The organism is Micromonospora sp. C95 (genome assembly GCF_018070465.1).
GTDB lineage: Bacteria > Actinomycetota > Actinomycetes > Mycobacteriales > Micromonosporaceae > Micromonospora.
This window is the reverse complement of the sequence record NZ_JAGPXT010000016.1, coordinates 57393-114368: the sequence shown is the minus strand read 5'-3', so window position 1 is coordinate 114368 and position 56976 is coordinate 57393. Positions and strand designations below refer to the sequence as shown.

The 56976-nt window shown below is 71.8% G+C and carries 54 protein-coding genes and 2 riboswitches (2 of these 56 running past the window's edge); of the genes, 32 read left to right on the top strand and 22 right to left on the bottom strand.

What is annotated here, in order from left to right; translation table 11 throughout:
- From KBX00_RS19025 to gcvP, 9 genes are all read left to right on the top strand, one after another.
- Window positions 1–34: the final stretch of an FHA domain-containing protein gene (locus tag KBX00_RS19025; RefSeq protein ID WP_093402417.1), read on the top strand. The gene continues 419 nt to the left of window position 1, outside the view; the window shows 34 of its 453 coding nt (coding positions 420–453); its start codon lies beyond the left edge, outside the window; the stop codon is at window positions 32–34.
- Between the two features lie 50 nt (window positions 35–84).
- The gene (locus KBX00_RS19020) at window positions 85–783 is read left to right on the top strand and encodes a MerR family transcriptional regulator (RefSeq protein ID WP_210828829.1); all 699 of its coding nucleotides are present in this window, start codon (window positions 85–87) and stop codon (window positions 781–783) included.
- Window positions 784–956: 173 nt separating this feature from the next.
- Window positions 957–1421, top strand: coding sequence for a bifunctional nuclease family protein (locus KBX00_RS19015; RefSeq protein ID WP_092375678.1), 465 nt, complete (start codon window positions 957–959; stop codon window positions 1419–1421).
- A 199-nt stretch (window positions 1422–1620) separates the two neighbouring features.
- The gene (locus KBX00_RS19010; protein ID WP_210828828.1) at window positions 1621–2217 is read left to right on the top strand and encodes a MerR family transcriptional regulator; all 597 of its coding nucleotides are present in this window, start codon (window positions 1621–1623) and stop codon (window positions 2215–2217) included.
- A gap of 293 nt (window positions 2218–2510) precedes the next feature.
- The gene (locus KBX00_RS19005; protein ID WP_210828827.1) at window positions 2511–2909 is read left to right on the top strand and encodes a group 1 truncated hemoglobin; all 399 of its coding nucleotides are present in this window, start codon (window positions 2511–2513) and stop codon (window positions 2907–2909) included.
- A gap of 2 nt (window positions 2910–2911) precedes the next feature.
- Window positions 2912–4090: a globin domain-containing protein gene (locus tag KBX00_RS19000; RefSeq protein ID WP_210828826.1), complete on the top strand. Its 1179-nt coding sequence runs from the start codon at window positions 2912–2914 to the stop codon at window positions 4088–4090.
- Window positions 4087–4809: a DivIVA domain-containing protein gene (locus tag KBX00_RS18995; RefSeq protein WP_307868883.1), complete on the top strand. Its 723-nt coding sequence runs from the start codon at window positions 4087–4089 to the stop codon at window positions 4807–4809. The genes KBX00_RS19000 and KBX00_RS18995 overlap by 4 nt, the downstream gene beginning before the upstream one ends.
- Before the next feature lie 120 nt (window positions 4810–4929).
- Window positions 4930–5808, top strand: coding sequence for an NAD-dependent protein deacetylase (locus KBX00_RS18990; RefSeq protein ID WP_210828824.1), 879 nt, complete (start codon window positions 4930–4932; stop codon window positions 5806–5808).
- Between the two features lie 67 nt (window positions 5809–5875).
- A riboswitch (glycine riboswitch) is annotated at window positions 5876–5973 on the top strand.
- Window positions 5974–6049: 76 nt separating this feature from the next.
- Window positions 6050–8872 (top strand): aminomethyl-transferring glycine dehydrogenase, encoded by a 2823-nt coding sequence (gene gcvP, locus KBX00_RS18985; protein WP_210828822.1) that lies wholly within the window; start codon window positions 6050–6052, stop codon window positions 8870–8872.
- Between the two features lie 99 nt (window positions 8873–8971).
- Here gcvP and KBX00_RS18980 read toward each other — a convergent pair whose 3' ends face one another.
- Window positions 8972–9172, bottom strand: coding sequence for a DUF5999 family protein (locus KBX00_RS18980; protein WP_093402410.1), 201 nt, complete (start codon window positions 9170–9172; stop codon window positions 8972–8974).
- Window positions 9173–9268: 96 nt separating this feature from the next.
- Between KBX00_RS18980 and KBX00_RS18975 the strand changes: the two genes are divergently transcribed.
- Window positions 9269–10486: a chorismate-binding protein gene (locus KBX00_RS18975; protein WP_210828821.1), complete on the top strand. Its 1218-nt coding sequence runs from the start codon at window positions 9269–9271 to the stop codon at window positions 10484–10486.
- 43 nt (window positions 10487–10529) lie between these two features.
- Window positions 10530–11036: a peptide deformylase gene (def, locus tag KBX00_RS18970; protein WP_210828818.1), complete on the top strand. Its 507-nt coding sequence runs from the start codon at window positions 10530–10532 to the stop codon at window positions 11034–11036.
- A 193-nt stretch (window positions 11037–11229) separates the two neighbouring features.
- Here the strand turns inward: def and KBX00_RS18965 are convergent, their stop codons facing one another.
- Window positions 11230–12009 (bottom strand): TSUP family transporter, encoded by a 780-nt coding sequence (locus tag KBX00_RS18965; protein WP_307868882.1) that lies wholly within the window; start codon window positions 12007–12009, stop codon window positions 11230–11232.
- 177 nt (window positions 12010–12186) lie between these two features.
- On the opposite strand from KBX00_RS18965, the gene KBX00_RS18960 reads away from it, so the two are divergent.
- A complete protein-coding gene (locus KBX00_RS18960; RefSeq protein ID WP_210828816.1) occupies window positions 12187–12966 on the top strand; it encodes an endonuclease/exonuclease/phosphatase family protein in 780 nt (259 codons plus the stop codon).
- A gap of 75 nt (window positions 12967–13041) precedes the next feature.
- Here the strand turns inward: KBX00_RS18960 and KBX00_RS18955 are convergent, their stop codons facing one another.
- On the bottom strand, window positions 13042–13926 hold the full coding sequence (locus tag KBX00_RS18955) for a bifunctional 5,10-methylenetetrahydrofolate dehydrogenase/5,10-methenyltetrahydrofolate cyclohydrolase (protein WP_210828813.1): 885 nt from the start codon (window positions 13924–13926) through the stop codon (window positions 13042–13044).
- A gap of 14 nt (window positions 13927–13940) precedes the next feature.
- Window positions 13941–14024, bottom strand: a riboswitch (ZMP/ZTP riboswitch).
- A 100-nt stretch (window positions 14025–14124) separates the two neighbouring features.
- On the bottom strand, window positions 14125–15123 hold the full coding sequence (locus KBX00_RS18950; protein ID WP_210828811.1) for a tyrosine-type recombinase/integrase: 999 nt from the start codon (window positions 15121–15123) through the stop codon (window positions 14125–14127).
- A gap of 112 nt (window positions 15124–15235) precedes the next feature.
- On the opposite strand from KBX00_RS18950, the gene KBX00_RS18945 reads away from it, so the two are divergent.
- Both KBX00_RS18945 and KBX00_RS18940 read left to right on the top strand, forming a co-directional pair.
- Entirely contained in the window at window positions 15236–15796 is a 561-nt protein-coding gene (locus tag KBX00_RS18945; RefSeq protein WP_210828810.1) for a cysteine hydrolase family protein, read from the top strand.
- A gap of 124 nt (window positions 15797–15920) precedes the next feature.
- Window positions 15921–16757, top strand: a complete 837-nt coding sequence (locus KBX00_RS18940) for a hypothetical protein (RefSeq protein ID WP_210828808.1) — start codon at window positions 15921–15923, stop codon at window positions 16755–16757.
- Between the two features lie 22 nt (window positions 16758–16779).
- Here KBX00_RS18940 and KBX00_RS18935 read toward each other — a convergent pair whose 3' ends face one another.
- The 3 genes from KBX00_RS18935 to KBX00_RS18925 all read right to left on the bottom strand — a co-directional run bounded on the left by KBX00_RS18935 (window position 16780) and on the right by KBX00_RS18925 (window position 18114).
- Window positions 16780–16947: a hypothetical protein gene (locus KBX00_RS18935; RefSeq protein ID WP_210828806.1), complete on the bottom strand. Its 168-nt coding sequence runs from the start codon at window positions 16945–16947 to the stop codon at window positions 16780–16782.
- A 138-nt stretch (window positions 16948–17085) separates the two neighbouring features.
- On the bottom strand, window positions 17086–17355 hold the full coding sequence (locus KBX00_RS18930; protein WP_210828805.1) for a hypothetical protein: 270 nt from the start codon (window positions 17353–17355) through the stop codon (window positions 17086–17088).
- Window positions 17356–17385: 30 nt separating this feature from the next.
- Complete coding sequence (locus tag KBX00_RS18925) at window positions 17386–18114, bottom strand: SDR family NAD(P)-dependent oxidoreductase (protein ID WP_210828804.1); 729 nt, start codon at window positions 18112–18114, stop codon at window positions 17386–17388.
- 141 nt (window positions 18115–18255) lie between these two features.
- Here KBX00_RS18925 and KBX00_RS18920 point away from each other — a divergent pair, with 141 nt between their 5' ends.
- Window positions 18256–18717: a peroxiredoxin gene (locus KBX00_RS18920; protein WP_307868878.1), complete on the top strand. Its 462-nt coding sequence runs from the start codon at window positions 18256–18258 to the stop codon at window positions 18715–18717.
- A gap of 72 nt (window positions 18718–18789) precedes the next feature.
- Window positions 18790–19521: a hypothetical protein gene (locus KBX00_RS18915; protein WP_210828803.1), complete on the top strand. Its 732-nt coding sequence runs from the start codon at window positions 18790–18792 to the stop codon at window positions 19519–19521.
- Between the two features lie 64 nt (window positions 19522–19585).
- Here KBX00_RS18915 and eis read toward each other — a convergent pair whose 3' ends face one another.
- The 4 genes from eis to KBX00_RS18895 form a co-directional block, all read right to left on the bottom strand.
- Window positions 19586–20752, bottom strand: coding sequence for an enhanced intracellular survival protein Eis (gene eis, locus KBX00_RS18910; protein ID WP_210828802.1), 1167 nt, complete (start codon window positions 20750–20752; stop codon window positions 19586–19588).
- Window positions 20753–20828: 76 nt separating this feature from the next.
- A complete protein-coding gene (locus tag KBX00_RS18905; protein WP_210828801.1) occupies window positions 20829–21302 on the bottom strand; it encodes an OsmC family protein in 474 nt (157 codons plus the stop codon).
- A gap of 52 nt (window positions 21303–21354) precedes the next feature.
- A complete protein-coding gene (cydB, locus tag KBX00_RS18900) occupies window positions 21355–22353 on the bottom strand; it encodes a cytochrome d ubiquinol oxidase subunit II (protein ID WP_210828799.1) in 999 nt (332 codons plus the stop codon).
- 15 nt (window positions 22354–22368) lie between these two features.
- Window positions 22369–23784, bottom strand: a complete 1416-nt coding sequence (locus KBX00_RS18895; protein ID WP_210828797.1) for a cytochrome ubiquinol oxidase subunit I — start codon at window positions 23782–23784, stop codon at window positions 22369–22371.
- Window positions 23785–23961: 177 nt separating this feature from the next.
- Here KBX00_RS18895 and KBX00_RS18890 point away from each other — a divergent pair, with 177 nt between their 5' ends.
- The 8 genes from KBX00_RS18890 to KBX00_RS18855 all read left to right on the top strand — a co-directional run bounded on the left by KBX00_RS18890 (window position 23962) and on the right by KBX00_RS18855 (window position 35672).
- Complete coding sequence (locus tag KBX00_RS18890; RefSeq protein ID WP_210828795.1) at window positions 23962–24741, top strand: 1-acyl-sn-glycerol-3-phosphate acyltransferase; 780 nt, start codon at window positions 23962–23964, stop codon at window positions 24739–24741.
- A gap of 204 nt (window positions 24742–24945) precedes the next feature.
- Window positions 24946–25716: a glycerophosphodiester phosphodiesterase gene (locus KBX00_RS18885; protein WP_210828793.1), complete on the top strand. Its 771-nt coding sequence runs from the start codon at window positions 24946–24948 to the stop codon at window positions 25714–25716.
- Window positions 25717–25738: 22 nt separating this feature from the next.
- Window positions 25739–27133, top strand: coding sequence for an MFS transporter (locus tag KBX00_RS18880; protein WP_210828792.1), 1395 nt, complete (start codon window positions 25739–25741; stop codon window positions 27131–27133).
- A 111-nt stretch (window positions 27134–27244) separates the two neighbouring features.
- Window positions 27245–27946 carry a thymidine kinase gene (locus tag KBX00_RS18875; RefSeq protein WP_210828873.1) on the top strand — a complete coding sequence of 234 codons (702 nt, stop codon included), beginning with the start codon at window positions 27245–27247 and terminating at the stop codon, window positions 27944–27946.
- A 128-nt stretch (window positions 27947–28074) separates the two neighbouring features.
- Complete coding sequence (locus tag KBX00_RS18870; RefSeq protein ID WP_210828791.1) at window positions 28075–31275, top strand: FtsX-like permease family protein; 3201 nt, start codon at window positions 28075–28077, stop codon at window positions 31273–31275.
- A 52-nt stretch (window positions 31276–31327) separates the two neighbouring features.
- Window positions 31328–34009, top strand: coding sequence for an ABC transporter permease (locus KBX00_RS18865; protein ID WP_210828790.1), 2682 nt, complete (start codon window positions 31328–31330; stop codon window positions 34007–34009).
- A 2-nt stretch (window positions 34010–34011) separates the two neighbouring features.
- Window positions 34012–34974 carry an ABC transporter ATP-binding protein gene (locus KBX00_RS18860; protein ID WP_210828870.1) on the top strand — a complete coding sequence of 321 codons (963 nt, stop codon included), beginning with the start codon at window positions 34012–34014 and terminating at the stop codon, window positions 34972–34974.
- Window positions 34971–35672: an ABC transporter ATP-binding protein gene (locus KBX00_RS18855; protein WP_164449865.1), complete on the top strand. Its 702-nt coding sequence runs from the start codon at window positions 34971–34973 to the stop codon at window positions 35670–35672. Before KBX00_RS18860 ends, KBX00_RS18855 begins: the two co-directional genes overlap by 4 nt.
- Window positions 35673–35700: 28 nt before the next feature.
- Here the strand turns inward: KBX00_RS18855 and KBX00_RS18850 are convergent, their stop codons facing one another.
- Both KBX00_RS18850 and KBX00_RS18845 read right to left on the bottom strand, forming a co-directional pair.
- Window positions 35701–36159, bottom strand: coding sequence for a hypothetical protein (locus KBX00_RS18850; RefSeq protein ID WP_210828787.1), 459 nt, complete (start codon window positions 36157–36159; stop codon window positions 35701–35703).
- 107 nt (window positions 36160–36266) lie between these two features.
- Window positions 36267–36692, bottom strand: a complete 426-nt coding sequence (locus KBX00_RS18845) for an Hsp20/alpha crystallin family protein (RefSeq protein WP_210828786.1) — start codon at window positions 36690–36692, stop codon at window positions 36267–36269.
- Between the two features lie 159 nt (window positions 36693–36851).
- Between KBX00_RS18845 and KBX00_RS18840 the strand changes: the two genes are divergently transcribed.
- Together KBX00_RS18840 and KBX00_RS18835 are read left to right on the top strand one after the other, a co-directional pair.
- Window positions 36852–37733 (top strand): alpha/beta fold hydrolase, encoded by an 882-nt coding sequence (locus KBX00_RS18840; protein ID WP_210828785.1) that lies wholly within the window; start codon window positions 36852–36854, stop codon window positions 37731–37733.
- 165 nt (window positions 37734–37898) lie between these two features.
- The gene (locus KBX00_RS18835; RefSeq protein ID WP_210828784.1) at window positions 37899–38681 is read left to right on the top strand and encodes an FkbM family methyltransferase; all 783 of its coding nucleotides are present in this window, start codon (window positions 37899–37901) and stop codon (window positions 38679–38681) included.
- 8 nt (window positions 38682–38689) lie between these two features.
- Here the strand turns inward: KBX00_RS18835 and KBX00_RS18830 are convergent, their stop codons facing one another.
- Window positions 38690–39688, bottom strand: coding sequence for a tyrosine-type recombinase/integrase (locus tag KBX00_RS18830; protein ID WP_210828783.1), 999 nt, complete (start codon window positions 39686–39688; stop codon window positions 38690–38692).
- A gap of 106 nt (window positions 39689–39794) precedes the next feature.
- On the opposite strand from KBX00_RS18830, the gene KBX00_RS18825 reads away from it, so the two are divergent.
- On the top strand, window positions 39795–40361 hold the full coding sequence (locus KBX00_RS18825; protein WP_301548195.1) for an HNH endonuclease: 567 nt from the start codon (window positions 39795–39797) through the stop codon (window positions 40359–40361).
- Here KBX00_RS18825 and KBX00_RS18820 read toward each other — a convergent pair.
- Both KBX00_RS18820 and KBX00_RS18815 read right to left on the bottom strand, forming a co-directional pair.
- Window positions 40339–40878, bottom strand: coding sequence for a DUF1062 domain-containing protein (locus KBX00_RS18820; RefSeq protein WP_307868872.1), 540 nt, complete (start codon window positions 40876–40878; stop codon window positions 40339–40341). The genes KBX00_RS18825 and KBX00_RS18820 overlap by 23 nt on opposite strands.
- Window positions 40879–41274: 396 nt before the next feature.
- Window positions 41275–41544, bottom strand: coding sequence for a hypothetical protein (locus tag KBX00_RS18815; RefSeq protein WP_301548194.1), 270 nt, complete (start codon window positions 41542–41544; stop codon window positions 41275–41277).
- A gap of 498 nt (window positions 41545–42042) precedes the next feature.
- Here KBX00_RS18815 and KBX00_RS18810 point away from each other — a divergent pair, with 498 nt between their 5' ends.
- On the top strand, window positions 42043–42465 hold the full coding sequence (locus KBX00_RS18810; RefSeq protein ID WP_210828779.1) for a GNAT family N-acetyltransferase: 423 nt from the start codon (window positions 42043–42045) through the stop codon (window positions 42463–42465).
- A gap of 131 nt (window positions 42466–42596) precedes the next feature.
- On the opposite strand, the gene KBX00_RS18805 is transcribed toward KBX00_RS18810, so the two are convergent.
- Window positions 42597–43055 (bottom strand): DUF1992 domain-containing protein, encoded by a 459-nt coding sequence (locus tag KBX00_RS18805; RefSeq protein ID WP_301548217.1) that lies wholly within the window; start codon window positions 43053–43055, stop codon window positions 42597–42599.
- Window positions 43056–43184: 129 nt separating this feature from the next.
- On the opposite strand from KBX00_RS18805, the gene KBX00_RS18800 reads away from it, so the two are divergent.
- Window positions 43185–43835 carry a LysE family translocator gene (locus tag KBX00_RS18800; RefSeq protein ID WP_210828777.1) on the top strand — a complete coding sequence of 217 codons (651 nt, stop codon included), beginning with the start codon at window positions 43185–43187 and terminating at the stop codon, window positions 43833–43835.
- Window positions 43836–43897: 62 nt separating this feature from the next.
- Here KBX00_RS18800 and KBX00_RS18795 read toward each other — a convergent pair whose 3' ends face one another.
- Together KBX00_RS18795 and KBX00_RS18790 are read right to left on the bottom strand one after the other, a co-directional pair.
- Entirely contained in the window at window positions 43898–45079 is a 1182-nt protein-coding gene (locus KBX00_RS18795) for an aminoglycoside phosphotransferase family protein (protein ID WP_210828776.1), read from the bottom strand.
- A 154-nt stretch (window positions 45080–45233) separates the two neighbouring features.
- On the bottom strand, window positions 45234–47255 hold the full coding sequence (locus KBX00_RS18790) for a beta-galactosidase (RefSeq protein WP_210828775.1): 2022 nt from the start codon (window positions 47253–47255) through the stop codon (window positions 45234–45236).
- A 166-nt stretch (window positions 47256–47421) separates the two neighbouring features.
- Between KBX00_RS18790 and KBX00_RS18785 the strand changes: the two genes are divergently transcribed.
- On the top strand, window positions 47422–49770 hold the full coding sequence (locus KBX00_RS18785; RefSeq protein ID WP_210828773.1) for a TIM-barrel domain-containing protein: 2349 nt from the start codon (window positions 47422–47424) through the stop codon (window positions 49768–49770).
- Window positions 49771–49836: 66 nt separating this feature from the next.
- Here KBX00_RS18785 and KBX00_RS18780 read toward each other — a convergent pair whose 3' ends face one another.
- From KBX00_RS18780 to KBX00_RS18770, 3 genes are read right to left on the bottom strand one after another with little or no spacing between them, the layout of a single operon-like run.
- Window positions 49837–50817 carry a carbohydrate ABC transporter permease gene (locus KBX00_RS18780; protein ID WP_210828771.1) on the bottom strand — a complete coding sequence of 327 codons (981 nt, stop codon included), beginning with the start codon at window positions 50815–50817 and terminating at the stop codon, window positions 49837–49839.
- Window positions 50814–51824 carry a sugar ABC transporter permease gene (locus KBX00_RS18775; protein ID WP_301548193.1) on the bottom strand — a complete coding sequence of 337 codons (1011 nt, stop codon included), beginning with the start codon at window positions 51822–51824 and terminating at the stop codon, window positions 50814–50816. The genes KBX00_RS18780 and KBX00_RS18775 overlap by 4 nt, the downstream gene beginning before the upstream one ends.
- Window positions 51825–51855: 31 nt before the next feature.
- Window positions 51856–53520, bottom strand: coding sequence for an extracellular solute-binding protein (locus tag KBX00_RS18770; protein WP_307868869.1), 1665 nt, complete (start codon window positions 53518–53520; stop codon window positions 51856–51858).
- A 195-nt stretch (window positions 53521–53715) separates the two neighbouring features.
- Between KBX00_RS18770 and KBX00_RS18765 the strand changes: the two genes are divergently transcribed.
- Both KBX00_RS18765 and KBX00_RS18760 read left to right on the top strand, forming a co-directional pair.
- Complete coding sequence (locus KBX00_RS18765) at window positions 53716–54933, top strand: ROK family transcriptional regulator (protein ID WP_307868868.1); 1218 nt, start codon at window positions 53716–53718, stop codon at window positions 54931–54933.
- A gap of 255 nt (window positions 54934–55188) precedes the next feature.
- Window positions 55189–56976, top strand: partial view of a glycoside hydrolase family 3 C-terminal domain-containing protein gene (locus KBX00_RS18760; RefSeq protein WP_210828769.1) — the 5' portion only. 657 nt of this gene lie beyond the right edge of the window; only the first 1788 of its 2445 coding nucleotides appear in the window; its start codon is at window positions 55189–55191; its stop codon lies off the right edge, out of view.

Genomic DNA, 56976 nt, shown 5'->3' with positions numbered 1-56976 from the left:
TCCGCGCCCGGAGGGTGAGGCCGGCCGGGGGTGAACGAGCCTGCGGCCTCCAGGCCGTCCGGGGTGGGTGGCGCCCCGTCGTTGATGAGTATCGGCGAGGTGCTGGCCCAGTTGCGGGCGGATTTTCCGGACGTGACGATTTCGAAGTTGCGGTTTCTTGAGGCTGAGGGCCTGGTGGAGCCGCAGCGTACGGCGGCGGGTTACCGGAAGTACGGCTGGGACGATGTGGCGCGGTTACGGTTCGTGCTGACCGCGCAGCGGGATCAGTATCTGCCGTTGCGGGTGATCCGTGAGCAGTTGGCGCGCTGGGACACCGACGGTGAGGTGCCGGAGGGGTCGCGTCCGGCGTTGGTGGCCGTGGGTCCCGACGGTGCGGTGCCGGGTCGTGGTGCGGCGGCGGTCGAGTCGGCGCCGGTCCGGTTGGATCGTGCCGAGTTGGTGGCGCGTAGTGGCGTGGACGAGTCGACGTTGGGTGAGTTGGAGCGGCTCGGGTTGGTGGTGTCGGATCCGCCGGGGTGGTATGACGGTGACGCGTTGATCATTGCGCGGGCGGTGGCGGGTCTGGCTGCGTACGGGTTCCAGCCGCGGCATCTGCGGGGTTATCGGACGGCGGCGGATCGCGAGGTCGGTTTGTTCGCGCAGTTGGTGGCGCCGTTGGTGCGGCAGAGTGATCCGGCGGCGCGGGCGCGGGCGGCGGAGACGGCGCGGGAGTTGGTGGCCCTGTCGCAGCAGTTGCATGCGGCGTTGGTGCGAGTGGGGTTGCGCTCGACGTTGGGTCGGTGAGGTGCGTGTGCGTGCTGATCGGCCGGTTCGTGAGTGGCGTAGGCTTGCGGGGGTAACCCCTCTTCTGGCGCGGGCGTGGGTGCGTGCAGCGCATGAGACGGCCGTGTCGCGGTCCGTGTACCGTGCAGGGAAGGGCGCGGTGCGGCGTAGGTGACAACGACACGGAGGCGGCGGTGCGCGAGCTGAGCGTGGTCGGGGTTCGGGTTGAGTTGCCCAGTAACCAGCCGATCGTCCTGCTCAGGGAGGTCGAGGGGGACCGCTATCTGCCGATCTGGATCGGCGCGGTCGAGGCGACGGCGATCGCTTATGAGCAGCAGGGTGTCAAGCCGGCGCGCCCGTTGACCCATGATCTTCTGCGGGATGTGTTGGCGGCGTTGAAGGCGCCGTTGCAGGCGGTGGAGATCACCGAGTTGAAGGAGAACGTGTTCTTCGCTGATCTGTTGATCGGTGATGGGGTGCGGGTCTCGGCTCGGCCGAGTGATTCGATCGCGCTGGCGTTGCGGGTGGGTGCGCCGATTCGTTGTGCGGAGCAGGTCCTCAGTGAGGCGGGGATCGTGATTCCCGACGAGCAGGAGGATGAGGTGGAGAAGTTCCGGGAGTTCCTGGAGCAGGTGCGTCCGGAGGATTTCGCCGGCTGAGGGTCCGGCCGTGTCGGTGTCGGTGGGAAGGCCGTGCGGGTGGTGACTGTCGGTTATGGTGACGGTCATCGCTGTCGATGCACGGCGTGTCGCGACGGTTTCTCCGTGGTAACTCCTGGCGGTCGCTATAGGGTTGCCGTGTCGAGGGGTGCGCGTCCCGGAAGGGGCGTGGCACCGCACTGACGGGGAGGTTGTCGGGATGTACGAGCCGCGGGATTCCGATCAGGGTGCGGTGTCGGGTGAGCCGGGTGGGATGCCCGGGTCGGCAACTGACGGTGACGGTGCGGTGGGGTACCGGGGTGTGACGGCCTGCCATGCGGTGGGGATCAGTTACCGCCAGCTGGATTACTGGGCGCGTACGTCTCTGGTGGTGCCGAGTGTGCGGGACGCGTCGGGTTCCGGCACGCAGCGGTTGTACTCGTTTCGCGACCTGGTGGTGTTGAAGGTGGTGAAGCGGCTGCTGGACGCCGGGGTGTCGTTGCAGAACATCCGTAAGGCGATCGAGGCGTTGCGCTCGCGTGGGGTGGCGGATCTGGCCGGCATCACGTTGATCTCCGATGGGACGACGGTGTACGAGTGTCGTTCGCCGGAGGAGGTGGTCGACCTGTTGCAGGGCGGCCAGGGGGTGTTCGGCATCGCGATCGGTGGCGCGTTCAAGGAGATCCAGGGTTCGTTGTCGCATCTGCCGGCGGAGCCGGCGGCCGTGCCGGTGGAGCCGGGGCCGGCCGAGGGTGCCGAGGGCGGCGCGGTGGGCGACGAGTTGGCCGCGCGTCGGGCCCGTCGGCGGGCGGGTTGAGCTGTTCCACTGTGGTGCCCGGGTGGCCGCGTCACCGCTGGTGACACCGTCGCCGTCGATCACTTTCGGTGAGTGCGCGGTGCGTGCGGGTAACGGTCCTGGGAGAGTTTTGTGACTCTTCGTGTCTGGTTGTTGCCGGGAATCCGATGGGTCGGCGGTGACGGGGCGGGCGCGGCACGCTATCGTCCGACACGGCCTGTCGGCCGTCGCTGCCGTGGGGTGGTTACGACGTCGGCGGGTCGTCGTTGCGTGCGCTGACACCGCGCGTCCCCTCACGACGGAAGGAAACACCCGTGACGGTTACCGAAGAGACCGCTCCGGTCTCGCATTACGAGCGCATCGGTGGGGCGGCAGCGGTGAAGGCCGCTGTCGAGCTGTTCTACGACCGGGTGCTCGCCGACCCGGAACTTGCCGGCTACTTCGCCGAGGTGGACATGGCGGGGCAGCGTCGGCATCTGGCGTTGATGCTGGCGGTGGTGCTCGGTGGTCCGAACGAGTACACCGGCCGGGACCTGGCGTCGGCGCATCAGCCCCTGAACATTCCGGTGGCGCACTACGTCAAGGTGGGTGAGCATCTGACGGCGACGTTGACGCAGCTGGGTGTGCCGGGCGACATCATCGTCGACGTGCAGGCGGTGCTGGCGCAGGTGCAGGACCAGGTGGTGGCCGGCGGGGACCAGGCGGGCGCCTGAGCGTGGACGTGCCCCGGCTCAAGCAGAGCTGGTCGCTGGTCGCCGCGCACGGTGACCAGGTGCCGCTCTACTTCTATTCGACGCTGTTCCTGGCGTATCCGGAGACCCGGCAGATGTTCCCGACCAACATGGCGGGGCAGCGGGATCGGCTGGTGACCGCGCTCGGGCACATCGTGTCCCAGGTGGACCAGGTGGACCGGCTGGTGGGTTTCCTGCAGGATCTGGGCGTCGACCACCGTAAGTTCGCGGTGCGGGCGGAGCATTACCCGGCGGTGGGTGAGGCGTTGCTGGCGACGTTGCGGCATTTTCTCGCCGACCAGTGGACCGACGAGTTGGCGCAGGACTGGACGGCGGCGTACGGGCTGGTGGCGCAGGTGATGACCGAGGCGGCGCAGGCCGCTGAGGCGACGAGTCCACCGTGGTGGGCCGCGGAGGTGGTGGGGCACGAGCGGCGGGCGTTCGACGTGGCGGTGCTGACGTTGCGTCCGCAGTATCTGTTGCCGTTCACCGCGGGTCAGTCGGTCGGGGTGTCGCATCCGGCGGTGCGGTCGTGGCGGTACTACTCGCCGGCGAACGCGCCACGGGCGGACGGCACGGTGGAGTTGCATGTGCGGGCGGCGCCGGGTGGTGCGGTGTCGTCGCGGCTGGTGTACGGGTGTGCGGTGGGTGACCAGGTGCATCTGGCCGCTCCGGTGGGTGACGGGTTGACGTTGCGGGCGGCCGGTTCGGCGGATCTGCTGCTGTTGGCCGGTGGTACCGGTTGGGCGCCGCTGAAGGCGTTGGTGGAGCAGGTGGCCGCGGAGGGTTCCCGGCGTCGGGTGGACGTGTACGTGGGGGCGCGTTCGCGCAGCGAGTTCTACGACGGTGACGCGTTGGAGAAGTTGACCGCCTCGTACCCGTGGTTGTCGGTGACGCAGGTGGTCGGGTTGGACGTGAACCGGCCGGGGGAGTTCGTGTATCCGGTGGACCGGGCGCTGGCCGACGGTGACTGGCGGTCCCGGCATGTGTACGTGTGTGGTTCCGACGACATGGTGTCGCACACGGTGGCGATTCTGACCCGGTCCGGCTTCCATGCCGGGCAGGTTCATCACGAGGGTCTGGGTAGGCACTGGTACGGCCCCTCGTGGCGGACGGCGGTGGGAGGCCCCGCTGTCTCTGACGATTCCGGAGGTGCCCGGTGAGTGAGCCTCGTGGCCGCGAGTGGCGGGCCGGTGCGGTGAGTGCGGTTCCGGTCGGCCGGTACGACGGTGGGCAGGTCGCCACCGGTGTGCAGGTGCGGATGACCGCCGACCGGGTGCGCCGGTGGGAGTTCGGGTCGTCGTCGTTCGGGCGTCGCGGGTACGACCAGAACGACGTGGACCGGTTCCGGGTGCAGGTGGCCGACGAGTTGGATCTGCTGTCGACGCAGGTGGCGAACCTGCGGGCGGAGAATGAGCGGCTCAACGACCATGTGGAGCTGCACCGGCACGGGGTGATTCCGAGTTCGGAGCCGACGTCGAAGGTGCCGGCGGCCAAGGAGGTGAATCTGCTCTCGGCGGCGCAGCGGGAGGCCGAGCAGATCATCGCGCAGGCGCACGACTATGCGCGGCGGGTCGCCGAGTACGCCCGTACCCAGTACGAGAGCTATGTGCGGGCGGCGGTGGAGGAGGCCCGTCAGGAGGCGGAGCGGGCGGTGCAGGACTACCACGTGGCGGCGGGTCCGACCTTCGACGACGGGGTGGCCGCGCGGGAGGCACTGCGGATCTACGGCGAGATGATGATCTCGCATATGCAGGCGGCGGCGCGGCATCTGGACGACGGCAGTGAGCAGTTGTCCCGGACCATGGAGCGCATCGGCGCGCAGCCGGCGGCGGCCGCAGTGGCGGCGGGCCGGTCGTTGCCCCGGCATCAGCAGCGCTGAGGCGAGCCCGCCCGGCGCCGCTGCGGCGGTCCGTGGGTGCCACCGGTGGCGGTTCACCGCCGCCGGTGGCGTTCGTCGCTGGCGTTCGTCGCCGCGGCGGCGCTGAGGCACGATGGGTGGGTGCAGGAGCTGATCGAGCCGCTGGCGGGTCTGGTGGCTGCCGGTGGGGTGGTGGTGCTCAGCGGCGCCGGGTTGTCCACCGAGTCGGGCATTCCCGACTATCGGGGGCCCAGTGGTGTCGCCCGCCGGCACACGCCGATGACGTACCAGACGTTCCTGGCCGACGCGGTGGCGCGTCGGCGGTACTGGGCGCGCAGCCACCTGGGGTGGCGGGTGATCGCCGGGGCGGCACCCAACGAGGGGCACCGTGCGGTGGCCCGCCTGCAGCAGGGTGGGCTGGTGACGGGGATCATCACGCAGAACGTCGACGGGTTGCACTCGGCGGCCGGTAGCCGTGAGGTGACGGAGTTGCACGGGCGGCTCGACGAGGTGGTCTGTCTGGGGTGCCGGCGTCGTACGTCGCGGGCGGAGTTGGACGGGCGGCTGCGGGCGGCCAATGCCGGGTTCGCCGGACAGGCCGTCGAGGTCAACCCGGACGGTGACGTGGATCTCGCTGACGCGCAGGTGGCGGCGTTCCGTACGGTCGACTGCGTGGCCTGTGGTGGGCTGCTCAAGCCGGACGTGGTGTTCTTCGGCGAGACGGTGCCGGCGGCGCGGGTGCAGTCGTGTTTCGCGTTGGTGGAGCAGGCCCGGCTGCTGCTGGTGCTGGGGTCGTCGTTGACGGTGATGTCGGGGCGCCGGTTCGTGTTGCGGGCGGCGAAGCGGAACGTGCCGGTGGTGATCGTGAACCAGGGGCCGACCCGTGGCGACGAGTACGCGCGTCTGCGGGTGCAGGCACCGTTGGGGCGGGTGTTGCCGGCGTTGGCCGACCGGCTGCTCGGTGCCGGGACGTCGGTGGGTCCGGCGACGCTGCCGGTGCCGAGTCCGGTCGGCGGGTGACCGGGGGACAGGTCAGGGGCTTCGGTGCGGGCCGTGGGGGCCCGCTGGTAGCGTTGATCGCGCCGGTAGCACCGACGTGGGAGAGACCGCCTGGCGACAGCTGGGCGGCGCCGAAGGGGCAAATCCTCCCCGGAACCTCTCAGGCAGAAGGACCACGTCGGGTCAGGCACTGTGGAGCGCCCGCGGGGTGTGACAGAGGGGGAGGGCCGACCTGTCGACCCTCGCCCGCGCAGGAGCGCCCATGACCGCCGAGCAGTTCGCCGACCGTCACATCGGTCCCGGTCCCGACGACGAGCGCCGTATGTTGGACGCCGTCGGGTACGCCTCGATCGACGAGTTGATGGACGCGGCGATTCCCGAGGTGATCCGCTGGCACGGCCGGCTGGACCTGCCGCCGCCGGCCAGCGAACCCGACGCCCTGGCCGAACTGCGGGCCCTGGCGGCCCGTAACACGGTCGCCGTGTCCATGATCGGGTTGGGGTATCACGGCACCCACACCCCGGCGGTGATCCGCCGCAACGTGTTGGAGAATCCGGCCTGGTACACGGCGTACACGCCGTATCAGCCGGAGATCAGCCAGGGTCGGCTGGAGGCGTTGCTGAACTTCCAGACGATGGTGTCGGATCTGACGGGCCTGGCGACGGCGAACGCGTCGATGCTCGACGAGGGCACCGCGGCGGCGGAGGCGATGACCCTGGCGCGGCGGGCGTCGAAGGCCGGCAGCCGGGTGTACGTGGTCGACTCCGACACCCTGCCGCAGACCATCGCGGTGATCGCCGGTCGGGCGGAGCCGCTCGGTATCGACGTGCGGGTGCTGGACCTGGACGTCGAGCCGCTGCCGGCGGAGTTCTTCGGTCTGCACCTGCAGTATCCGGGTGCGTCCGGGGCGGTGCGCGACCACGCCCCGCTGGTCGAGGCCGCGCACGCGGCCGGGGCGCTGGTGTGCGTGGCGGCGGACCTGTTGGCGTTGACGGTGCTGCGGCCGCCGGGGGAGATCGGCGTGGACATCGTCGCCGGCACCACGCAGCGGTTCGGGGTGCCGATGGGCTTCGGTGGGCCGCACGCCGGCTACCTGGCGGTGCGGGCGGGGCTGGAGCGGATGTTGCCGGGCCGGCTGGTCGGGGTGTCCCGGGACGCGGCCGGCGCGTCCGCGTACCGGTTGGCGTTGCAGACCCGTGAGCAGCACATCCGGCGGGAGAAGGCGACAAGCAACATCTGCACCGCGCAGGTGCTGCTGGCGGTGATGGCCGGCATGTACGCCGTCTACCACGGTCCGGACGGGCTGCGGGAGATCGCGGCCCGTACCCACCGGATGGCGGCGCGGCTGGCCGCCGGGTTGCGGGCCGGTGGCGTCGAGGTCACCGACGTCGCGTTCTTCGACACGGTGACCGCGCGGGTGCCGGGTCGGGCCGGGCAGGTGGTGGCCGAGGCACGGCGGCGTGGGGTGAACCTGCGGCTGGTCGACGCCGACCGGGTCGGTGTGTCCTGCGACGAGACCACCACGGTGGAGCACCTGGCGGTGGTGTGGGCGGCGTTCGGTGTCGACGGCGTCGACGGTGAGGTGCCGGCGGCGTTGCCGGCCGGGCTGGCCCGCACCAGTGACTTCCTCACCCATCCGGTGTTCCGCACCCACCGGTCGGAGACGTCGATGCTGCGGTACCTGCGTCGGCTGGCGGACTTCGACTACGCCCTGGACCGGGGCATGATCCCGTTGGGGTCGTGCACGATGAAGCTGAACGCCACCACCGAGATGGAGCCGGTGAGCTGGGCCGAGTTCGCGGACATCCACCCGTTGGCGCCGGCGGAGCAGACCGCCGGCTACCGGGAACTGGTCGGCCAGTTGGAGGGGTGGCTGGCGGAGGTCACCGGCTACGACGCGGTGAGTGTGCAGCCCAACGCCGGTTCGCAGGGCGAGTTGGCGGGGCTGCTGGCGATCCGCGCCTGGCATCACAGCCGGGGTGAGCAGCACCGGGACGTGTGTCTGATCCCGTCGTCGGCGCACGGCACCAACGCGGCCAGCGCGGTGATGGCCGGGATGCGGGTGGTCGTGGTCGGCTGCGACGACGACGGCAACGTCGACCTGGTCGACCTGGACGCGAAGATCGACACGCATCGGGACACCCTCGCGGCGATCATGGTGACGTACCCGTCGACGCACGGGGTGTACGAGACGGGTATCGCGCAGTTGTGCGCGAAGGTGCACGACGCCGGTGGGCAGGTGTACGTCGACGGGGCGAACCTCAACGCGCTCGTCGGGTTCGCCCGGCCGGGCCGGTTCGGGGCCGACGTGTCGCACCTGAACCTGCACAAGACGTTCTGCATTCCGCACGGCGGCGGTGGGCCGGGGGTGGGTCCGGTGGCGGTGCGGGCGCATCTGGCGCCGTTCCTGCCGGGTGATCCGGCCGGTGCGCCGGTCGACGGCCGGCCGGCGATCGCGGCGGCCCGCTACGGGTCGGCGGGGATCCTGCCGATCCCATGGGCGTACCTGCGGATGATGGGCGCCGACGGTCTGGCGCGGGCGACCGGGGTGGCGGTGCTGGCGGCCAACTACGTGGCGGCGCGGCTGCGGGAACACTTCCCGGTGCTGTACGCGGGCAACAAGGGCCTGGTCGCGCACGAGTGCATCCTGGATCTGCGGCCGGTGACGAAGGCGACCGGGGTGAGCGTCGACGACGTGGCCAAGCGGCTCATCGACTACGGCTTCCACGCGCCGACGATGTCGTTCCCGGTGGCGGGGACGTTGATGGTGGAGCCGACCGAGAGCGAGGACCTGGCCGAGCTGGACCGGTTCTGCGACGCGATGATCGCCATCCGGGCGGAGATCGACAAGGTGGGTTCCGGTGAGTGGCCGGCCGGAGACAGTCCGCTCGCCAACGCGCCGCACACGGCGGCGATGGTCGGCGGTGACGAGTGGCCGCACCCGTACCCGAGGTCGGTGGGTGCGTGGCCGGGCGGGGTGGACCGGGCGGGGAAGTACTGGCCGCCGGTGCGTCGGGTCGACGGCGGGTACGGCGACCGGAACCTGGTCTGCTCGTGCCCGTCACCGCAGGCGTACGAGGACTGACCGGTCCGGTACCGCGCCGACCTGGTCGTGGCGGTCCCTGACCGGGGGACTAGCCTGGGTCGGCGCGGGAAAGACGTCGTGACGGATCGTGACGTCGCCTCAGGCGGCGAGCGCGTGTCGGGCGGGGCCTCGGTGCGGTGCGATGCTGCTGCCGTCGGGCAGCAGCTCGCCGGTGTCCTCGAAGACGATGACGCCGTTGCAGAGCAGGCTCCAGCCCTGTTCACGGAAGCAGGCGATGACCCTGGCGGCTTCCCGGTCGGTGGCTTCGGCGGAGGGACAGGTGGGTTGGTGCTGGCACATCGGGTTCTCCGGACTGTGGGGGCACTGTGTCATGGTTCACATGACCAGTGACGCACAGTACCAAGCGGAAGCGTGCCGCATCGACCGGATGTGCGCGTGGTGCGCGGGAAATCCGCTGAACGGATGAGCATGAACCGCCCGGACGTCGTGGAAGCGCTCCCACGGATGGTTGTCGATCCACCCGCCGTTCCCGCCTCCTGCCGCGGCCGACTCGTCGAACGGGCCCGCTGGCAGTGGCGCCCCGCCGACGGCGGCGACCCGGCCGCGTACGCCGAACAGTTCCTCGCCGACCACGGCCTGCACCTGCACGACCTGGCCCGCCCCGCCCGCCCGGCCCACCACCACCGCCAAGACATCTGCGGGGCCGCCCTCTACGTGTCCGCCGCCGCCGGAGCGCTGCTCGCCGGCGGCGCACCCGGCGCACCCAACCCCGCCGACCTGCCCGAGGTGGCCGTCGTCGTCTACGGCCACACCGAGGCGGCCCCAGCGCGTCCCGACCCGCCAGCGCGGTGGTGGCTCGGCACCTGGACCGAGAGCTGGACCCCCCACCAGCACGCCGACGCGGTCACCGCGATCCGCCACGCCATCGGCCACGGCGACGTCTACCAGGTCAACCTCGTCGGCCACGCCAGCGCCCCCTACACCGGTGACCCGCTGCCGGCCCTGACCCGCCTCGGCCGCCTCCCCGGCGCCCGCTACGGCGGCGCCCTCACCGGCCCCGGCTGGGCCATCGGCTGCGCCAGCCCGGAAACCCTCATCGAGGTCCGCGCCGGCACCCTCACCACCCGACCCATCAAGGGCACCCGCCCGGCCACCACCGCCGGCCGCGCCGACCTGCTCACCTCCGCCAAGGAACGCGCCGAACACATCATGATCGTCGACCTGGAACGCAACGACCTGGCCCGCGTCGCCCGCACCGGCAGCGTCCGCGTCGACGACCTGTTCGCCGTACGCCGCTGGTGCGACCTGTGGCAGGCCGAATCCACCGTCCGCGCCGACGTCGCCGACGGCCTCGGCCTGGCCGACCTGCTCCGCGCCGTCTGCCCCGGCGGCTCGGTCACCGGCGCCCCGAAACTCGCCGCCCTCGACCACATCGCCGCCCTCGAACCCGTCGGCCGCGGCGCCGCCATGGGCGCCCTCGGCTGGATCGGCCCCGACCACATCGACCTCGGCCTGACCATCCGCACCGCCGCCGTCGACGGCAACGCCGTGCACGTCTGGGCCGGCGGCGGCATCACCTGGGACAGCGACCCCGCCGACGAGGTCGCCGAAGCCGCCGCCAAGACCACCCCGGTACGGGCCGCCCTGAGGTGAACCTGACGCCCACCCGCCGCCACCGCCCGATAGCCTTGCCGACATGACGATGCGGGACATCCGAATCATCGGCGACCCGGTGCTGCGCACCCCCAGCGAACCGGTCACCAGTTTCGACACCGAACTGCGTACCCTGGTCACCGACCTGATGGACACCCTGCTCGGCGCGCCCGGCCGCGCCGGCGTCGCCGCCCCCCAGATCGGTGTCAACGCCCAGGTCTTCGTCTACGACGCCGACGGCCACCGTGGCCACATGGTCAACCCGACGCTGGAGCTGTCCGACGAACTTGAGGACGACGACGAGGGCTGCCTGTCCATCCCCGGGCTGTACTTCCCGACCACTCGCGCGCTGCACGCGACCGCCCACGGCTACGACCAGCACGGCGAACCCCTCACCATCGCCGGCACCGGCTTCCTCGCCCGGGCCCTGCAACACGAGGCCGATCACCTCGCCGGTCGCCTCTACGTCGACACCCTGCGCGGCGAAACCCGCCGCCGTGCCCTACGCGAGATCCGCGCCGGCCGCTTCGACTCCTCCCACCGCGGCTGAACCAGCCACCCGCGGCACCCCTTCCGCGCCACGAGCGTGAACTCGCCGTACTCGGCCACCCGGGTGAACCCCAACCGCTCGTACAACCGCACCGCCACCGGATTGCCGGCCGCCACGTTCAACGTCACATGGTCGACCTCGGCGGCCAACACCGACTCCAGGCCGGGGGACCGGTGCACGTACAGCCGCGCCCTCACCCGGCCACCCACTGGTCGTAGCCCAACCTCGCCACCAACGCCAGCACCACCACCAGCAGCACCACCCGCACGAACCCGGAACCACGCCGCAACGCCATCCGCGCGCCCACCGACGCCCCCGCGATGTTGCACACCGCCATCGCCGCACCCATCAGCCACCACACATGCCCGGTCACCGCGAACACCGCCAGCGCACCGGCGTTCGTACCCGCGTTGACCACCTTCGCCATCGCCGAACCGTGCACGAAATCCGCACCCACCAGCGCGGTGAACGCCAACACCAGAAACGTGCCCGTACCCGGACCGATCAACCCGTCATAGGCGGCGATGCCCACCCCGGCCACCAGCACCGCCACCACCACCCGCACCCGGGTCCGCCGCTGCGGCACCGCCAGCACCCCCAGCGCCGGACGCAGCACCACGAACAACGCCACCGACACCAGCACCACAAGCACCACCGGCCGGTACGCCGACGGCGGCACCGCCCCGGCCAACGCCGCACCCAGGCCCGCACACACCACCGCCAACGCCGCCGCCGACCCCGCCACCGGCCAATCGATCTTCGTACGGCGGGCGTACGTCACCGCCGCCGTCGACGTACCGGCGATCGCCGCCAACTTGTTCGTCCCCAACGCCGTCGCCGGCGGCAGCCCCGGAGCCGCCACCAGCAACGCCGGCAACAGCAGCAGCCCACCACCTCCCACCACCGCGTCCACCCAGCCCGCCAGGGCGGCGGCGGTCAGCAGCGTCACCACGGTCGCCGGGTCCACCTCCACGAGCCGCCATTCTTCCCACTGCCGGCCACATCACACCGCCGGCTGTGGCCAGCCTCACCGGCCCCGACGACGCCGCACCCAGATCCCCACCCCACCGATCGCGACGAACACCAGCATCGAACAGCACAACGCCCGCAGCATCGGGCAACTGTCCCACGCCGTCGCTAAGGTGACAGCGTGCGCCTGGCCACGTTCAACCTGCTGCACGGTCGGTCCCTCGCCGACGGCCTGGTCGACCCGGCCCGGCTGACCGCCGCCGTCGCCGCCCTCGACGCCGACGTCCTGGCCCTGCAGGAGGTCGACCGCGACCAGTCCCGCAGCGGCCACCTCGACCTCACCGCCATCGCCGCCCAGGCCATCGGCGCACCCGAGCACCGCTTCGCCGCCGCCGTCGTCGGCACCCCCGGCGAGGCGTTCCGCCCCCTCACCCACGACGACGACGGCCACGGCGAACCCTGCTACGGCGTCGGCCTGATCTCCCGCCACCCCGTCACCAGCTGGCGGGTCACCCGACTGCACCCCGCCCCGGTACGCTCCCCGGTCTACGTGCCCGGCCCCGGCGGCGGCCTCATCCTGCTCCGCGACGAACCCCGCGTCGTGCTCGCCGCCGTGCTGGACACCCCACACGGCACGCTCACCGTCGCCGCCACCCACCTGTCCTTCGTCGCCGGCTGGAACGTCCGCCAACTCCGCCAGGTCATCCGCGCCCTGCGCGCCCTGCCCGCCCCCCGCATCCTGCTCGGCGACCTGAACCTGCCCGCCTGGGCCACCCGCGCCGTCTCCGGCTGGCACCTGCTGGCCCGCCGACCCACCTACCCGGCCACGCAACCCCGCGTCCAGCTCGACCACATCCTCGCCGACCGGCACGGCTTCGACCAGCTACCCCCGGTCGCGGCCGTACGCACCCCACTGTCGACCATCTCCGACCACCGGCCCCTGGTCGTCGACCTCGGCTAGAAACCCCCGCAGTCCAGAGGCAGCAACATCAGGGTTGTTGCTGCCTCCAGGACGCCGGCGGCACGGTCGCTGCGACTACGGGTGGTCTACCAGACCAACCGCTGCCCGCGCCGCCCGCAACGCGTTGCGGAACAACATCGCCACCGTCACCGGACCCACCCCACCGACCCTCGGCGTGATCGCCCCCGCCACCTGCGCACACGACTCGTCCACATCCGGCAGCAACCGGCGCCCCGCGTACCGCACCCCACCACCGACCACCACCGCGCCCGGGCGCACATGCTCCGGCCGCACGATCCCCGGCACCCCGGCCGCCGCCACCAGAATCTCCGCCCGACGTGTATACCGAGACCAGTCCGCCACCCCCGTGTGCACCACCGTCACCGCCGCGTTCGCCGTCGACCGCTGCTGCGCCAGCAGCATCGCCAACGGCCGCCCCAACGTCGCCCCACGACCCAGGATCACCACCTCACGGCCGGCCACCGGCACCCCGTGGTACGCCAACAACGCCTCGATCGCCGCCGGCGTGCACGGCAGCGGCCCCGGCAACCCCAACGCCAGCCGCCCCATGTTCACCGGATGCATTCCGTCCACATCCGAATCCGGGTCGAGGGTCTGCAACGCCTGGTCGTAGTCCAGACCGCCGGGGATCGGATACTGCAACAACACCCCGTGCACCCCCGGATCGGAGTTGAAGTCGGCCAGTACCGCGTGCACGTCGGCCTGGGACACCGACGCCGCCAACCGCACGTGCGGCGACGCGAAACCCAGCTCCGCCGCCTGCCGCTGCTTGATCCGGATGTAACCGGCACTGGCCTCGTCGTCACCCACCAGCACCGTCGCCAACGTCGGCGTCACCCCCGCCGCCCGCAACTGCGTCACACCCTCGGCCACCTGGGCCAGAATCGCCTCCGCCACCGGCGCACCCGGCAGCAACCGCGCGGTCATCGTCGTCGACATGGCTCACCTCGCCCGTGGCGGGCCCAGGCGGACGACCCCCACGACGAGCTTCCCGATGGTCGATCCCATCCCCGATGCCGCCAGTCGCGTCACTGCCACCCTGCCACACCACCACCGACGGTGCCATCACCCCGACGCGACCACGGCCGTCCCGGCACGGCAAGCGACCGGGGTGTGCCACCGCCCGTATCTCGCAGATCAATCAGGAGCCGGCAGCAGCCCCGCCAACGCCCGGTACGTACGGTTGGCTCGGGCCGCCTCCCGCTGCTGGCCCGACGTCACCTCGATGTACGTCTGCGACGACGCCAACGACACGTGCCCCAACAACCGCATGATCTCCGCAGCCCCGGCACCGTCCTCGGCCAACCGGGTGGCGAACGTGTGCCGCAGCGCGTGCAACCGCGCCCCACGCGGCACCCGGTCACCGATCCCGGCCCGCCGGTAGCAGGACTCCACCAGATACTGCAGACCACCCCGACGCAGCGGCTCACCCCGGCGATCCACGAGCAGCGGCGACAGCTGCCGCACCGTACGCGCGCCGAAGCGGCGGGCCCGGCTGTCCAGATAGCTCGCCAGCACCGCGTCCAGATCCGGCTCGACCGGCAGCACCCGGGGACGCCCACCCTTGCCGGCCACCTCCAGCCGCCGCTCACCGGGGCGACCGCCGAGGGAACCGACCCGCAACGCCAGCAACTCCGACAGCCGCAGCCCCGCGCACAGGGCCAACGCCAGCACCGCCACGTCCCGCTCCGGCCACGGGTCCCGCTGCCGTCCCTCGGCCCTTGCGACCGAGGTGAGCAGGTGTTCCGGGGTGTCCTCACCGCGCAGCGGCTTGGGCGTCGGCAGGGGAGTGCGGGGACGTCCCACCGCCGGCATCGGGTTGCCGGCCACCATCTGCTCGGCGACCAGGAAGGAGAAGAAACCGTTCCAGGTCGACCAGGCCCGACCGACGGAACTGGCCGCCCGGCCGGCGGCGAACCGGGCGAACGCGGCCCGCATCAGCTTGGGAGAGAGCACGTCGACCGGCAGGTCGGCCAGGGGGAGGGGAGGGGTGGACAGCTCGGCGGCGAGCGCGGCGACGGCCGTCAGATCGCGCCGGTAGGCCGCCTGCGTGTGGGGGGAGGGCTTGCGGGTGGCCCTGGCGGTCAGGAACTCCTCGATCAATGCGACCACCGATTCGTCCTGTTTGTCATGCATAAGGGATATTATGCATGATTCTCACGTTCGGCGCCCGAGGGGAGGGGAGCGTTTCTGTCAGGGGTCGGGGCTACGGTGCGATCACCGAATTCACCGTCACCGGAGGCGTGCCATGACGACCCTGCCCGAGCGACCCAACACGGCCCTGCTCGTCATCGACGTGCAGAACGGGGTGGTGACGGGCACCCACAACCGCGACGGCGTCATCGCCAACATCAACACTCTGCTGGGTAAGGCCCGCGCCGAGGGCGCGCCGGTCGTCTGGGTGCAGCACTCCGACGACGGCCTCCCGCAGGGCAGCGAAGCCTGGCAGTACGTACCCGAGTTGGTCCGCGAGGACGGCGAGCCGCTGGTGCACAAGCGCTACGGCGACTCGTTCGAGGACACCGACCTTGAGACGGTGCTCGCCGAGCGCGGCGTGGGCCGGCTGGTCGTCACGGGCGCGCAGACCGACGCGTGCATCCGGTCGACCCTGCACGGCGCGTTCGTGCGGGGCTACGACGCGACGCTTGTCGGCGACGCGCACACCACGGAGGACCTCACCGCCTACGGCGCGCCGCCGCCGGAGCAGGTCATCGCTCACACCAACCTGTACTGGAGCTTCCACAGGGCGCCCGGTCGTCAGGCGGGGACCGTCGAGACCAGCGAGGTCAGTTTCGGTCCGACCGACTGACCCTCGCGGGGGTGGGCCCGGACGCGGTCAGGGGCAGGGGCCGACCCCCTTAACTTTACATAATGTACATTATCGAATCGGCTGTAGATCGGCGGCGGCGAGCGGGCGGGTCACCGCCGTGCAGGTGCGCGGCGAGGACTCCCGCACGTGGCACTCACGACGGTTGACGACGCCGGTGAAACAAGTACTGCGACTCATGCTTCGCCTGAAGGCGGCTGTCATCCTCGCAACCATGACTCCTCGTCACCTGGTCACCGCGGCGGCAGCCGCGGCTCTGGTGCTCACGCTTACGGCCTGCGGGTCGGACGCGCCCACGCGCGAGGAAGCAAGCCGGGAAGCGCAATCGGCAGCGGTTCGGCAGGCAAGCGCGTCGAGCGCCGAGCAGATCAGCATCCTGCTCTCCGAGGTGGGCCGGGCAGAGCCGCTCAGGCCGGTCGCTGTGGCAACACAGGACATCTGCCATGCCGGCGACACAAACGGTCTGTGGGCCCACGACGAGTACCGCCTCAGTTGCAGTCTCAGCGAGATCAGGTACCTCGGGGCCGACGGCGACCTGGTGAAGGTGCTGCGGGAGGTCGACAAGCGCGCCAGAGCCGCCGGCCTGGTACCGCACACCGACTCGGCGATCGAGGAGATCGAGAGGTACTACGCGGCGAACGGTAGGACCGAGGACGGGTTGCTGCTCCCCCTACCCGGGTTGGGCTACCTCGTCCATGAGCAGGACTGGACTGTCCAGGTCGGGTGGTCAAAGGACTGGATTGCGCAGGCTGAGTGGTCCCGGCTCGGCGACCCCCTGAGCAGCCAACCCGTACCGGATCTCATCTGGCCGACAGTCTTCGTCGAGGCTCGACCGGTCGACCTCGACGCGCTACGGGATGGTCCGCTGCGGCGGCACCAGCATGTTGTCACCCTCTCCTCGGGGACCACATACCACGAGGTGCCGTGGCCTGCCTCACGTTGAACGGGCACCTACCGCCGACCGCTCAGCGGTGCTGTTGGTGGCCGGCGCGCTCGTCCACCATGTGGCGGGCGTACCAGTCCGGCCAGTCAGGGTCGGGGTGGCCGAGTTCCTTCTCGTGGCGGTCGTGCGCGGATGCCGCCCGGCGCAGCGCTGCGGCCAGGTCGTCCACCGAGTCGTAGGTGGTCTGCATGTCGGCTCCCCTCCTGCGTCGAGCTGGCGGCCGGGCACCGTGAGCGCGGTGGCGGCTATCGCGGGTCTACCCGCCGGGCCGGTGTGCATTCCGGCCGTCCGGAGCAGGCCGGCCGGTGGATGCGGTGCGCGGGGTGTTTCACACCGGGTGGTGGGTGCCGGGCGAATCGGTGCGCAGGCGGGCCTGGCGGTGGGTGTCGTGCCAGCCGTCGGCGTGGTGGCCTTCGCGGCGGGCGGTCCCCGTGGCCGGGTAGCCGCCGCGCCGGGCGACGGCGCAGGAGGCCAAATTGAGCGTTGAGTGGTTGAGTTCGAGGCGGTGCGGTCCGGTGACGGCCCACCCGGCGACACTCTCGGCCTGCCACCGTGATGGCCAGGAGGCGAGCCAGGTGTGGGCCTCGTCGTCGGTCATGGTGCGGCAGTGCCAGCGTTGGATGGCGCGTCAGAGGCCGCCGCCGACGCGGAGGATGGCACCGGTGGTGTAGGAGGCGTCGGGGCTCAGCAGCCAGGCGATGGCGGCGGCGACCTCGTCGGGTTCGCCGGGGCGGCCGAGTGGGATGCGGCCGGCGGCGCGGTCGGGTCGGTCGGGTTGGCCGGAGAGCGCGTGGATGTCGGTGCGGATGACGCCGGGGGCGACGGCGTTGACGCGGATGCCGCGGGGGGCGAGTTCCTTGGCCAGGCCGATGGTGAGGGCGTCGGTGGCGGCTTTGACGGCCGCGTAGTGGACGTACTCCCCTGGGCTGCCGAGGGTGGCGGCGACGGAGGAGAGGTTGACGATGGCGGCGCCGTCGCTCATCCGGCGGGCGGCCTGTTGGGCGCAGAGGACGTAGCCGATGAGGTTGACGTCGACGACGCGGCGCAGGTCCTCGGGGTCGAGGTCGGTGAAGGGGCCGATCGGGCTGGTGATGCCGGCGTTGTTCACCAGGCCGGTGAGGGTGCCGAGTTCGGCTGCGGCGTCGAACAGGGCGGTGACCTGGTCGGGGTCGCGGGTGTCGGCGGGTACGGCGATGGCGCGTACGCCGGTGGCGCGCAGGTCGGCCACGACGGTGTCGGCGGCGGTGTGGTCGCTGCGGTAGCCGAGGGCGATGTGGTGGCCGGTGTGGGCGAGGCGGCGGGCGGTGGCGGCGCCGATGCCGCGGCTGCCGCCGGTGATGATGGTGGCGTTGGCCAATGGACCTCTCCCCTGCCCCGAGCCGGTGTCGGGGACGTTACCGGCGTGGTCGCGGTGGCGGATAGCGCGGTGTGGTCGAGCGCACGGCCGGCGACGGTCGATGGCTTACGCTCGCGGCGACGGTGTCGGTGGGGAGGGCTTGTGGCGGGTGTGGCTGTCGGTGACCTGGTCGACGATTTCGAGTTGCCGGACGAGACGGGTCGGCCGCGGCGGTTGACGGAGTTGCTGGCGGCGGGGCCGGTGGTGCTGTTCTTCTATCCGGCGGCGATGACGCGGGGATGCACGGCGGAGAGTTGCCATTTCCGGGATCTGGCGGCGGAGTTCGCGGCGGTGGGTGCGCAGCGGGTGGGCATCAGTCGGGATTCGGTGTCGCGTCAGGCGGAGTTCTCGCGGCTGCACGGGTTCGACTATCCGTTGTTGTCGGATCCGGACGGTGTGGTGGCGGATCGGTTCGGGGTGCGGCGGCGGCTGGCGTTGGGTCCGTTGAGCATGCGGCGGATGACGTTCGTGATCGGGGTCGATCGGCGGGTCGTCGAGGTGGTGCACAGCGAGTTGGGCATGCACGAGCACGCCGATCGGGCGTTGCGGGCGTTGGGGGGCTGATCTTCGTGTTGTCGCTGGCGGCTGGTATCAAGGCAGGCGGCTGAACACGTGTACGAGGAATGAGGGTGGGCGATGGGTGCCGCTGGTCAGGGTTTGTCCGAGGACGAGGTACGCGGCATCCGGGAGGCGTTGGCCGCGGGGCGTAAGCCGAAGGTGGTGTTCACGGCGGCGGCTGGTCAGATCGCCGGTCAGTTGGGTCAGGTGGTGGAGTTGACCGATCCGGCGGAGTCCGACGAGTTCGTGGTGGTGCGGTTCGGGCGTGACGAGTTGCCCTTCTCCCCCACCGACGTGGCGGTGGCGCCGCGCGGTGCGGGTCGCCGGCCGGCGGAGTCGAAGGTGGAGTCGGCGCCGGTCGAGTCGCCGGCGGTGACACCGGAGTTCGTGCTGGGCCGGGCACCGCAGCAGCGCCGTGAGGAGCAGCCGGGTCCGGAGGAGCAGTCGAGTCGGGAGGAGCCGAGGGTGGACGAGACGGTGGGGTCGAAGGTGGAGGCGAAGCCGGCTCGGCGGGCGGTGAAGGCGGCGAAGCCGAAGGGGCCGGCGGGGTTGACGGTCACGTTGGCCTATGCCGAGGGTGAGTGGACGGTGGCGGCGCAGCAGGGTGGGAAGGTGTTGGCCAAGCCGTACGTGCTCAAGCCGGCGGAGGCGCTGCGGATGGTGGCGTTGGTGGATGTGCCGGGGGTGCACGAGGCGGTGGAGCAGATCCTGGCGGCGGAGCGGTCGGAGGCGGAGCGGCAGGCGGAGAAGTTGCGGGCGGAGTTGGCGGAGATCGAGGCCCGGTTGGCGGAGTTGCGCGAGGCGGGCTGAGGGATTTCGATCCGACCGGTGGCCCGGTCCGGCATCCGCTGCCGGGCTGGGCCACCGGCGTTTGTCAGAAGTAGTCGATGAGGTGGGCGGTGGGTCCGGCGGCGAGCAGGTCCAGGGCGCTCGGGTCGGGTGTGTCGTGGTGCAGCAGACCGGTTTCGGCGAGGGTGCGGGCGGTGGCGGTGCCGGTGTAGAGGCGGGCGAAGCCGCGTACGGTCAGGTGCAGGTCGGCGGTGTCGGTGGTGCGGTGCAGGTCGGCGTGGCCGTCGGCGACGGTGAGGTGCCAGGTGCCGGTGTTCCAGTCGGCGAGGTCGTCGGTGAGGGTGAAGGTGACCTGGCCGTGGGTGTGGCTGGGCCAGCCGCGGGCCTGTACGGCGCGGACGACGTCGACGGGCCGGTGCATCCAGGTGTCGCGTTCGTGTTCGCGGGCGCGTTCCAGGGGCAGGTGCAGGCTGACGGTGTCGCCGGGTAGTGGGGCCAGGCGCAGGGTCGGGGTGACGCTGTGCCAGCTGGCGAGGACGCCGACGAGGGCGCGGGCGGCGTCGGCGGTGGTGGCGAGGATGTCTTCGACGGTGAGGACGGCGTCGGAGCCGTAGCCGCGGCCACGGTCCCAGCCGGCGTAGCCGACCAGTTGGCCGTCGTGTTCGACGAGGGTGAGTCCGTCGTAGGGCAGTTCGTCGCTGGCGGTGAACCGGGGGTGGGTGCGGGTGAGCAGGCCGTTGCGGTGGTGGGCGACGCGGCGGTAGAGCTCGGCGGTGGCGGGCAGGTCGGCGGTGGTGCCGGCGCGGACGGTCAGCCGTGGGTCGGGGCGGTGCCGGGGCAGGGTGGCGGTGGGCAGGTCGAGGGTGCGCAGCTGTCCGGTGATCTCCCAGCCGCAGGCCCGGTAGGGGGCGGCGGTGGTGGGGAACAGCGTGCTGACGGCGGCGCCACGGTCGCGGGCGTCGCGCAGCAGGGTGGTCAGCAGGGCCCGGCCCACTCCGGTGCCGCGTGCCTCGGGGGCGACGGCGACGCCGGCGACGTCGGCGGAGAGTACGCGCTGTCCGGTCCACCACTGTTCGTCGTGCAGGTCGACGGCCTTGCCGATGAGGGCGCCGGTGGGGTCGAAGGCGCCGTAGAGGGTGCGGCCGGTGGGGTTCGGTGGTGGGGGTGGTTGCGGGTCGGAGCCGAAGGCGAGCCGGCCGAGTTGCCAGGCGTCGTCCAGGTCGTCGGGGGTGAGTTCACGCACGTCGGGCACGGGCCGACGATAGCGGTCGTGGCGGTGCGGTCGACCGAATTTGTGCCGGTGGCCGGCCGCGAGGTGGTGATCCCGTTCAGGTGGTGGTGACGGGCTGGTGGCGGACCGGGAAGTTGACCGAGTTGGCGATGAAGCAGGTGTGGTGGGCGTCGTCGTGCAGGGCGGTGGCGACGTCGGTGGTGGTGGGGTCGGCGACGGTGACCCGGGGTCGCAGGATCACCTCGGTGAAGTGGCCGTTGCCGGTGTTGTCGGTGGTCATGGTGCCGGTGGCGTGGTCGACGTAGTCGGTGACGACGATGCCCTTGTCGGCGCACAGGTGCAGGTAGGCGAGCATGTGGCACTGGGACAGGGCGGCCAGGAGGAGTTGTTCGGGGTTCCAGCGGGTCCGGTCGCCGTGGAAGGTGGGGTCGGAGCTGCCGGGGATGGGTGGGCGGCCGTCGGTGGTGATGTCGTGGTCGCGGCGGTAGTCGCGGTAGCCGCTGGTGCCGGTGCCGAGGTTGCCGGTCCAGGTGACGGTGGTCTGGTAGCGGTGCGTGTGGGTGTGTGGCATCAGGTGATGGTGCCTGATCGGGCCGGGGATGGTGGTCCCCGGCCCGATCAGGTCAGTGTTGTGGGATGTGGGCGACGCCGATGCGCTTGCGGAACACCCAGTAGGTCCAGCCCTGGTAGGCGAGCACGATCGGGGTGAAGAACACCGCCACCCAGGTCATGATCGTGAGGGTGTAGGAGGTGGAGGCGGCGTTGGTGGCGGTGAGGGTGCCGGCGGGATCCAGCGTGGAGGGCAGCACGTTCGGGAACAGGGCGGCGAACAGGGTGGCCACGGCCAGGCCGATCGCCGTGGCGGTGCCGGTGAAGGCCCAGCCCTCGCGGCGTACCGTGGCGGCGGCGAGTCCGCCGAGCAGGGCGAGCGCGGCGCCCACGGCGAGCACGACGGCGGCGGCGCTGGAGCGGATGGTCAGGGTCCAGCTCAGGAAGGCCACCGCGAGGATCGCGGCGGCGATGCCCAGGCGCACGGCGAGCGTGGCGGCCCGGCTGCGGATGTCGCCGACGGTCTTGAGGGCGACGAAGACGGCGCCGTGGGTGGCGAACAGCGCCGCGGTGGTCGCGCCGCCGAGCAGGGCGTACGGGTTGAGCAGGTTGAGCAGTCCGCCGACGTACTCGTGGTCGGCGTCCAGGGGTACGCCGCGCAGGATGTTGGCGAAGGCGACGCCCCACAGGATGGCCGGGACGAGTGAGCCGTAGAAGATGGCGTTGTCCCAGCGGCGTTTCCAGGTGGCTTCGGGTCGTTTGTGGCGGTATTCGAAGGCGACGCCGCGGGCGATCAGGGCCAGCAGGATGAGCAGCAGGGGCAGGTAGAAGCCGGAGAAGAGGGTGGCGTACCACTCGGGGAAGGCGGCGAACATGGCGCCGCCGGCGGTGATCAGCCAGACCTCGTTGCCGTCCCAGACCGGCCCAATGGTGTTGATCATGACGCGGCGTTCCCTGTCGTCGCGGCCGAGCACGGGCAGCAGCATGCCGACGCCGAAGTCGAAGCCTTCGAGGATGAAGTAGCCGGTGAACAGCACGGCGACGAGGAGAAACCAGATGGTGGTCAGTTCCACGGTTGGGCTCCGGGCTCAGTAGGCGAAGGCGAGCGGGCGCTCGGCGTCGTCGGTGTCGTCGGGTTCGGGGGCCGGGGTGACGTCGGGTACGCCGGCCTTGGCGTAGCGGATCAGCAGTTTCACCTCGATGACGGCGAGGACGGCGTAGATGAGGGTGAAGGCGGTGAAGGAGGTGAGCACCTCGGTCAGGGAGACGCTGCGGGACACGCCGTCGCGGGTGAGCATCTCGCCGAAGACGATCCAGGGTTGGCGGCCCATCTCGGTGAAGATCCAGCCGAAGGAGTTGGCCAGCAGCGGCAGGATCGGCATGGCCAGGCCGGCGCGCAGCAGCCATTTGCTGTTCGGGACGGTGCGGCCCTTGCGCTGGGTCCAGAGCACCAGCAGGGCGATGGCGGCGGCGGCGAGCCCGAAGCCGATCATGAGCCGGAAGCTCCAGTAGGTGACCGGGATGATCGGGGTGTAGCTGCCGGCGCCGTACTGGGCGCTGTAGCGGGCCTGGAGGTCGTTGATGCCCTGGACGGTGCCGTTGGGGTCGCCGGTGCCGAGGTAGGACAGCAGGTACGGGATCTTGAGGGCGAACAGTTCCCGGCTGCCGTCGAGGCTGCCGATGGTCAGGACGGAGAACGACGCGGGGCTCTCGGTGGTGTAGAGGCCTTCGGCGGCGGCCATCTTCATCGGCTGCACCTGCGTCATGATCTTGCCTTGGATGTCGCCGGTGATGACGACGGCGGTGGCGGCGACCAGGGTGACCCAGGAGCCGAAGCGGGCGGCGAAGCGGTAGGCCGGGGTGTCGGCGCTGTCGCGGTTGCGGATGAGGTGCCACAGGGCGACGGCCACCAGCAGCGATCCGGCGACCAGGAAGGAGCCGGCGATGGTGTGCGGGAAGGTGATCAGGGCGACCTTGTTGGTCAGCACGGCGACGAAGTCGGTCAGTTCGGCGCGGCCGGTGTCCGGGTTGTAGCGGTAGCCGACCGGGTTCTGCATGAACGAGTTCGCGGCGAGGATGAAGTACGCCGACAGGTTGGTGCCGATCGCGGCGGCCCAGATGCTGGCCAGGTGCAGGCGTGCGGGCAGCCGGTCCCATCCGAAGATCCACAGGCCGATGAAGGTGGATTCGAGGAAGAACGCGACGAGGGCCTCGATGGCCAGGGGTGCGCCGAAGATGTCGCCGACGAAGCGGGAGTAGTCGCTCCAGTTCATGCCGAACTGGAACTCCTGCACGATGCCGGTGACGACACCCATGGCGAAGTTGATCAGGAAGAGTTTGCCGTAGAACTTGGTGAGCTTGAGGTACTTCTCGTCCCCCGTGCGGTGCCAGAGTGTCTGCAGGATGGCGACCAGGACGGACAGGCCGATGGTCAGCGGTACGAAGAGAAAGTGGTAGACGGTGGTGACACCGAACTGCCAGCGGGCGACGTCCAACGCGTCCACCTGCGACCCCCAGGCTACTCATACTACAAGACGTAGTAAATACTACTGCGTGTCGTACACGGATCGGCAGGGGCGGGTGGCCCGAACCGGGCCGGGACCAATGACCCTGCTCACCTCTGCCGTACGGCCCGCCCTGACCGCCGCCTTGTCGGTCTGCCGTGCGACCATGTCCCGCTGATGGAAGCCGTCCACTCCCCCTGGCGTCCGCCGCTGATCTGGCGCGTCGCGTTGCTGCTGGCGCGCGTCGTCGTCGGGATGCTGGCGCGGCTTGAGGTCACCGGCGACTTACCGGCCAGAATGCGCGGCGGAGCGCTGATCCTGGCCGCCAACCACATCAGCCCGTTCGATCCGATCGTGCTCGCCGCGGCCTGCCGGGCCCGCCGGGTGGCACCGAGGATCATGGCCACCGGCGGGCTCTTCCGGGCCCCGCTGATCGGCGCCGCGATGCGCCGGGCCGGGCACATCCGCGTCGACCGGGGCACCAGCGGCGTACACCGGGCCCTGGACGACGCCGCCGCCGCGGTCGCCGCGGGCGCGCCGATCCTGGTCTACCCGGAGGGACGCATCGGCCTGGACCCGGGCATGTGGCCCGAACGCGGCAAGACCGGTGCCGCCCGTCTCGCCCTGGCCTGCGGTGCACCCGTCATTCCCGTCGCCCAGTGGGGATCCCACGAGGTGCTGCCCTACCAGACCCCCAAGGGCCTGCTGGGCGGCATCGCCCGCGCGCTGGTCCGCCGCCCGACGGTCCGGGTGCACTTCGGCGACCCGGTGGAGCTGACCGACCTGACCCGTGGCACGCCGGGCGCCGCCCGACGGGCCACCGACCGGATCATCGACGCGATCACCGACACCCTCGCCCCGCTGCGGCCGGACGAACCCGACCGGCCCCGCCACGTCGACCCCGGCCGTCCGGTCGACCTCAGCCGCGCACATCGACGCCGCCCCGCCGCCGGCTGAGGCGCTCGGGTCGCCCGCCGTACCGCCCGTGGCGGCTCGGGTGGCCGACGCACCCGCCCCGGACGCCCGGCCAAGAAGCGCAGATCCCTGTCCGGCCTCCGGCCGTCACCAGCGGGTACCGCGTGGGGTGTGGAACACGGGACGAACCCAGCTCGCCGCCGGGCCGCCACCGGACGGTCACCGGGGCCAGGCATACTGCGCCCCGTGCCCACCACCGCGCACCCCTACCTCGACGCGCCGGCGCCGCTGGCCTTCGCCCACCGCGGCGGCGCCGCCGACGGCGACGAGAACACCGCCGCCGCCTTCGCCCGGGCGGTCGAGCTCGGCTACCGGTACGTCGAGACCGACGTGCACGGCACCGCCGACGGGGTGGCCGTGGTATTCCACGACGACACCCTGCAACGGGTCACCGGGCAGCGCGGCCGGGTGGGCGCGATGCGCTGGGCCGACCTGGCCACCGTGCGGGTCGGCGGCTCCGCCGTGGTGCCTCGCCTCGACGAGGTGCTCGGCGCGTGGCCGCAGGTGCGGTTCAACATCGACGTCAAATCCGACCAGGGGGTGACCCCCACGGTGACCACCGTCGAACGGACCGGTGCGGCCGACCGGGTGCTGCTGGCCTCGTTCAGCGACGCCCGGCTGAGCCGGCTGCGGACGCTGACCGGCGGGCGGGTCGCCACCAGCCTCGGGGTACGCGGGGTGGCCCGGCTGCGGTGGGCCTCGTGGACCGGGCGGCCGCTGCGGCTGCCGCCGTCGGTGGTGGCCGCGCAGGTGCCGGTGCGCTACGGCCGGGTGCCGGTGGTCGACCGTCGGTTCCTGCGGATGGCCCACCGGCTCGGTCTGCAGGTGCACGTCTGGACGATCGACGAACCCACCGAGATGCACGAGTTACTTGATCTTGGGGTTGATGGCATCATGACCGACCACGTCGGCGTGCTGCGCGACGTCTACCGCAGCCGCGGCCACTGGGCCGCCTGAACAACCTGGGCGGAGGACCCCCATGGCCGAGACGGTCACCCCGGCGGCACAGGACATCCCACCACCGAGAAGTACCCGCCGCGAACGCTCCGGCTGGTACCTCTACGACTGGGCCAACTCGGCCTTCCAGACCACCGTCATCACGGTCTTCCTCGGACCGTTCCTGACCAGCGTGGCCAAGCTCGCCGCCGGCTGCGAACCCGGTGCGGACGAATGCTCCGGCTACGTCTACCCGCTGGGCGTCAAGGTGGCCCCCGGCTCGTACTACCCTTACCTGATCACGCTGTCGGTGCTGCTGACGGTCTTCGTGCTGCCGGTGATCGGCGCCATCGCCGACCGGTCGCTGCACAAGAAGCGGCTGCTGGCGGCCACCGCGTACACCGGCGCCGCGGCGACCATCGGGATGCTCTTCGTCACCGGGGACCGGTACCTGCTCGGCGGGGCGCTGTTCATCATCGCCAACATCAGCTTCGGCGCGGCGCTCGTGGTGTACAACTCGTTCCTGCCGCAACTGGGCGGCCCGGAGGAGCGCGACGCCATCTCCAGCCGGGGTTGGGCGCTGGGCTACCTGGGCGGCGGCCTGCTGCTGGCGTTGAACCTCGTCGTCGTGCAGTCGTTCGACAACGGCACCACCGAACGCACCCTGGATCTGGCCCGCTGGTCGATCGTCTCGGCCGGGCTGTGGTGGGCGGCGTTCACGCTGGTGCCGCTGCGCTGGCTGCGGGAGCATCCGACCGCCGCCGCGCTGGCCGCCGGTGGCCGCGGCAACGTGCTCACCGACGGGTTCCGGCAGCTCGGCCGCACCGTGCGGGGCATGAAGGCGTACCCGCTGACGTTGTTCTTCCTGCTGGCGTTCCTGATCTACAACGACGGCATCCAGGCCGTCATCACGCTGGCCAGCGTGTACGGCATCGAGGAGCTGCGGCTGAGCCAGAGCACCCTGATCGTGACGATCCTGCTGGTGCAGTTCCTGGCGTTCGGCGGCGCGCTGGGGCTGGGCGCCCTGGCCGGGCGGATCGGGGCCTGGAAGACGGTCCTGCTGAGCCTGGTGCTGTGGACGGCGGTGATCGGCGCGGCGTTCTGGTTGCCCGCCGAGGCACCGTTGCCGTTCATGGTGCTCGGCGCGGCCATCGGCCTGGTGCTCGGCGGGAGTCAGGCGCTGAGCCGGTCGCTGTTCAGCCAGCTGATCCCCGCCGGCAAGGAAGGTGAGTACTACGGCTTCTACGAGATCAGCGACAAGGGCACCAGCTGGCTCGGGCCGGCGGCGTTCGGCCTGGTCTTCCAGCTCACCAGCTCCTACCGGCTCGGCCTGGTCTCGCTGTTGATCTTCTTCGTGGTCGGTTTCCTGCTGCTGCTGGCGGTGCCGATCCGCAGGGCCATCGTCGCCGCCGGCAACACCCCGCCCCGGGTGCTCTGACCCCGGCGGCGATGCGATGATCGACACCCCGGTCGGGGCATCCGCGCGGGCCGGGGTCACTGCGCACTAGGCTGCCGGTCCGTGACGACCGACGACGCCGTACCGACCTGCCTGGCCCGCCCGACCCTGCCCGGTGCGGGCGACAACCCGGCCGGGTGCGTCGCCGCCCGGGGCGTGGACGGACGACCGGCGCACGCCGCCGCGCTGCGGTTCTTCTGGGGGCCGATGGACTGCGGCAAGTCCACGATGGCGTTGCAGATGAACTACAACCATGCCCGGCAGGGACGCCGGGGGCTGGTCACCACCCGCATCGACCGGTCACTCGGCCCGCAGGTGACCACCCGCATCGGGTTGGCCCACGAGGCCGTCGAGGTGACCGACGAGCTGGACCTGCGCACCCTGGTCCGGGACGCCTGGGCCGACGGGGTGCGGGTGGACTACCTGATCTGTGACGAGGCCAGCTTCTACGCTGTCGAGCACGTGGAGCAGATGGCCGACCTGGTCGACAGCTACGACGTCGACGTGTACGCCTTCGGCCTGGCCACCGACTTCCGCTCCAGCCTGTTCCCGGCGGCGCAGCGACTGTTCGAACTGGCCGACTCGGTGGCCCGGATCCAGGTCGAGGTGCTCTGCTGGTGCGGCCGTGAGGGGCTGCTCAACGCCCGCGTGGCCGACGGACGGGTGGCCCGCGAGGGCGCACAGGTCGTCATCGGCGACACCGTCGAGACCGCCGACGTGCGGTACCAGGTGCTCTGCCGGCGGCACCACCGCGCCGGTGACCTGGGCCCCCGCAGCACCGCGCCCAGCACCTGAGCCCCGCGCCCCCCGCATAACGAAACGATCACCGCTGCGAACCTTTCCCCGGCCCCGACCCCTTCTGGTGCATGACGGGAGCAACCAGGGGCCGCACCGGCCCGCGAACCGGCGGGGGTACAGGACGAATGAGGTTCGCGTTGCGGCGTGCCCGGGCCACCAGGGGCCTGCTGCTGGCCGCCGCCGGAGCGGCGCTGGTGGCCACCGTCGCGCTCACCGGTCTGGCCGCGTACAACCGGGACGTCGTCGACTCCGGCACCCGCAACGTGCTGGCCTCGGCGACCGCCGAGGAACGGTCGGTCCTGGTACGCGCGTCCGCCGGACGTACCGAGGCGGCGCTGCGCGACCGTGACGGCGCGTTGCGGGAGCAGGTCGCCGCCGACCTGGCCGGTCTGCCGGCAAGGATCAGCGCCGCCGGGTACGCGGCTGGTCGGCAGTTGCGCGGCGACACCGGTGACGCCGTCGCCGACCGTAGCGGTGCCACCTATGCGTCGGTGATGTTCCTCGACGATCTGCCCGCGCACGCCCGGTTGACCTCCGGGGCGTGGCCGCAGCCCGGGGCGAGTCCGGTGCAGACCGCGATCGCCGAGGTGGCGGCGACGACGTTGCGGGTGGGTGTCGGCGACCGCATCCCGATCACCGACGGGCTCACCGGGCGGGTCACCGAGGTGGTCGTGACCGGTGTGTTCACGCCCGTGGACCCGGACGCCGCGTACTGGCGGCTGGCGCCGGAGACGAGCACCGGTTCGCTGCCGCAGGCGGCCACCTACGGCCCGCTGACGGTGTCCCGGGACGACTTCGCCACCCACTTCCTGGCCAACGCCTCCGCCGGCTGGCTGGTCGAGCCCGACCTGGCCGGGATCGGTCCGACCGCCCTGGACCGGCTCGCCGACGCCGCCGCCCGCATCACCACGAGCAGCTCGACCGAGGCCGGCCTCGGCGACTCCGCGGTGGTCAGCGGTGACCTGGTGGACCTGGTGCAACGACTGCGCCAGGCCACCCTCGTCGGCAGGTCCGCCCTGGTCACGCCGATGCTGCTGGTGGTGGTGCTCGGCGGGTACGCGCTGCTGCTCGTGGCGATCCTGCTCACCGAGCACCGCCGGGGTGAGACCGCGCTGTTGCGGGCCCGGGGCGCCGCCCGCTGGCAGGTGGCCGGGTTGACCGCCCGGGAGGCCACCCTGGTGGTCCTGCCGGCCGTGGTCCTCGCCCCACCGCTCGTCGTGGAGCTGCTGGGGCTGGCCGACCGGCTGCCCGGCCTCGCCGCGGTGTCGCTACGGCCGGACTGGGCCGACCCGACGGTGTGGCTGGTGGCCGGGATCGCGGCCGCCGGTTGCGCGGCGGCGATGATCGGGCCGAGTCTGCGTCGCGGCGACAGTTACGTCGCCGACCTGGCCAGCCGGTCCCGCCCGAGCCGGCGGGGCATGGTGCAGCGGGCCGGATTGGACGTCCTGCTCGTCGGCCTGGCCCTGCTCAGCTGGTACCAGCTGAGCCGATACTCGTCCCCGCTGTCCCGCTCCCGTGGCGGTGAGCTGGGCGTCGATCCGCTGCTGGCGGCAGCGCCGACGCTCGGGGTACTGGCCGGGGCGGTGCTCGCGCTGCGGCTGCTGCCGCCGCTGGTGCGGCTGACGGAACGGTGGGTGGACCGCCGGCCGTGGACCGCCGTGATGCTCGGCACCTGGCAGGCCGGTCGGCGCCCGCACGCCGGGCCGGTGCTGCTGCTCGCCCTCGCCGTGGCGGTCGGCACCCTTGCCTGGTCCCTCGCCGGGACAGCGCAACGGTCCCTCGACGACCAGGCCGCCCACCGGGTCGGTGCCGACCTGCGACTGACCGAGACCACCGGTGCCGCCCCCGACGACCGCGCCGACCAGCTCGCCGACCTGCCGGGCACCCGGGCGGTCCTGCCGGTCTGGCGGGAGCCGGTGCGGCTCGGTGCCGGTGCCGAGCCGGCGACCATGGTGGCGGTGGACGCCGACGGCGCGGACGGGGTGCTGCGGCTACGTGCCGACCTGGCCGGCGGATCCACCGACCGGCTGCTCGACGGCCTCGCGGATGGCCGGGTACGGGCACCGGCGACGGCGTTGCCGGCGGGCACCCGGCGACTGACCGGTCAGCTGCGCACCCGGGGCGTCGTCGACAGCGGCGTGCCCATCCGCCACGAGGTCGTGCTCAGCGACGCCCGGGGCGAACACCGCCGGGTGGCCCTGGGCTCGACCGGCTGGGCTGGTGAACCGCTGCGGTTCTCCGTCGAGCTGCCGGCCACCGACGGGCCGTGGCGGCTGGCCGGCTTCACCGCCGAGACCCTCGGCGGCCCGCGGCTGAGCCTCGACTGGCGGTTGTCGAACCTGCGGGCCAGCCCGGACACCAGCACCGGCACCCCGATCGACCTGGACGCGGGCGGACCGTGGCAGCTGGTCGACCGCGCGGGAACCGCGATCACGGCCACCGGCTCGGGTGCCGCCCTGTCCGGCCGCTACGCACGTGATGTTCCGGTGACCTGGAACGCCCCGGACACCCCGGTGCAGCTGGCCGTCACCCACCCGGGCGGCACGAACCGGGTGCCGGTGGTCGCCACCGCGGTGGCGTTGGACATGCTGCACGTCGACGTCGGGGCGCAGACCCGGCTCTTCCTGGGCGGCGCCGAGGTCGACGTCGTCGTGGTCGACCGGGTCGCGGCCCTGCCCGGTGACGTCGAGGACGCCGCGTTGCTTGTCGACCTGCCGTCGCTGCGTACCCGGCTGTTCCACGAACACGGCATCGTCCGCTCGCCGCAGGAGTGGTGGGTGGCCGCCCGGCCCGGCGCGGCGGCACAGGTGGCCGGGGCAGCCGCCGCGCTCGACGACCTGACCGTGCTGGACCGCCGCGACGTCGCCGACCAGTTGGCCCGCGACCCGTTCGGCGTCGGTGCCCGTGGTGCCCTCTTCGTCGCCGCCCTGGCCGCGGTGCTGCTGGCCGCGGTGGGGGTGGCCGTGGACGTCAGCGCCACGGCGCGGCGGCGGGCCAGGGAACTGGCGGTGCTGCACACCCTCGGCGCGGGTCACCGCCTGGTGGCCCGGTCGCTGCTGGCCGAACAGGCCCTCCTCGCCGGCATGGGGGTGCTGGTGGGGTTGGCGGTGGGGATCGGGGTGGCGGCGACGATGGCCCCGCTTGTCATCCTGACCCCGTCGGCGGACCGCCCCGATCCGCCGCCGCTGCTGAGCGTCGACTGGGCGCCGGTGCTGGGTACCGGCGTCGGACTGCTGGCCCTGGCCCTGGCGTTCAGCGCCGCGGTGTCGGTGAGCGTGCGGCGCCGGCTCACCGCCGCGCACCTACGTGCCGGGGAGGACCAGTGAGCGCGAGGAGTGAGCTTGCGAGCCCCGCAGTCGCGAACGAAAGGCCAGCCCAGTGAGCGCGAGGCGGATCAGGGCGTACGGCGGTCAGGTGGGCCTGCTGGCGGTGCTGGGGTTGGTGGCGGCGCTGCTGCTGACCGCCGCTCCGCGGCTGACCGGGGAGTACGCCGACCGGGGATTACGCGCGGATGTGGCCCGGCTGCCGCACCTGGTGCGGGACGTGTCGCTGGCCGGTCAGCGGCCCGCGCCGGTCGCGGCCGGGCAGGCTGACCTGGATCGCTACGCCGCCGAGTTGCCGCAGCCGCTGCCGGAGCTGGTGCAGCGTCGGTGGTACGCGGCGTCGCTGGACGAGGAGCAGCTGTTCGCCGTCGGCGACGAGCCGCCGATGGACGGCGGTGCCCGCAAGATGTTCGGCCTGCGGGCCCAGACCGGCGTCGCGGAGGCGGCCGAGCTGACCGCCGGACGCTGGCCCCGCACCCGCCCGGGCGGCCCGGTGGAGGTGGTGGTGTCGGGGGCGGTGGCCGAGACACTGTCCCTGCGCGCCGGTCAGCGGTTGCGGTTCGCCGGACGCGACGGTCAGGCGGATGCGCGCGTCGTCGGGGTGTTCGAGCCGCGCGACGTCGGTGACCCGGTCTGGGACGACCTGGGCTACGCGCTGGAGCCGGTGGTCCCGGTGCTGGACGGCGAGCCGTACGTCGTGGCGGGGGTGACCGACTGGGTCGGCGTGGACATCGTCGCCGCCGGCATTGGGGTCCCCGCGGTCAGCGGTTGGCGGTATCGCCTCGACGAGCGGCGGTTGACCGCGGCGACGCTGGAGTCGGTGACGGCGGCGGTGGCGGAGGCCCGTCGCATGTCGTGGAGTTCGGGTGCGACGGTGCAGACGTCGCTGGACGGTGCCCTGTCGCGGTTCGCGGGGCAGTTGCGCGCCGTGCAGGCCCTGCTGGCGGTGGTGCAGGCGGGGTTGGTCGCCAGCCTGCTCGGGCTGATCGTGCTGGCGGCGCGGTTGACGGTGTCGCGGCGACGTGACGAGTTCGCGTTGTTGCGGGCCCGGGGCGCCGCCCTGACCGCGGTGGGGCTGCGGGCGCTGGCGGAGTCCGCGCCGGTGCAGCCGTTGGCGGTGCTTGTCGGTTGGTTCGTCGGCAGCCGGGTGCCGGGGCGAGACGGGGTGTTTCCCTGGTCGGTGCTGGCGTTGGCGGTGCTCACCACCGCGGTGGTGCCGGTGTTGGCGATGCACTCGCAGCGGCGGGTCGGGGTGGTCACCGGGCGTGCCGACGTGGCGTGGCGGCGTCCGTCGACGCGGCGGTTGACCGTGGAGGCGGGTGTGCTGGTGCTGGCCGTGCTCGGGGTGCTGCTGCTGCGTCGCCGTGGTCTCGACCCGGGTGCCGGTGTCGACGCGTACCTCAGTTCGGTGCCGGTGCTGGTCGCGGTGGCCGCGGCGCTGGTGGCGGTGCGGCTGGTGCCGTGGCCGCTGCGGGCGGCCGGTCGGTTGGCCGCGCGGGCCCGGGGCGCGGTGCTGTTCCTCGGTGTCGCCCGGGCCGGTCGGGGTGCGCCGGTGGCGTTGGGTCCGCTGGCGTTGCTGATCGTCGCGGTCAGCACCGGGGTGTTCGGCGGGGTGGTCACCACCACCGTCGGGGCGGCCCGGGACCGGGCGGCCACGTTGACGGTGCCGGCGGATGCCTGGCTGACCGGGTACACCTTCTCCCCCGACGCGCAGGACGCGTTGTCCGGGGTGTCCGGGGTGACGGCGGTGGCCCGGGTGTGGGTGGACTCGAATCGGCGGCTGGTGCCGGAGGCCGGGTCGCCGTCGCGGCAGATCGGCACGGCCCGGGTGCTGGTGGTGGACGGTCCGGCCTTCGCGGAGGTGGTGGCGCGCAGCGGTGTCGAGGTGGACGTGCCGGCCGCCCTGCGGGCTGCCGCCCGGGGTGACGGGCCGGTACCGGCGGTGGTGTCGTCGGAGGTGGCCACGCAGGTCGGTGACCGGGCTGCCGTCGACGTGCAGGGCAGGTTGTACGAGTTCCGGGTGGCCGAGGTGACCGACGCCTTCCCGGGCGTCGGGTTGGGCACCGAACGGTTCGTGGTGCTGCCGTGGCAGGCGCTGCCCGAGTACGAGTACACACCGATCATCCCGAACCGCTATCTGGTGGCCGGTGACGACATCGACGAGGCGCGGCTGTTGGGGGTGGCCGACGACGCGCAGCGGCGACGGCAGTCGGCGGTGCTCGGTGTGCAGGTGACGCGGACGCAGGTGCCGGCGTCGTTGCAGACCTGGCGGGCGTACCGGGAGGATCTGGACCGCACCGGCGCCAACGACGTGCTGACCCTGGCGTTCACCGCCGGCGCGGCCGGCGGCACCGCGCTGGCGGTGCTGGCCGTCGGGTTCGCGGTGGTCGCCGACGCCGCCGGGCGGGGCCGGATGCTGTCCCGGTTGCGCACCCTGGGTCTGTCCGCCGGCCGTGGCCGGCGGCTGCTGGTGTACGAGCTGGTGCCGCTGGTCCTGGTCGCGGCGTTGACCGGGGCGGCGGTGGGTGCGGCCCTGCCCAGGATCCTGGGGTCGACGCTCGGGCTGTCGGCGTTCGTGCCCGGTGTGCCGGTCCGCGCTCACCTGGATCCGTTGGTGCTGGCCTCCGTGTTGGGGCTGGTGGTCCTGGGCCTGGTGACCGGGCTTGTGGTGGAGAACCTGATGAACCGGCGGATGCGCCTCGGTGAGGTGCTGCGTCTGGGAGAGGAGAACCCGTGACGATGGTGTCTGATGGTCCGGACCTGGCGACGCTGCAACGACGGGCGGCGGAGCGGGCCGCCGCGCGGGCCGGTGGCGCCGACCGGCTGCGCGGGCACATCGTCTGCGACGGGCTGGTACGCATCTTCACCAGCGAGGGGGTGGAGGTCGTCGCGTTGCAGGGCCTCGATCTGGTCGTGGACCGTGGTGAGTTGATCGCGATCGTGGGCGCGTCCGGTTCCGGCAAGTCGACAGTGCTGAACATCCTGTCCGGGTTGGACACGCCGACCGCTGGCATCGCCCGGGTGGCCGGGTTCGACCTGCTGACCATGTCGGCCGCCAAGCGGCTGCGGTACCGGCGGCACACCGTCGGGTTCGTGTGGCAGCAGACCGCACGCAACCTGCTGCCGTACCTGACCGCCCGGGAGAACGTGGAGTTGCCGATGCGGCTGGCGCGCCGGGGTGGGCGGGCCGCTCGGCGGCGGGCGGCGGAGCTGCTGGAGATGGTCGGCGTCGGCTACTGCGCGGACCGTCGGCCGGGGCAGCTGAGCGGCGGCGAGCAGCAGCGCTGTGCCGTCGCGGTGGCGGTGGCCAACGATCCGGAGGTGCTCTTCGCCGACGAGCCGACCGGTGAGCTGGACGAGGCGACGGCCGGGGAGGTCTTCGCCGCGCTGCGCACCATCAACGCCGAGTTGGGGGTGACCGTGGTGGTGGTGACCCATGACCCGCAGGTCGCCTCGCAGGTGCGGCGGACCGTGTCGATCCGCGACGGCCGCACCGCCTCGGAGGTGCACCGCACCGCGCGGGTCGGCGCCGACGGTGTCGAGGAGTTGGTGACCGAGGAGTACGCGGTGCTGGACCGGGCCGGGCGGATGCAGTTGCCGGCGGGTTTCGTCGACGCGTTGGCGTTGCGGGACCGGGTGCGGTTGACCCTGGAGCCGGACCACGTGCAGGTGCGTTCCGGTGACGAGAGGAGTGCGCGGTGAGCGAGCAGGAGTTGATCCGGGTCGAGGGGCTCAGCCGCGACTACGGCGGTGGTGACCGGGTCGTCCATGCGCTGCGGGAGGTGTCGTTTCGTGCCGGTCGCGGTGAGCTGGTCGCGGTGCGGGGCCGTTCCGGGGCGGGCAAGACGACCCTGCTGAACCTGATCGGTGGCCTGGACCGGCCCACCTCGGGGCGGGTGTGGGTGGCCGGGCAGGAGGTGACGGCGGCCAGCGAGAAGGAGCTGCTGCGGCTGCGTCGGGACACCATCGGGTTCGTGTTCCAGTCTTTCGGACTGGTGCCGATCCTGTCGGCGGCGGAGAACGTGGGGGTGCCGATGCGGTTGGCGAAGGTGCCGGCGGCGGACCGTGAACAGCGGGTGTCGGTGCTGCTGGAACTGGTCGGGTTGGGTGGGCACGCCGCGCAGCGGCCGTACGAGATGTCCGGTGGGCAGCAGCAGCGGGTGGCGATCGCCCGGTCGTTGGCCAACGACCCGGCGCTGTTGATCGCCGACGAGCCGACCGGCCAGTTGGACTCGGAGACTGGCCGGGCGGTGATGGACCTGCTGCGGGCGGTGGTGCGGGCCCGGGGCATGACGGCCCTGGTCGCCACGCACGACCCGACGCTCGTGGAGTTGGCCGACCGGGTGCTGGTGCTGCGCGACGGCCGGCTGGTCGAGGCGGCCGAGCCGGTTCCGGCGTGACCGCGTGACCGCGTGACCTGGGGCGGTGTCAGTACGGGTCGCCGCAGACGCGCCAGCCGCCGTCCTCCCGTACCACCGACAGGTCCCGTTGTTCGGTGCTGCCGCTGTCGCGGGTCAGCAGCACGGTGACCTTGCCGTGGGGTCGGCCGCCCCGGGTGGCCACGGACACGTCCACGATCTCGTAGTTGCGCACCACCGGCGGGGTGCGTACCCAGCTGGTGAAGCCGAGTTCGCTCCACCGGGTGCGGGCGTCGTCGCAGAGCCGCTCGTACGCGCTGCCGGTGTCTCCCGCGGTGACCTCGCGCAGGAACCCCTCGGCGGTCTGGCGCACCGGGGCGGCGGCCTGGGTGACCAGTTGCAGGTTCCAGGCGCCCAGCCCGGCGACCCCGACACAGCACAGTGCCGTCCCGGCTGCGGCGACGACGAGGCCGACCCGCATCGGATGGCGTCGCCGGGCCGGTCTGCTCCACGGCTGCGCAGCGCCCACACCACTCGACGGTAGAGAATCGGCCGCTGCGGCGGGCGGAAAAGCAGACGTGGCCGGGCGGGACGGTTACCGCCTCCCGTCCGGCCACGTCCGGGGCAGGTCGTCGATCAGGCCTTGATTTCCTTGCGGCCGTTGCCGGTCGCACTGATGGTGACCCGGCGGGGCTTGGCCCGCTCGGCCACCGGGATCCGCAGCGTTAACACGCCGTTGTCGTAGCCGGCTTCGAGCCTGTCGGTGTCGAGGGTGTCGCCGAGGAAGAGCTGGCGGCTGAAGACGCCCATCGGGCGTTCGGCGGCGACGAGTTCGACGTTGTCGCCGGCGGCACGCCGCCGCTCGGCGCGCACGGTCAGCACGTTGCGCTGCACCGTGCAGTCGATGCTCTCCGGGTCGACTCCGGGCAGGTCGAAGGCGGCGTAGAAGAAGTCGCCGTCGCGGTAGGCGTCCATGTGCATGACGGCCGGGCGGCTGGTGCTGCCGAAGAACTGCTCGGCGAGCCGGTCGATCTCACGGAACGGGTCGGTGCGCATCAGCATCGTGTGCCTCCTCGGTTCTCCTGGCCGAAGGTCCCTAGTTGAGTCCGTCAGACTCAACTTCCACTTCCTTATTTAGCGCGCCCGACCCGCGCCGTCAAGTCGACCGTCCACCAGGGCGAAGGTAATCACCCAAAAGACCTGAAAGGGTTAGTCTTGGTCATGGTCGAGGTTCGCCACCAGTACGCCACCGTGCGAGGACACCGCATCTTCTACCGGGAAGCCGGCCCCCACGACGCGCCGACGCTGTTGCTTCTGCACGGCTTCCCCACCAGTTCACGCATGTTCCGTCACCTGATTCCACGACTCGCCGACAGGTTCCACGTCATCGCCCCCGACCACCTCGGCTTCGGTCACTCCGACACCCCGCCCGCCGACACGTTCCCGTACACGTTCGACGCACTCGCCGACATCACCGAGGCGCTCCTGGTCGAACTCGGCGTGCGCCACTACGCCATCTACGTGCAGGATTACGGCGCTCCCATCGGATGGCGGCTCGCGCTCCGCACCCCGACGGCGATCACCGCGGTGATCACTCAGAACGGCAACGCCTACGATGAGGGCTTCGTCCCGCAGTTCTGGCTACCCGTGTGGGCCTACGCCAAGGACCCGGGCCCCGACACGGAGCCGGGAGTCCGCATCGCGCTCGGCCTGGACGCCATCCGCTGGCAGTACCTGCACGGGGTGGACCGCCCCGAACTGGTCGACCCCGACACCTGGACCTTCGACCACCGAGACATCAGCCGCCCCGGCAACGACCTCGCGCAACTCGCGCTTTTCCGTGACTACGCCAGCAACCCACCCCTTTATCCCCAGGTGCACGCGTACTTCCGACGCAGTCGCGTCCCGCTGCTGGCCGTGTGGGGAGCCGAGGACCAGATCTTCGGCCCGGACGGCGCCCGCGCATTCGCGCAGGATCTACCGGAGGCCGAGATCCATCTGGTGTCCGGCGGCGGCCACTTCCTGCTCGAAAGCCACCTGGACACCGTGGTCGGCCACATCCGGGACTTCCTGACCAGCGCCGTGCCGACAACTCGGCCATGAGGCGCCCGACCCCTGCCGGAAGATCACGGGTCGCCAGCAGACCGAGCCGGGGACTCCGCAGGAGCCGGGGGCCGGAGAGGGTTCGGCGACGGGTCCGCCGGTCGCCCGGTGCGGCAACACGTCGGACCGCCACAGCGGGCAGGCCGGGCACGTTAAGGTGCTGCGATGGGTACCCATTCCGCCGCGGTCGAGGCCCTCAAGACCGACCCGCGCACCGCTTCCCTGCGCCGATCGCTTGAGGTCTACTACGGCAACCCCGACCGGGACGCGGCGATGGACTCTTTCTACGCCCGCTTCGTCGGCCCCGGCGATCTGGTCTTCGACATCGGCTCGCACGTCGGGGACCACATCGGCAGCTTCCGTCGGCTCGGTGCCCGGGTCATCGCCGTCGAGCCGCAACCGCTGTGCCTGCGGGCGTTGCGGGCCATCTACGCCGACGACGACCAGGTCACGCTGATCGAGGCGGCCTGCGGTGCCCAACCCGGGCGGATCGGTTTCCTGGTCAATTCGGCCAATCCCACCGTCTCCACCGCCTCCACCGACTTCGTGGCGGCCGCCGCCGGGGCCGGCGGTTGGGAGGGCCAGGTCTGGGACGGCCAGATCGAGGTACCGGTGACCACCGTCGACGCGCTGATCGCCGAACATGGCACGCCGAGCTTCGTCAAGATCGACGTGGAGGGCTTCGAGGATGCCGTGCTCGCCGGGTTGAGCCATCCCCTGCCCGCCCTGTCCTTCGAGTTCACCACGATCGGACGGGCGGTCGCGGTGCGCTGCCTGGACCGGCTCGCCGCCCTCGGCTTCGACGGCTTCGACGTGGCCCTCGGCGACGACAAGTCGCTGACCCTAGGGCGTTGGGTCGATGCCGAGCAGATGGCCGCGCACCTGCTCGCGCTGCCACACGAGGCCAACTCCGGCGACGTGTACTGCGTCCGCACGACGCGCGGTTGACCCGCCGCTCAGCCTCGACGGCGGGCCCTCGCCGCCCAGATCGCGTACGCCGGATCCCGGTCCAGGTTGTGCCGGTCCCGGTCGTAGCGTCGGGTGGTACGCGGATCGGCGTGGCCCATCGCGTCCTGCACGTCCTCCAACGGCACCCCCTCGGACCGGGCGGTGGTGGCGAAGGCGTGCCGCAGCGAGTGCGGTGACAGCCGGGCCCACGCGGCGATCCCGGCGCTCCGGGCGAGCCGCCGCACCAGCCGGAACACCGAGTGCCGGTCGAGCCGGGCGCCGCTGGCGGTGACCAGCAGCGGACCGGCCAACTCCGCCACCGGCACCCGCTGCGCGGCGGCCCGCTCGGCCAGGTACGTGTCGACGGCGTACGCCGTGCCCGGGGTCAACGCCCGGCGGCGCGACCGCCCGCCCTTGCCGACGAAGCGCACGCTGCGGTGTCCCCGCTCGGCGCCCAGGTCGTCCAGGTTCAGCGAGACCAGCTCCCCCACCCGCAGCCCCAGGTCGGCGAGCAGCGCGACCGCGGCCCGGTTGCGGGCGGCGGTCGGCCCCGTCTCGGCCTCGGCCGCCGCGAGCAGCGCGTCCACCTCGTCGGGCGCCAGACCGACCGTGGCCGAGTGGTCCCGGTCGACCCGGGGCCGGTCGGCTCCGGCCACCGGGTTGAGCTCCACCGCCCGCAGCTTGATCAGGAAGTCGTACCAGCTCGACAGCGCGGACAGCTTCCGGGCCACCGTCGCCGGGGTCAGCGGGCGGCCGGTCCGGTCGGAGACGGTGTTCTCCAACGCCCGCCCGTACTCGTTGACGTGCAGGAAGTTCGCCCGCAGCGGATCCAGGTGCCGGGCGGCGCACCAGGCCAGCCAGCCGGCGACGTCCCGGCGGTACGCATCACGGGTGTGCTCGCTCAACCGCCGGTTACGCAGCCAGGCGTCGGTGACGGCCATCGGCCCGTCGGGCAGCGCCGGGTAGGCCGACGGGCGGTACTGCACCGAAGTGTCGTGCGGACGCATGTGAAAAATGCTCTCAGTCCTGGTGCGGGTTGACGATCAGGCGCGCCGACACATCATGATCGACCGGACGGTACCTCGCGTCGCACCCGACCCCTACGCTGGCCCGGTGCTGTCTCAGGTCAACGGTCTGTCCCGACACTTCACCGAGGACACCCTGCGGGCATATCTGCTCGCCCGCTCGATGCGGGCCGACAACGGATGCCTCGTCGTGCGCGGGTACGGCGGCCAGCGCGGCGGGTACCAGAAGCTCGCCGGACGGGCGTGGGCGCACATCGCGGCGTACGTGGTATTCGTCGGCGGCTACGACCCCACCCTGGAGGTCCACCACGACTGCGGCGCGCCTGACTGCATCGAGCCGACCCATCTGCGCCAGCTCAGCCACGCGGACACCTGCCGGGAACGCGCCCAACGTCCGCGCTGCCGCAACGGGCACGAGCGGGAGACCGACCCGGCGACGGGTCGCCTCCGGCGGGTCTGCCGGGCCTGCAACCGGCTGGCGCAGCAACGCTGGCGGGCGCGCCAGGCGGCAGAGGTCGCTGAAGCCCGTGCGGCGTACGGGCGAGTTCCTGCTGACCCGGCCGTCCCCGCCGCCTGCCGTGGCGGGGACGGGGCGGCCGGGCGGGTCGGTTGGCACCCGCCCGGCCACACCGTCACGGTCCAGCCGTCACCGTGAAGGTGAAGTCGGTACTTCTCGGACGGCGCAACGGAATGTCGCACTTGATCCGGCGCAGTACCTCGCGCCTGCTGAGGCCGAGCCCGTGCGCGATGAGCCGTTCCGGACGCACCGGAACCGGATCGTCGAAGGCGACCGCCACCTGGACCGGCCACGTCCGGTCGGGCCACCCCGACGAGGTGTCCAGCCGCCACGCCCCGGTCCAGTCGAGAGCGAACCGGTTGCGGCGGGCCAGCTGCGGATCCAACAGCCGGGACGCCACAAGTGCCGGATCGTTGAGGCGGTATCCGCGCAACTCGGCCGGATCGAAGGATCTGACCGGGGTGCGTTCGTACACGGTGAGCTTGCTGGTCCGGTCGCAGGACACGCAGCGGACCAGCAGCCACACGTCGAGCAACTTGTGGTTGGCATTGACGCGAAACCTGCCGGGACCGGTGGTGGCCGACCCCGACGGGCAGTCCACGCAGTGCAGCGACAGCAGCGGCAGCCTGGTCCGACGGACGACCCAGGGCAGCACGATATGAGGTTGTGAAGACACGATTGCTCCGAAAGACCTGACCCGAGGCCGATTGAGCGCGGCCTCAAACGCGGTACGACCGGGCGCGCGGCGGCAGCCCGGCAGAGCCGACGCAAGCGTCGGCTACCGGTGAGCGGAAGATGTCAGGTCTAGCGAGCAGGCGGGGTCACGCGGTTCGTCCTCTGTCCTCACTGCCACGGGTCGCAGGCAACCTATGAGAACGTGCGGCCGACGCTCAAGCGGTTTACGACTACGCCCAGCGACCACCGCAAGGAGAGGTCAATCAGTGACCGGCCGCCGACGGAATGAGCAGCCAGCGCGCGAAGCAGCTTTTCTCGTCGAGTTCCGTGAACCAGCGAACCTTCAGCCGGTAGGCCGCCACACCCTCGGTGCTCATCAGTAACCCCGGATCGACGCCCCGCGACGGCGACCCGTGCTCCGGAAGACCTCAATCCAGCTGTCGTCCCGAACGACACCGTCCCCACCGACGAGAACCGCCATCCGCATGCCGACCGAAAGCCCTGTCTCCTCCGGCGTCAACTCCAGAGTCCGATCGAACTCCTCTTCACTATCTCCCCGCCAGTCACCACGCCCGGCGCTGTCGATGGCGAGGAACTGCTCACCGTTGGTCCACAACCGCCCGACATGGATCCACTCGTCCCGCATCAAGCCAGTATCTCGACGGAGTCCGGTATCCGTTACCGGGCCACGACTCCCTTGCCGGTGCGTGACCTACCGTCGTTCCCCGCCTGGATACCGAGCCGTGCGGTACCGACCAGGTCGGCGGTCGTACCCACGGTCCTGGACGACGCCGGTCGACTCGGGGTAGGTGACCCTGGTGGGGCTGTCGGGGACGTCGTAGCCGAATCCGTACCGGGGCCGAGCTGCCCGCTCTCGGCGACTGCTACACCAGCCTCAGCGCTTACGCACCTTAACAGTCATTATGATGTGCGTACGTTATGTCCGATTTGCGGTCTCGTAATTGATGGTTTGGCATAACCGGTAATCCGTTAATTGATTCATGTCGTCCGCCAGTCGATCTCAAGCGGTGGTCGACAACCTCGAACCCGTCAACAAGGTGGAATGCCTGGCCGCACGATCGAAAGGTTCGGACCCAGCACCCACCCGGCCGCCTGATGCGCAGCAGCTCATTCCGGAGGATCTATGCGAACCTTGCTGACCACGATGCGGTTACGTCTGCGCCCGTTCACCTTCGCCGACGCTGAGGAACTACACGCCCTCTTCTCTGACCGAGAGACCAACACCATCGGATCAGGCCCCTTCACCTCTCTAGCCGAGACGCACCGGTGGATTCAGAACCGCATCGCCGCGCAAAGCGAACACGGATTGTGCTGGTATGCGCTACGAGGAATCGACACCGACCAGCTGATCGGGAACTGCGGCATGCTGCGCGGCCGGAGCACCTACGCCGAGCCTGAACTCGGCTACATGATCCACAAGAAGCACCAAGGGCAGGGACTGGCATCAGAGGCCGCGACCGCCGTCCTGAAGGAGTGCCGAGCCTCCGGCATCCAACGCGCGTCTGGGCCAGCATCCGACCTCACAACACCGCGTCGCGCCGGATAGTGGAGCGACTCGGAATGCACGCCGAACGCACCGACCACGACGAACGCGGCGCCCTCATCCTCTACACGGTCGACCTCCGCGCGCCCGATGCAAGACGCTCCTGAGCTGCGGTGCCTCAGGCGGAGGCCGATTCAGGCGGTGCGGCGGCGACGGAACCAGGAACGCCGTCGCCGGGCTGGCGGTTCTGCGACGGGCGCCGGCGGGACGGCCTTGCGCCGTTCGTTCCGCCAGCGGCGCACCACCTCGTCGACGTTCACCGGACGCACCACCACCCGTGGGCCGGACGGGTTACGCAGCCAGGCCAGCACCTCGGCGTTGAGATCGGCCACGACCGCCCGCACCGCCTGCTCGGTGGGCAGATCCCGGACCTCGTCGGGCAGTTGCTCGATGCGGCGACGCAGCAGCAGCGGGGTGGGCAGCAACAGGTTGGTCGGTAGCTGTTCGCGCTCCAGGAAACTCTTGATCCACCAGGACTCGTCGTAGGGTGTCCCCCGGCCGGCGATCGGCTTGCCCGCACCGGGCAGATTGTCGAACTCGCCGCGCTCCTGCGCCGCCCGGATCTGCGCCTCGACCGACGCCTCCCACCGCATCTCCACCCTCGCCACCTCCCCGGACAACCGTAACGTGACCACTGTCTCCCGATGGCGCAGCGTCACGGGCCCGACCGGCATTCCCCGGTGCCCTAGGCTCAGAGTCACGGTGGGACGGGGGTCACGGACATGGTCGGTACAGCCGGAATTGTCGGCATCGCGTTGGTCGCCCTCGGGATGGTGCTGACGCCGGGACCGAACATGGTCTACCTGGTGTCACGGTCGGTGACCCAGGGCCGACGAGCCGGGCTGATCTCGCTGCTCGGGGTCGCCGCCGGCTTCGCGGTCTACCTGGGTGCGGCGGTCGCCGGCATCGCCACCGTGTTCGTGCTGGTACCGGCCCTGTACACGGCGGTCAAGCTGGCCGGCGCGGCGTACCTGCTGTGGCTGGCGTGGCAGGCGTTGCGCCCCGGCGGGCAGTCGCCGTTCAACCCGGCGCCGCTGCCACCGGATCCGGCCCGCTGGCTGTTCACCATGGGGCTGGTCACCAATCTGCTCAACCCGAAGATCGCCATCCTGTACGTGTCGCTGCTGCCGCAGTTCATCGACCCGGCACGCGGCAACGTCGCCGGGCAGAGCCTGCTGCTCGGGCTGACCCAGATCGTCGTGGCGCTGACGGTGAACACGTTGATCGTGCTCACCGCCGGTGGCATCGCCGGTTTCCTCAGCCGGCGGCCACTGTGGCTGCGCGTACAGCGGATGCTGATGGGCACGGTGCTGGCGGCGATGGCGGTGCGGATCGCCAGCGACCGTTCCCGCGCCGCCGTCGCCACCGGCTGAGCCCGCCGTCCCGCACCGCCCTCGACCGCAGCCGGGACCGGGCCGAGCTGCCCGGTCCACGGTCAGCGGCGTACCGCCCCGGTGGCCGCGTCCAGCAGTTGTTCCAGGACCGCGCGGGTGGGCAGGTGCGTCAGTAGGTGCGCGACGCTGCGGTCGGCGTACCGCCGCTCCTCGTCGTCGGCTGCCTCCAGGGCACCGTCCACCTGCCCGAAGACGTAGTTGGCCAGGCTGGTGACCGCGCCACGGAACGCGGCAAGGTCCAGCGGTGGCAGGGTGCCCGCCGTCGTGCGGTACCCGTCGAGCAACGCGCGGGCGCCGGCCACGTTGACCACCCCACCGGGGACCACGGCCCAGTCCAGCAGTGCGTTGGCCAGCTCCCAGCTCGGCGGTTGACCGCCGGCATGTTCCCAACCGACGACGACGAGGCGGCCGTTGCTGGCCAGTCGGGTGCTCGCCGGACCGAGGGTGTTGTGGCATAGCACGGGTTCCGGCGCCTCGGTGTCGATCCCGATGCCGTCGAGGTCCGTCAGGGTGGCGACCGCTGCATCGAGCGCGGCAGCCCAGCTGGCCCGGCGAGCCGCAGCACCGGCGGCGAGGTCGGACCAGCGTTTGGTGGTCAGCCGGGTGCCGTGCCAGGGGCTGACCCGATCGACCGGCAGGCCGAACCCGTGGATCGCGGCGAGGACACCACCGACCGCACGGGTGACCGACGAGCGGGCCGGGGCGAGCAGCGGTGGCCCGGAATGCAGCCCCTCGTAGACCCGCCAGCGGTGTCCGCCGATGGTTTCGACGATCCGGCCCGCACGGCTGCGCACCGGCGCGGGCAGCAGGATGCCGGCGGTCGCGGCGGCCTGCTGCAACGCCACGTCGGTCTCGGCGTCGACGATGGGCCACCAGGTGTCCATCGTCCGCACCGCCCAGCGGCCCCGGTCCGTCACCAGCCACCAGCGACGCCCCATGTCGTCGGCACGGGCCACGGAGCGCATCTCGCCGACTACGTCACCGAGGCCGTAGCTGGCGGCGATCGCGTGGGCCAGGGACACCTCGGCGATCTCGGCCCGGCCCCGCATCCGGGCGACCTCGGCCTTCAGCGCTGCCCAGGTGGAAAAGCCGTACTGCTCGGCCAGCCGAGCCTGCGCGGTGGTCAGCGTCGCGGCCGGGTCGATGTCGCGCAGGCCGGCGAGCAGGTTCTTGGCCTGCTGACGCAGGTGGTCGAGGCTGGGGTTGTCGGGCAGGGTCTTCACGCGGCACCTCACTGCTCGCCCGGACTCGCACGGGCGGAACTGAGCTTCGGTGTCCGTCGCTCGACAGATGGTGTGGGGTGGCTTCGAGCCTACCGGCGAGTCTCGGCGCGTTCCCGACGCGCTGGTGCGAGATTAGCCAGCCCCGGCCGGCGGATCAACCCTTGTGCTCGCGGAGCACGGCGACGCCACCGGCTGCCAGGGTGACCGCCCGGTCGACCGGCGTCGCGGTGAGCAGCTCCACTCCGCGCGCGGGTACGCGCAGTTCGTGGCCGGTGTGGTTGAGCAGGAACAGCCAGCTCGCCTCGCCGTCGCGGCGACGTACCGCCTCGACTCCCTCGGGTGCGTCGGGACAGACGGTGGTGACGCCGGCCGTCCGGGCGACGGTGCCGAGCAGCCGCCGGTAGGTGGTGTCGTCGAGGCGGGTGGACAGGTACCAGGCGGTGCCGGCGCCGACCTCGTGCCGGGTGACGGCGGGCATCGCGTCGAGTACTCCCCCGACGTAGCAGACGACCGGGTCGGCACCGGTCAGGCGCAGCGTCTCGGCCCAGGTCCGCCCGGTGCCGCCGCCGTCGAGGAGGACGTGGTCGTCGACGGCGAGGGGGTGGAACTCCTCGGCGTACACGCCCAGCAGGTCCCGTAGCGCGCCCGGATAGCCGCCGAGGCGTATCCGGGCGTGTTCGTCGGCGACACCGCTGAGGTAGGTGGCCAGCAGGTGCCCGCCGGCATGGACGTAGCGGTGCAGCCAGTCGGCGGTGGCGTCGTCGATCAGGTAGACGGCGGGCAGGACGAGCAGCCGGTAGGCGTCGAGCGGGTCGCCCGGGGTGATGGTGTCGCAGGCGTACCCGTTGCGCCACAGGGCCCGGTGCGCGGCGGCGAGTTCGTCGTGGTGGTCCGGCAGGGTCGACGGCAGGCCCGGGTGGCGCAGCGCCCAGCCGCTGGCCGCGTCGACCACGAGCGCCACGGCCGCCTCGACACGGCCGCGCACCTCGCTGAGCTGCCGCAGGGCGGCGCCGAGTGCGACGGTTTCCCGGAACACCCGGCTGTCCGGGCCGGCGTGCGGCACCAGGGCGGAGTGGAAGCGTTCGGCACCGCCGACCGGTGCCCGCCATTGGAAGAACATCGCACCGTGGGAGCCGCGAGCCACGTGGGCGAGGCTGTGTCGCAGCATCCGCCCCGGCTCCTTGGTGTGCATCCGTCCGGCGGTGTGGATCTGGTTGGGCGCGCTCTCCATCAGCAGCCAGGTCGCTGCGCCGCCGGCCGGCGGCGGGCCGGGGCGGCGGTGGGCGGCGGCGTGTCGGGCCCAACCACGGGCCAGGTCGGCGACGAGCGCGGTCTGCTCCTCGGCGCCGCCGTCGACGGCGGACGGGTAGTGGTCGACCGCGACCAGGTCGACCTCGGTGGCCCAGCGGGCGTGGTCGACCGGCACCCAGTCGCCGAGCACGTAGTTGGTGGTGATGGTCAGCGCCGGGTTCGCCGCCCGCAGCAGGTCGCGTTGCTCGGTGTACGCGGCGAGCAGGGTGTCCGACCAGAAGCGACGGAAATCGAGCAGCTGGCCCGGGTTGGGCAGGTACTGGGTGGCCCGGGGAGTGCTGATCTGCGCCCAGTCGGAGTAGTGCTGGCTCCAGAAGCTGGTGACCCAGGCGTCGTTGAGGGCGGCCAGGTCACCGTGGCGGGTGGCCAGCCAGCGCCGGAAGGCCCGGGCGGTGTGCTCGCAGTGGCAGGTCGTGCCGTACTCGTTGTGCACCCGCCAGCCGGCCAGCGCCGGATGGTGGGCGTACCGGTCGGCCAGGGCTGCGGTGACGCGCAGCGCGGCCTCGCGGTAGGCGGGGGTCGCGGCGCAGTAGGTGTCCCGGCTGCCGTGGTGCAGCCGGATCCCGTCGGCGGTGACCGGAAGCGCGCCCGGGTGGGCCAGGGAGAACCAGGGTGGCGGCGAGGCGGTCGGCGTGGCCAGGGCGACCCGTACGCCACCGGCGTGCAGCAGGTCGAGCACCCGGTCGAGCCAGCCGAAGGTGTACCGGCCGGGTGCCGGTTCGAGCCGGGACCAGGCGAACACCCCCACGGTGACGAGGTTGACCCCGGCCTGGCGCATCAGCGCGACGTCCTCGGACCAGACCTGCGCCGGCCACTGCTCGGGGTTGTAGTCGCCGCCGTGGCAGAGCGGGCCGTCGGTCCACATCACCATCACCAGCCCGCCGGTTTAGTTGAGGATGCGTCCAAACTATGGATCACTCCTGCCCATGTCAACGGCCGATGGCCGGCCCGTATTTACGATCGTCGTTGACAGTTCGTTGGATAGTTAAAGAAACTGTCGGCACCGCCGCGAACGCCGCCGAGGAGAGCTGATGCCGTACCGACCGCCGTTGGTGCCCTACGAGACCTTCGTCGCCGACCCACCCGACCTGCCGGTGCGGGCCCCTGGTGAGGGTGGCCCGGCCATGGTGAGCCGGGCCGAGATCGCCGGCACCGACGCCCAAGGAGCCACCGTCAAGGCGGTACTGGCCGACGGGGTGACCGCAGTCGTGCGCATCGACGCGGCCGGCGACGGGGTGATCCGGGTGCGGCTGGCCGAGGATCCCCAGGCCCGCAGCCGGTCGGCCCAGCTGATGCCGCTGGTGCATCCCCGTCCCCACCCGGCCACCGTCACCGTCGACGACCGGCAGGTGCGGATCGACGCCGGCGCGCTGGTCGCCGAGATCCGGCTCGACCCGTGGCACCTCCGGTTCCTGCGCCCCGACGGCTCGCTGGTGCTGGAGCAGGATCCGGGTACGGTCGACATCAGCGGCCGGCAACGCACCCTGCCGTTCGGACACTCCACCACAGACGGCGTCCGGGTCGCCTGGCACGAGAGCTTCCTCGCCCCCGGCGACGAGCGGTTCGTCGGTTTCGGCGAGAAGTTCACCCCGCTGGACAAACGCGGCCAACGGGCGCTGATGTGGAACTTCGACGCCTTCGGCAGCGAGTCCGACCGGTCGCACAAGAACGTGCCGTTCTACCTGTCCAACCGGGGCTACGGGGTGCTCGTCGACAGCGGACTGCCGGTGCAGTTCGACGTCTGCCAGTCCACCCACAGCGCGGTGCAGATCCTCGTCCCCGACGACCTGCTCGACTACTACGTGCTGGCCGGGCCGACGCCCACCGAGGTGCTCGACCGGCTGCACCAGCTGACCGGGCAGCCGTACCTGCCGCCGCGCTGGGCCTTCGGCACCTGGGTCTCCTCGGGCTTCTACCCCGACAGCCAGGAACGGGTGCTGGAGCGGGCCCGCCGCCTGCGTGAACGCGACATCCCCTGCGACGTGCTGCACCTGGACTGCTACTGGCAGGTCGCCGGCAACTGGTCGGATCTGCGCTGGGACGCCGAGGCGTTCCCCGACCCGGCCGGGATGCTGCGCACCCTGGCCGAGCAGGGCTTCCGGGTCTGCCTCTGGATGAACCCCTACCTGATGACGGCCAGTCCGCTCTACGCCGAGGCCGAGGCGGCCGGATACTTCCTGCGCCGGCCCGACGGCAGCACGTACGTCGCCGACGTGTGGCACGGCAGCTACCCGGCCTCGGCCGTCGTGGACCTGACCAATCCGGCGGCGGTGGACTGGTTCACCGGGCTGCTGCGTCCGTTGCTGCGGCAGGGGGTGGCGGTGTTCAAGACCGACTTCGCCGAGGGGGTGCCCGCCGACGCGGTGGCGCACAACGGGATGAGCGGCGTCGACCTGCACAACGTGTACGCCCTGCTGTTCAACGACGTGGTCGCCGGCGTCACCGAGGAGGTGGCCGGCCACCGGGCGGTCTGGGCACGCTCGTCGTACCTGGGCGGGCAGCGGCACAGCGCGCAGTGGAGCGGTGACGTCAACGCCACCTGGCCGGCGCTGGCCAGCACGCTGCGCGGCGGTCTGTCGCACGGACTGTCGGGCGTGCCGTTCTGGAGCCACGACACCGGCGGCTTCCACGGCACCCCCGAGCCCGACCTCTACGTCCGCTGGTCGCAGTTCGGCGCGCTGTCGCCGCTGGTGCGGCTGCACGGCACCACCAGCCGGCTGCCGTGGGAGTTCCCGGCCGAGGCGGAACGACTCGCGGTGGCCGCGTTGCGACTGCGCTACCGGCTGATGCCGTACCTGTGGTCGGCGGCGGTGCAGTCGGCCCGCACCGGCGTACCGATGATGCGAGCCCTGCTCGTCGACACCCCGCAGGACCCGACGGCCTGGACGACCGACCTGCAGTACCGGCTCGGCACGGACCTGCTGGTCGCGCCGGTCATCGACGCGTCCGGGGTGCGGGACGTGTACCTGCCCGTCGGGGACGACTGGTTCGACGCCGCCACCGGCGAACTTCACCCGGGCGGCCGGCACCTTCGGGTGCGGTCGCCGCTGTCGCGGATACCGCTGTACGTGCGCCGGGGTGCGCTGCTGCCGCTGGTCGCGCCGGGGGCCACCGTCGGCGACGGGCCTTTCCGGGACATCACCCTGGTCAGCTGGGGAGCGGTGGACGGGCGCACCGTCGTGCACGACGTGGACGCAGACACGATCATCGAGGCGGTCCGCGACGGCGACGAGTTGCGGATGGCGACCCGGGGGCCGCTACGGGTGGGGCAGCTGGCGCTCGCGGGCGTCGGCGACGCCGACCGGCCGGCCCGGTCGCTGCTCAACGGTGCGGCGGTGACCGTCGTGCCCTTCGCGGGGCTCTTTCCCACACCGGGCTGACCGTCGCGCGCGGCGCCCGGGTGGACGGGTCCGGGTGCCGCGCGCGACGGGGCTCCGCTGCGCGGGTCAGCCCTTCACCGCGCCGGTGATCACGCCCTTGGTGAAGTGACGTTGCACGAACGGGTAGATGATCACCGCCGGGACGACCGTGACCACCACCACCGCCATCTTGACCGCGAGCGTCGGCGGGTACGCGGTCACCCCGGGCAGGCTCACCGCCGCACCGGAGACGTTCGGCGACTGCCCGGCCAGGATGTAGCTCTGCAGCACCCGCTGGAGCGGGAACTTGTCGTTGGAGTCGATGTAGAGCACCGCGTTGAAGTAGGCGTTCCAGTAGCCGACCGCGTAGAAGAGCCCGACCACGGCGATCACCGCGCGCGACAGCGGCAGCACGATCCGGGTCAGGATGCGCAACTCGCCCGCGCCGTCGATGCGCGCGCTGTCGAGCAGTTCCGCCGGGACGTTCATGAAGAAGGCCCGGATCACCACCAGGTTGAACACGCTTATGGCGCTGGGCAGGATCAGCGCCCAGATACTGTCCTTGAGGCCCAGCCCGGTCACCACCAGGTAGCTCGGCACCAGGCCGGGGAAGATCAGGAACGTCAGCAGGAAGTAGAACAGCAGCCCACGGTGAGCCACCGAGCCCGGCCGGGACAGCCCGTACGCGGCCAGCACGGTGAGCACCAGGCTGACCGTGGTGCCGAGCACCGTGACCAGGGTGCTGATCCACACCGCCCGGGTGACGTCGCCGCCGCTGAAGATGGTGATGTACGCCGACGGGTCGATCTCCTGGGGCACCATCACCATGCCCCCCGCCTCGTCGATGGTGCCCCGCGAGGCGAGGCTGGTGACCAGCACCGCCCACAGCGGCACCAGCACCGCCGCCACCAGCAGGGTGAGCACGACCGCCTTGGCCACGGTGCCCGACACCGACGGCGGTCCCTCCCACACGGCCCGGCCGGACCGTCGTCGTGGCCGTGGCGGCGGGGCACCCGCCGTGGCCGGTGCCGCCGGTACCGGGCCGGCCCCGCTCAGCTGTGCGGTCATGACTTGGAGTACACCCCCTGTTCGCCGAGCCGGTGCGCGATCTTGTTGGCGGTGAGGATCAACGCCAACCCGACCACGGCCTTGAACAGGCCCGCCGCGGCACCAAGCCCCCACTGCTGGGTGCTGATGGCCTGGTAGTAGACGAACGTGTCGAGAACCTCGGCGGCCTGCCGGCCGACGGCCTCCCGTTGCAGGATGAACTGCTCGAAGCCGACCGACAGCGCGTCACCGAGCCGCATGATGAGCAGGAGCACGATCACCGGTCGCAGGCCCGGCAGGGTGATGTGCCACAACCGCCGCCAGCGGCCGGCGCCGTCGGCCGCCGCCGCCTCGTACAGGTTCGGGTCGATGGCCGACAGCGCGGCCAGGAAGACGATCGCGCCCCAGCCGAGGTCCTTCCAGACCGCCTCGGCGGTGACCAGCACGATGAACGTGTCCGGGTTGGTCATGATCTCCCACGGCTCGTGGCCGGCCTGGCGCATCTCCTGGGCCAGCAGCCCGGCCCCGCCGAGCATCTGCACGAAGAACGTCACCACCAGCACCCAGCTGAAGAAGTGCGGCAGGTAGACCACGCTCTGCACGAAGCCGCGCACCCGGCCCGACACGACGCTGTTGAGCATGATCGCCAGCAGGATCGGCAGCGGGAAGAAGAAGACCAGCTGGAAGGCGGTGATGCTCAGGGTGTTGCGTACCGCGTCCCAGAACAACGGGTCGCGGAAGAGGGCCTCGAAGTTGCCGAAACCGATCCACTCGCTGTTGACGAACGCCGCGAGGGGATCGTCGCCGACGAACGGGTTGTAGTCCTGGAAGGCGATGACGTTGCCCAGGGTCGGCAGGTAGTGGAAGACCAGCAGCAGCGCCGCCGCCGGCGCGGTCATCGCCAGCAACGGCCAGTCGCGGCGCAACCGGGCCCGCAGGGTACGCCGGCCGGGGCGTGGACGGCGCGCTGGCCGACGCCCGCCCGGCCGGCCGCGGCCGGGCGTCGGTGTCAGGGTGGGCGCGCTCATTCCCGCGCTCCGCGGTGCCGTGTCGGCATGCTCACCGGCCGTTGTCGGCGAGCGCCTTCTCGAAGAAGGCGCGCCCCTCCTCGCCGCCGGAGTCCAGGAACTCCTTGCGGACCTGTGCCAGGTCGCCGACCGGGCGGCGGCCCCGCACGATGTCGCGGACCTTGTCGTCGGTCGGCTGGATGATCTTCGACCAGTTCGCCGGCAGTTCCAGCTTGATCCCGGCGAACAGGTCCTTCTCCATCGCGTCGAGGTGCTTGCGGTAGTAGCCGATGTAGTCCTGCACGTAGTTCGGGGTGTCACCGCTGCGCACCTTGACCGGCACCCGGCCGCCGATGTGGGTGTACTGGGCGCCGAGTTCCTTGCGGCCCAGCTCGGTCGGGGCCGGTGTGCCGTCGGCGGTGCGGGTGAAGTGCTCGCCCTCGGCGCCGTACTCGCGGAGCTCGAACTCCCGGCTGCCGAAGGGAGCGGCACACCAGTTGAGCACGCCGAGCAGTTCCTCGACCCGCTCGGGAGCGAGATCCTTCTTCAGGAAGGTGTAGAAGACCGGCTTCTCACTGCCCCAGATGACCGGCTGGGCGCCGCTGGCGCCGAAGACCGGCAGCGGCTGCATGTCGAAGGTGGGCAACTCCTTGACCCGTTCGCTCTGCATGCCCTGCCAGGCGCCGAGTCCGTCCTGGTACATCAGGATCTTGCCGGCCTTGAACAGCTGCTTCTCGTCGGCGCCCTTGCTGGCCGCCGTCTCCGGGTGCACCAGACCGTCGGCGAACAGCCGGGCGGTGAACTCGAGCGCGGCGGCGAAGGCCGGGTTCTCGAACTTGTGCTCCAGGCCGCCGTCGGGCTTCTTGCGCCAGGTCTGCTGGCAGCCGAAGAGCTGCTGGACCATCTCGAACACGCTGCCGAAGGCCCACACGCCCTTGGCCGGGTCGGTGGCCTTCTTGCCGAACTCGTACAGCTCGTCGGGGCTGGTCGGCGCGGCCAGGCCGGCCGGGGCGAGCAGGTCCCGGCGGTGGAACAGTGCGTAGGCGAACGGACCGTCGGTGGGAAACGGCACCGCGTACAGGCGGCCGCCCCAGACCGAGTACTCCCAGGCGCCGGTCGGCAGCGAGGCCAGATACGGGTACCTGGCGGCGGCGTCGCCCTTGAGGTGGTCGGTCAGGTCGGTGAACAGCGCCTTTACCGCGTCGGAGAACCGGGCGACCTTGTCGACCTCCCAGTTCGGCGCGCTCAGCAGGTCGGGCACGTCGCGGGCGCCGAGCATGGCGTTGAGCTTGTCGGCGTAGGTGTTGCCGTCCTGCAGGCTCGGGTCCACCTCGACGCCGAGTTTGCCGTTGACGGCCGCCAGGTAGGCGTTGCGGCCCAGCGGCGGCGGGGCCGGCCCCCACCAGGGACTCATCGTGCGGATCGGCGGGCCGCCCCGGCCGGGTGCCTCGGTGACGGCGTCGACCAGCTGGGTCGGGTAGGTCAGGTAGCCGTCCGGGATAGGTCCCTCGCCGGGGATGTCCGGCTTGAGCAGCTCGACCCGCTGGTAGGTGGGCAGGACCGAGCGGATGGCATCGGCGCCGGTGGCGCTTCCCTGGCTGCCGGCCTCCTTGCTGCATCCGGCCATGGTGGTGCCGCCGACGGTCGCGGCGGCGCCGAGGCCGAGCAGCCGCAGCAGGGTGCGGCGGTCGGTGGACGTGCGCGGGGAAGACGTCACGGCGCACTCCCTTCGTTGTCGGTAACGGTTTGCGGAGTCAACCGCCCGGGCTAGGATTAGTTGGGGTTATAGCCGAACAAACTAATCGACGGTAATCCGTCCCACAAGACAGGGCGGGCGGCCTGATCGGCCCCGCCAGCGCGGTACGCGATGATGGACGCGCGCCGCGACACCGGCGCAGGGAGTGGGCGAAGCGTGATCAGCATCCACAACGAACCGCAGCCGACCGACCTCGGCGACGTGCGCGTCGCCAACCGGGCGGTGGTGCTGCGGCACGTACGTCTGCACGCCCCCTGCTCCCGCGCCGACATCGCCGCCCGGACCGGTCTGAACAAGGCCACCGTCTCCAGCCTGGTGACCGAGCTGATCGATCAGCGGCTGATCCGCGAGACCGGGCTCACCGAGAACCGGGTCGGCCGACCCGCCACGATGCTGGTGCTCGACGGTGAGCCGTACGCCGCCCTGGGTCTGCAGATCGGCGCCGACGAGCTGGTGGCCGTCGCCGTCGACCTCGGCGGCAACCGGCTGCTGACCTGGCGGCGGGCCTTCGCCGCGACCACCGTGGCGCCCACCGAGACGCTGCGCGCGCTGGCCGCGCTCGCCCGGCGGGCGGTCGGGCGGGTCAGCGCCCAGGGCCGCACCGTGCTGGGCCTCACCGTCGGCGTACCAGGACTTGTCGACCCCTCCGGCGCGGTGCCGGTGGCCAGTGCCCTGGGCTGGCGGGACGTGCCGGTCGCGGCCGAGCTGCGCGCCGCCCTGCGCGATCCGCAGTTCGCCCTCGGCGTCGACAGCGTCGCCAACCTCGCCGCCCTCGCCGAGCAGCGGCACGGCGGGTACGCCGGCAGCACCGACCTGGTGCACCTGACCGGCGGGCTGAACGTCGGCGCCGGCATCATCGCCGCCGGACGGCTGCTGCGCGGCGGGCGCGGCTTCGCCGGAGAGATCGGGCACCTGTCGCTGGACCCGGGCGGTCCGTCCTGTGTCTGCGGCGCCCACGGCTGCCTGACCGCCCTGGTCGGCCTGCCCGCCGTGGTGCGCCGGCTGCTGCCCGACGCCGAGGTCGACGGCCCGGTGATCGACCACCTGCCGGAACTGACCCGGATCGTGGCGCTCGCCCGCCAGGACGACCCGGGGGTGTGCAGCGGCCTGGCCGAGATCGGTCGGCACCTGGGCCGCGGCGTCGCGGTCCTGGCCGACCTGCTCAACCCGGAGGCGGTCGTGCTCGGCGACCACTTCGCCACCCTGGCGCCCTGGCTGCTGCCGGCGGCCCGGTCGGAGCTGACCGCCCGCGCCCACACCCCGGGTGCCGGCGGCTGCCGCCTGGCAGCCTCCACCCTGGACACGGCCGCCGCGCTCGGCGGCGCCACCGCCGCCCTGGCCACCGTCGAGGCCGGACGGTTACCTGCCCGCTGAGCCGGCGGGCAACGTCACCGGTCGATGCCCGCTCGGCCGCTCGGAGTCTTGACCCGATCGGCCGCGAGTGCCAACCTCGAAGCGAGCCGCTCCGCACGGGCACCCGGGGCGGCTTGTTCTTCACGGTTCGTCGAAGCGCTTCACCAGCGTCCGGGCCGACGACCGTCATCCCACCATGACCTGCGAGGCCGCTCGGCCATCCGCCGTCGAAGCGCTTCGACCTCCGGCGCGCCGGGCACTGGAAGGCGATGCACCATGACCGACCGCACCACGCCCCCGATCCGGGACCGGGTCGAGGATCTGCTGACCCGGCTCACCCTGCCGGAGAAGATCGGGCTGCTGCACCAGTGGCAGGCGCCCGTCCACCGGCTCGGCCTGCCCGGCTTCCGTACCGGCACCGAGGCGCTGCACGGCGTCGCCTGGCTCGGCCCGGCGACCGTCTTCCCCCAGGCCCTCGGCCTGGCCAGCAGCTGGAACCCCGATCTGGTCCGGGCCGTCGGTGACGCCGTCGGCGAAGAGGTACGCGCCAAGCACCACGCCGACCCGCAGCGCGTCGGCCTCAACGTGTGGGCGCCGGTGGTCAACCCGCTGCGCGACCCGCGCTGGGGACGCAACGAGGAGGGCTGGTCGGAGGACCCGTGGCTGACCGGCCGGCTCGCCACCGCCTACGCGCAGGGTCTGCGCGGTGGGCATCCCGAGCGGCTGCGCACCGCCCCGACGGTCAAGCATTTCCTCGGCTACAACAACGAGACCGACCGGGCCACCACCTCCAGCGACCTGCCGCCCCGGGTGCTGCACGAGTACGAGCTGCCGGCGTTCCGCGCCCCGCTCGCCGCCGACGCGGCGGTCGCCGCGATGGCCAGCTACAACCTGGTCGACGGGGTGCCGGCGCACCTGAGCCCGCTGATCGACGGCGAGCTGCGCCGGTGGGCACCCGGCGAGGTCCTGGTCGTCGGCGACGCGGGGGCGGTGAGCAACATCGCCGGGGTGCAGGGCCACCTGCCCGACCACGTCGAGGGGTTCGCCGCGGCGCTGCGCGCCGGCATCGACAGCTTCACCGAGGACGACGCCGACAGCGCACCGACCCGGCGGCACCTCACCGAGGCCCTGGACCGTGGGCTGATCACCGCCTCCGACGTGGACCGGGCGGTCCGTCGGGTGCTCACCGTCCGGCTGCGGCTGGGCGACCTCGACCCACCGCACACCGGCCCGTACGCCGCGACCGGACCGGAGGTCATCGACTGCCCGGCGCACCGCCACCTGGCCCGGGCCGCCGCCCGGCAGTCCGTCGTGCTGCTGCGCAACCGTGGGCTGCTGCCCCTGTCGCCCGGCCTGCGGATCGCGGTGCTCGGCCCGCTCGCCGACGCCGTACACACCGACTGGTACAGCGGCACCCTGCCCTACGCGGTCAGCACCGTTCGAGGGCTGACGCAGCGGCTGCCGACGGTCACCACCCACTCCGGCGCCGACCGGATCATGTTCCGGGTGGGTGACCGCTACGTGGGCTGCACCGACCAGGCCGAGGGCGGGCCGCTGAGCGTCGGCGCCGACCCGGCCTCGTTCGACGTGTTCGACTGGGGTCGGGACACGGTCGCGTTGCGGGCCGTCGGCAACGGCCGCCACGTCGGCGTCGACGACGACGGCGCGCTGGTCAACGACCGGTCCGGCCCCGGCGGCTGGGTGGTCCGGGAGACCTTCCAGTTCGATCCGCTGCCCGACGGCACCGTGCTGCTGCGCCACCTGGCCACCGACCGGTACGTGGCTGTCGACGAGCACGGCCGGCTGCGGGTCAACGGCGACGACCGGGCCGGCACCGGCCTCGTCATCGAGGTGGTCACCGACGGCGCGACCCGGGCCGCCGAGCTGGCCGCCGCCGCCGACGTGGCGGTGGTGACGGTGGGCAACCACCCGATGGTCAACGGACGCGAGACCGAGGACCGCCTCGACCTGGCCCTACCGGCCCGGCAGGAGGCGATGCTGCGCGCCGTGCACGCCGCCAACCCGCGCACCGTGCTGGTGGTCACCAGCAGCTACCCGTACGCG

Coding starts and splice junctions, on each gene's coding strand:
- KBX00_RS18830 (WP_210828783.1), bottom strand. CDS start 39,688: ATGCGTCCGCACGACACTTCGGTGCAGTACCGCCCGTCGGCCTACCCG.
- KBX00_RS18775 (WP_301548193.1), bottom strand. CDS start 51,824: ATGAGCGCGCCCACCCTGACACCGACGCCCGGCCGCGGCCGGCCGGGC.
- KBX00_RS18800 (WP_210828777.1), top strand. CDS start 43,185: ATGGTCGGTACAGCCGGAATTGTCGGCATCGCGTTGGTCGCCCTCGGG.
- KBX00_RS19020 (WP_210828829.1), top strand. CDS start 85: ATGAGTATCGGCGAGGTGCTGGCCCAGTTGCGGGCGGATTTTCCGGAC.
- KBX00_RS18805 (WP_301548217.1), bottom strand. CDS start 43,055: ATGCGGTGGGAGGCGTCGGTCGAGGCGCAGATCCGGGCGGCGCAGGAG.
- KBX00_RS19010 (WP_210828828.1), top strand. CDS start 1,621: ATGTACGAGCCGCGGGATTCCGATCAGGGTGCGGTGTCGGGTGAGCCG.
- gcvP (WP_210828822.1), top strand. CDS start 6,050: ATGACCGCCGAGCAGTTCGCCGACCGTCACATCGGTCCCGGTCCCGAC.
- KBX00_RS18890 (WP_210828795.1), top strand. CDS start 23,962: ATGGAAGCCGTCCACTCCCCCTGGCGTCCGCCGCTGATCTGGCGCGTC.
- KBX00_RS18945 (WP_210828810.1), top strand. CDS start 15,236: ATGACGACCCTGCCCGAGCGACCCAACACGGCCCTGCTCGTCATCGAC.
- KBX00_RS18840 (WP_210828785.1), top strand. CDS start 36,852: ATGGTCGAGGTTCGCCACCAGTACGCCACCGTGCGAGGACACCGCATC.
- KBX00_RS18905 (WP_210828801.1), bottom strand. CDS start 21,302: ATGCCACACACCCACACGCACCGCTACCAGACCACCGTCACCTGGACC.
- KBX00_RS18870 (WP_210828791.1), top strand. CDS start 28,075: ATGAGGTTCGCGTTGCGGCGTGCCCGGGCCACCAGGGGCCTGCTGCTG.
- KBX00_RS18950 (WP_210828811.1), bottom strand. CDS start 15,123: ATGCATGACAAACAGGACGAATCGGTGGTCGCATTGATCGAGGAGTTC.
- KBX00_RS18915 (WP_210828803.1), top strand. CDS start 18,790: ATGGGTGCCGCTGGTCAGGGTTTGTCCGAGGACGAGGTACGCGGCATC.
- KBX00_RS18935 (WP_210828806.1), bottom strand. CDS start 16,947: ATGCAGACCACCTACGACTCGGTGGACGACCTGGCCGCAGCGCTGCGC.
- KBX00_RS18780 (WP_210828771.1), bottom strand. CDS start 50,817: ATGACCGCACAGCTGAGCGGGGCCGGCCCGGTACCGGCGGCACCGGCC.
- KBX00_RS18860 (WP_210828870.1), top strand. CDS start 34,012: ATGGTGTCTGATGGTCCGGACCTGGCGACGCTGCAACGACGGGCGGCG.
- KBX00_RS18785 (WP_210828773.1), top strand. CDS start 47,422: ATGCCGTACCGACCGCCGTTGGTGCCCTACGAGACCTTCGTCGCCGAC.
- KBX00_RS18815 (WP_301548194.1), bottom strand. CDS start 41,544: ATGCGGGACGAGTGGATCCATGTCGGGCGGTTGTGGACCAACGGTGAG.
- KBX00_RS18930 (WP_210828805.1), bottom strand. CDS start 17,355: ATGACCGACGACGAGGCCCACACCTGGCTCGCCTCCTGGCCATCACGG.
- KBX00_RS18810 (WP_210828779.1), top strand. CDS start 42,043: ATGCGAACCTTGCTGACCACGATGCGGTTACGTCTGCGCCCGTTCACC.
- KBX00_RS18845 (WP_210828786.1), bottom strand. CDS start 36,692: ATGCTGATGCGCACCGACCCGTTCCGTGAGATCGACCGGCTCGCCGAG.
- KBX00_RS18790 (WP_210828775.1), bottom strand. CDS start 47,255: ATGTGGACCGACGGCCCGCTCTGCCACGGCGGCGACTACAACCCCGAG.
- KBX00_RS18955 (WP_210828813.1), bottom strand. CDS start 13,926: ATGTCGACGACGATGACCGCGCGGTTGCTGCCGGGTGCGCCGGTGGCG.
- def (WP_210828818.1), top strand. CDS start 10,530: ATGACGATGCGGGACATCCGAATCATCGGCGACCCGGTGCTGCGCACC.
- KBX00_RS18880 (WP_210828792.1), top strand. CDS start 25,739: ATGGCCGAGACGGTCACCCCGGCGGCACAGGACATCCCACCACCGAGA.
- KBX00_RS18835 (WP_210828784.1), top strand. CDS start 37,899: ATGGGTACCCATTCCGCCGCGGTCGAGGCCCTCAAGACCGACCCGCGC.
- KBX00_RS18980 (WP_093402410.1), bottom strand. CDS start 9,172: ATGTGCCAGCACCAACCCACCTGTCCCTCCGCCGAAGCCACCGACCGG.